The organism is Jiella avicenniae, assembly GCF_021390325.1.
Classification (GTDB): Bacteria; Pseudomonadota; Alphaproteobacteria; order Rhizobiales; family Rhizobiaceae; genus Jiella; species Jiella avicenniae.
Genome location: NZ_JAJUWU010000030.1, coordinates 1 through 44,487, shown reverse-complemented (window position 1 = coordinate 44,487; position 44,487 = coordinate 1). Strand labels below are relative to the sequence as shown.

The 44,487-nt window shown below is 66.8% G+C and carries 40 protein-coding genes and 1 tRNA gene; 19 read left to right on the top strand and 22 right to left on the bottom strand.

The annotated features are described in order from the left end of the window. Nucleotides 1-141: 141 nt before the first annotated feature. Both hmuQ and LZD57_RS22900 read right to left on the bottom strand, forming a co-directional pair. Entirely contained in the window at nucleotides 142-459 is a 318-nt protein-coding gene (gene hmuQ / locus LZD57_RS22905) for a heme-degrading protein HmuQ (RefSeq protein WP_233721914.1), read from the bottom strand. A gap of 169 nt (nucleotides 460-628) precedes the next feature. Beyond that, on the bottom strand, nucleotides 629-2,845 hold the full coding sequence (locus tag LZD57_RS22900) for a TonB-dependent hemoglobin/transferrin/lactoferrin family receptor (RefSeq protein WP_233721913.1): 2,217 nt from the start codon (nucleotides 2,843-2,845) through the stop codon (nucleotides 629-631). 194 nt (nucleotides 2,846-3,039) lie between these two features. Between LZD57_RS22900 and hemP the strand changes: the two genes are divergently transcribed. Genes hemP through LZD57_RS22880 form a run of 4 tightly spaced genes read left to right on the top strand, consistent with a single transcriptional unit; the run spans nucleotide 3,040 to nucleotide 6,033 of the window. Continuing rightward, nucleotides 3,040-3,231, top strand: a complete 192-nt coding sequence (gene hemP, locus LZD57_RS22895) for a hemin uptake protein HemP (RefSeq protein ID WP_233721912.1) — start codon at nucleotides 3,040-3,042, stop codon at nucleotides 3,229-3,231. Then, entirely contained in the window at nucleotides 3,228-4,136 is a 909-nt protein-coding gene (locus tag LZD57_RS22890) for a heme/hemin ABC transporter substrate-binding protein (protein WP_233721911.1), read from the top strand. Before hemP ends, LZD57_RS22890 begins: the two co-directional genes overlap by 4 nt. Further along, on the top strand, nucleotides 4,133-5,218 hold the full coding sequence (locus LZD57_RS22885; protein WP_233721910.1) for a FecCD family ABC transporter permease: 1,086 nt from the start codon (nucleotides 4,133-4,135) through the stop codon (nucleotides 5,216-5,218). The genes LZD57_RS22890 and LZD57_RS22885 overlap by 4 nt, the downstream gene beginning before the upstream one ends. A gap of 5 nt (nucleotides 5,219-5,223) precedes the next feature. Beyond that, complete coding sequence (locus tag LZD57_RS22880) at nucleotides 5,224-6,033, top strand: heme ABC transporter ATP-binding protein (RefSeq protein WP_233721909.1); 810 nt, start codon at nucleotides 5,224-5,226, stop codon at nucleotides 6,031-6,033. Between the two features lie 191 nt (nucleotides 6,034-6,224). On the opposite strand, the gene LZD57_RS22875 is transcribed toward LZD57_RS22880, so the two are convergent. Next, nucleotides 6,225-6,299, bottom strand: a tRNA-Gly gene (locus LZD57_RS22875). A gap of 201 nt (nucleotides 6,300-6,500) precedes the next feature. Here LZD57_RS22875 and LZD57_RS22870 point away from each other — a divergent pair. From LZD57_RS22870 to LZD57_RS22855, 4 genes are all read left to right on the top strand, one after another. Beyond that, the gene (locus LZD57_RS22870; protein ID WP_233721908.1) at nucleotides 6,501-7,019 is read left to right on the top strand and encodes a prolyl-tRNA synthetase associated domain-containing protein; all 519 of its coding nucleotides are present in this window, start codon (nucleotides 6,501-6,503) and stop codon (nucleotides 7,017-7,019) included. Beyond that, nucleotides 7,019-8,047 (top strand): thioredoxin, encoded by a 1,029-nt coding sequence (trxA, locus tag LZD57_RS22865; protein ID WP_233721907.1) that lies wholly within the window; start codon nucleotides 7,019-7,021, stop codon nucleotides 8,045-8,047. Before LZD57_RS22870 ends, trxA begins: the two co-directional genes overlap by 1 nt. A 180-nt stretch (nucleotides 8,048-8,227) precedes the next feature. Next, a complete protein-coding gene (locus LZD57_RS22860; protein ID WP_233721906.1) occupies nucleotides 8,228-8,902 on the top strand; it encodes an LON peptidase substrate-binding domain-containing protein in 675 nt (224 codons plus the stop codon). Nucleotides 8,903-9,007: 105 nt separating this feature from the next. Further along, nucleotides 9,008-9,199, top strand: coding sequence for a Trm112 family protein (locus LZD57_RS22855; protein WP_233721905.1), 192 nt, complete (start codon nucleotides 9,008-9,010; stop codon nucleotides 9,197-9,199). 66 nt (nucleotides 9,200-9,265) lie between these two features. On the opposite strand, the gene LZD57_RS22850 is transcribed toward LZD57_RS22855, so the two are convergent. Beyond that, a complete protein-coding gene (locus LZD57_RS22850) occupies nucleotides 9,266-10,345 on the bottom strand; it encodes a sensor domain-containing diguanylate cyclase (protein ID WP_233721904.1) in 1,080 nt (359 codons plus the stop codon). A gap of 339 nt (nucleotides 10,346-10,684) precedes the next feature. Next, nucleotides 10,685-12,595: an ABC-F family ATP-binding cassette domain-containing protein gene (locus LZD57_RS22845; protein WP_233721903.1), complete on the bottom strand. Its 1,911-nt coding sequence runs from the start codon at nucleotides 12,593-12,595 to the stop codon at nucleotides 10,685-10,687. Nucleotides 12,596-12,887: 292 nt separating this feature from the next. Here LZD57_RS22845 and LZD57_RS22840 point away from each other — a divergent pair, with 292 nt between their 5' ends. Further along, nucleotides 12,888-13,595: a chromosome partitioning protein ParA gene (locus LZD57_RS22840; RefSeq protein WP_233721902.1), complete on the top strand. Its 708-nt coding sequence runs from the start codon at nucleotides 12,888-12,890 to the stop codon at nucleotides 13,593-13,595. Between the two features lie 189 nt (nucleotides 13,596-13,784). Further along, entirely contained in the window at nucleotides 13,785-15,452 is a 1,668-nt protein-coding gene (locus tag LZD57_RS22835; protein ID WP_233721901.1) for an AMP-binding protein, read from the top strand. Nucleotides 15,453-15,481: 29 nt separating this feature from the next. Here the strand turns inward: LZD57_RS22835 and phoB are convergent, their stop codons facing one another. The 8 genes from phoB to LZD57_RS22795 all read right to left on the bottom strand — a co-directional run bounded on the left by phoB (nucleotide 15,482) and on the right by LZD57_RS22795 (nucleotide 24,503). Continuing rightward, the gene (gene phoB, locus LZD57_RS22830) at nucleotides 15,482-16,207 is read right to left on the bottom strand and encodes a phosphate regulon transcriptional regulator PhoB (protein WP_233721900.1); all 726 of its coding nucleotides are present in this window, start codon (nucleotides 16,205-16,207) and stop codon (nucleotides 15,482-15,484) included. Continuing rightward, entirely contained in the window at nucleotides 16,204-16,956 is a 753-nt protein-coding gene (gene phoU / locus LZD57_RS22825) for a phosphate signaling complex protein PhoU (RefSeq protein ID WP_233721899.1), read from the bottom strand. The genes phoB and phoU overlap by 4 nt, the downstream gene beginning before the upstream one ends. 27 nt (nucleotides 16,957-16,983) lie before the next feature. Further along, nucleotides 16,984-17,796: a phosphate ABC transporter ATP-binding protein PstB gene (pstB, locus tag LZD57_RS22820; RefSeq protein WP_275949690.1), complete on the bottom strand. Its 813-nt coding sequence runs from the start codon at nucleotides 17,794-17,796 to the stop codon at nucleotides 16,984-16,986. 9 nt (nucleotides 17,797-17,805) lie between these two features. Next, nucleotides 17,806-19,128 (bottom strand): phosphate ABC transporter permease PstA, encoded by a 1,323-nt coding sequence (gene pstA, locus LZD57_RS22815; RefSeq protein WP_233721897.1) that lies wholly within the window; start codon nucleotides 19,126-19,128, stop codon nucleotides 17,806-17,808. After that, nucleotides 19,125-20,615 carry a phosphate ABC transporter permease subunit PstC gene (pstC, locus tag LZD57_RS22810; RefSeq protein ID WP_233721896.1) on the bottom strand — a complete coding sequence of 497 codons (1,491 nt, stop codon included), beginning with the start codon at nucleotides 20,613-20,615 and terminating at the stop codon, nucleotides 19,125-19,127. The genes pstA and pstC overlap by 4 nt, the downstream gene beginning before the upstream one ends. Before the next feature lie 169 nt (nucleotides 20,616-20,784). After that, nucleotides 20,785-21,834 (bottom strand): substrate-binding domain-containing protein, encoded by a 1,050-nt coding sequence (locus LZD57_RS22805; protein ID WP_233721895.1) that lies wholly within the window; start codon nucleotides 21,832-21,834, stop codon nucleotides 20,785-20,787. Between the two features lie 144 nt (nucleotides 21,835-21,978). Continuing rightward, a complete protein-coding gene (locus LZD57_RS22800; RefSeq protein ID WP_233721894.1) occupies nucleotides 21,979-23,244 on the bottom strand; it encodes an ATP-binding protein in 1,266 nt (421 codons plus the stop codon). A 149-nt stretch (nucleotides 23,245-23,393) separates the two neighbouring features. Further along, on the bottom strand, nucleotides 23,394-24,503 hold the full coding sequence (locus LZD57_RS22795; protein WP_233721893.1) for a hypothetical protein: 1,110 nt from the start codon (nucleotides 24,501-24,503) through the stop codon (nucleotides 23,394-23,396). A gap of 202 nt (nucleotides 24,504-24,705) precedes the next feature. Here LZD57_RS22795 and LZD57_RS22790 point away from each other — a divergent pair, with 202 nt between their 5' ends. The 3 genes from LZD57_RS22790 to LZD57_RS22780 all read left to right on the top strand — a co-directional run bounded on the left by LZD57_RS22790 (nucleotide 24,706) and on the right by LZD57_RS22780 (nucleotide 28,372). Then, the gene (locus LZD57_RS22790; RefSeq protein ID WP_233721892.1) at nucleotides 24,706-26,574 is read left to right on the top strand and encodes a glycoside hydrolase family 15 protein; all 1,869 of its coding nucleotides are present in this window, start codon (nucleotides 24,706-24,708) and stop codon (nucleotides 26,572-26,574) included. Further along, nucleotides 26,561-27,370: an SDR family oxidoreductase gene (locus LZD57_RS22785; protein ID WP_233721891.1), complete on the top strand. Its 810-nt coding sequence runs from the start codon at nucleotides 26,561-26,563 to the stop codon at nucleotides 27,368-27,370. Before LZD57_RS22790 ends, LZD57_RS22785 begins: the two co-directional genes overlap by 14 nt. Before the next feature lie 204 nt (nucleotides 27,371-27,574). Then, nucleotides 27,575-28,372: an SDR family NAD(P)-dependent oxidoreductase gene (locus LZD57_RS22780; RefSeq protein WP_233721890.1), complete on the top strand. Its 798-nt coding sequence runs from the start codon at nucleotides 27,575-27,577 to the stop codon at nucleotides 28,370-28,372. Nucleotides 28,373-28,521: 149 nt separating this feature from the next. Here the strand turns inward: LZD57_RS22780 and LZD57_RS22775 are convergent, their stop codons facing one another. Continuing rightward, the gene (locus LZD57_RS22775; protein ID WP_233721889.1) at nucleotides 28,522-29,421 is read right to left on the bottom strand and encodes a polyprenyl synthetase family protein; all 900 of its coding nucleotides are present in this window, start codon (nucleotides 29,419-29,421) and stop codon (nucleotides 28,522-28,524) included. 170 nt (nucleotides 29,422-29,591) lie between these two features. On the opposite strand from LZD57_RS22775, the gene LZD57_RS22770 reads away from it, so the two are divergent. Then, nucleotides 29,592-30,281: a biosynthetic peptidoglycan transglycosylase gene (locus LZD57_RS22770; protein ID WP_233721888.1), complete on the top strand. Its 690-nt coding sequence runs from the start codon at nucleotides 29,592-29,594 to the stop codon at nucleotides 30,279-30,281. 260 nt (nucleotides 30,282-30,541) lie between these two features. Further along, nucleotides 30,542-30,721, top strand: a complete 180-nt coding sequence (gene rpmF, locus LZD57_RS22765; RefSeq protein ID WP_233721887.1) for a 50S ribosomal protein L32 — start codon at nucleotides 30,542-30,544, stop codon at nucleotides 30,719-30,721. Between the two features lie 136 nt (nucleotides 30,722-30,857). Here rpmF and LZD57_RS22760 read toward each other — a convergent pair whose 3' ends face one another. Together LZD57_RS22760 and LZD57_RS22755 are read right to left on the bottom strand one after the other, a co-directional pair. Then, nucleotides 30,858-31,571 carry an FkbM family methyltransferase gene (locus LZD57_RS22760; protein WP_233721886.1) on the bottom strand — a complete coding sequence of 238 codons (714 nt, stop codon included), beginning with the start codon at nucleotides 31,569-31,571 and terminating at the stop codon, nucleotides 30,858-30,860. Then, nucleotides 31,568-32,773 (bottom strand): FkbM family methyltransferase, encoded by a 1,206-nt coding sequence (locus LZD57_RS22755; protein WP_233721885.1) that lies wholly within the window; start codon nucleotides 32,771-32,773, stop codon nucleotides 31,568-31,570. Before LZD57_RS22755 ends, LZD57_RS22760 begins: the two co-directional genes overlap by 4 nt. Nucleotides 32,774-32,900: 127 nt before the next feature. Here LZD57_RS22755 and LZD57_RS22750 point away from each other — a divergent pair, with 127 nt between their 5' ends. The 4 genes from LZD57_RS22750 (at nucleotide 32,901) to LZD57_RS22735 (ending at nucleotide 37,154) form a co-directional block, all read left to right on the top strand. After that, the gene (locus tag LZD57_RS22750) at nucleotides 32,901-33,824 is read left to right on the top strand and encodes an NAD-dependent epimerase/dehydratase family protein (protein ID WP_233721884.1); all 924 of its coding nucleotides are present in this window, start codon (nucleotides 32,901-32,903) and stop codon (nucleotides 33,822-33,824) included. Further along, the gene (locus LZD57_RS22745; RefSeq protein ID WP_233721883.1) at nucleotides 33,772-34,845 is read left to right on the top strand and encodes a radical SAM/SPASM domain-containing protein; all 1,074 of its coding nucleotides are present in this window, start codon (nucleotides 33,772-33,774) and stop codon (nucleotides 34,843-34,845) included. The genes LZD57_RS22750 and LZD57_RS22745 overlap by 53 nt, the downstream gene beginning before the upstream one ends. Next, entirely contained in the window at nucleotides 34,842-36,092 is a 1,251-nt protein-coding gene (locus LZD57_RS22740) for a glycosyltransferase (protein WP_233721882.1), read from the top strand. The genes LZD57_RS22745 and LZD57_RS22740 overlap by 4 nt, the downstream gene beginning before the upstream one ends. A 150-nt stretch (nucleotides 36,093-36,242) precedes the next feature. Next, the gene (locus tag LZD57_RS22735; protein WP_233721881.1) at nucleotides 36,243-37,154 is read left to right on the top strand and encodes a hypothetical protein; all 912 of its coding nucleotides are present in this window, start codon (nucleotides 36,243-36,245) and stop codon (nucleotides 37,152-37,154) included. Between the two features lie 101 nt (nucleotides 37,155-37,255). On the opposite strand, the gene LZD57_RS22730 is transcribed toward LZD57_RS22735, so the two are convergent. The 6 genes from LZD57_RS22730 to LZD57_RS22705 all read right to left on the bottom strand — a co-directional run bounded on the left by LZD57_RS22730 (nucleotide 37,256) and on the right by LZD57_RS22705 (nucleotide 44,216). Further along, entirely contained in the window at nucleotides 37,256-38,566 is a 1,311-nt protein-coding gene (locus LZD57_RS22730; RefSeq protein ID WP_233721880.1) for a glycosyltransferase family 2 protein, read from the bottom strand. After that, nucleotides 38,563-39,093: a dTDP-4-dehydrorhamnose 3,5-epimerase gene (gene rfbC, locus LZD57_RS22725; RefSeq protein WP_233721879.1), complete on the bottom strand. Its 531-nt coding sequence runs from the start codon at nucleotides 39,091-39,093 to the stop codon at nucleotides 38,563-38,565. Before rfbC ends, LZD57_RS22730 begins: the two co-directional genes overlap by 4 nt. Next, the gene (gene rfbG / locus LZD57_RS22720; RefSeq protein ID WP_233721915.1) at nucleotides 39,093-40,175 is read right to left on the bottom strand and encodes a CDP-glucose 4,6-dehydratase; all 1,083 of its coding nucleotides are present in this window, start codon (nucleotides 40,173-40,175) and stop codon (nucleotides 39,093-39,095) included. The genes rfbC and rfbG overlap by 1 nt, the downstream gene beginning before the upstream one ends. Further along, nucleotides 40,166-40,939, bottom strand: coding sequence for a glucose-1-phosphate cytidylyltransferase (gene rfbF, locus LZD57_RS22715; protein WP_233721878.1), 774 nt, complete (start codon nucleotides 40,937-40,939; stop codon nucleotides 40,166-40,168). The genes rfbG and rfbF overlap by 10 nt, the downstream gene beginning before the upstream one ends. A 163-nt stretch (nucleotides 40,940-41,102) precedes the next feature. Continuing rightward, on the bottom strand, nucleotides 41,103-43,130 hold the full coding sequence (locus LZD57_RS22710; RefSeq protein ID WP_233721877.1) for an O-linked N-acetylglucosamine transferase, SPINDLY family protein: 2,028 nt from the start codon (nucleotides 43,128-43,130) through the stop codon (nucleotides 41,103-41,105). A gap of 168 nt (nucleotides 43,131-43,298) precedes the next feature. Continuing rightward, nucleotides 43,299-44,216 (bottom strand): dihydrodipicolinate synthase family protein, encoded by a 918-nt coding sequence (locus tag LZD57_RS22705; protein ID WP_233721876.1) that lies wholly within the window; start codon nucleotides 44,214-44,216, stop codon nucleotides 43,299-43,301. Between the last annotated feature and the right edge of the window lie 271 nt (nucleotides 44,217-44,487).

The following is a 44,487-nucleotide window of genomic DNA, read 5'->3' as shown; positions in this document are numbered from 1 at the left end:
TAGCAGCGGCTCGATCACCGCCCATTCCTGATCCGTGAGTTCATGACGACGCATGGCATTCTCCTTTCAAGGAGAATGAATCAGATCGTGCCGCTCAGATGAACCCGTTTATGGAGACGCTCTCTAGACGATCGGCGGCGCTCAGCCGGGCATGTGCTGGATCACCTCGAAGCCCTCGAATTCGGGATGGCCGAGATAGAGCTTCGGACCCCCGCGGCCGGCGCTGGCGTGGGAGGCGCGGAACGCGTCCGAGCGGGTCCAGGCCTGGAAGGCCTCCTGGCTCTCCCATACCGTGTGGGAGGCATAAAGGACGTGGTCGCTCCCGGCGGGGCCCTTCAGCATGTGGAATTCGATGAAGCCCGGCATCTGATCGAGGCGGGACTCGCGCGTCCTCCAGAGTTCCTCGAAGGCATCCGCGCTCTCCGGGACGACCCTGAAGCGGTTCATGGCAATGTACATCGTCGTATCCTCGTTGCGTCGATCGGTTTCTCTCGTCGACGGGTGTCGCGCCGCCGGTTCGGCGGCTCGAAAGGGTGGCGTTCGGCCGATGGTCCGCGCCGAAGCGGCGGCGTGGGGACCGCCGCCTGCCGCTCGGCGTTTGCCTCGACTGTGCGCGTCTGGCCGACGCTCAGAACTGATAGGTCAGCGTCGCCCGGAAGCTGCGACCCGGCTCGGAATAGAATTCCTTCGCCTGGGTGGCGCTGTCCGGGATGTCGAGGGCGTCGTAGTATTTCTCGTCGAAGACGTTGTAGAGGCCGGCCTGCAGCTTCACGCCCTCGATCTGGGTCGGCTTCCACCAGGCGGTCAGGTCGAGGAGGGCGTAGCCCGGCGTCTTCGAGATGTCGTTCTCGACGTCGTTGCGCGCCGCCGCCAGCGTCAGATAGGCGTCGCCGCCCCAGATGCCGTTGTCGTAGCCGAGATTGAGGATGCCCTTGGCGGCGGGGATGGAATTGAGATGGACGTCGGTGTCGACGTCGCGCCCGACATAGCTCGCGACGCTGAGGGCACTGTGCCAGACCGCGTCCAGCTGCCAGCGCGCCGAGGCCTCGATGCCGTAGATCTCGACATTGGCACGGTTGTAGTAGCGGGTGATGCCGAAGGGATAGTCGCCGGGCGAAAGTCCCAGCACCGACGGATCGATGGTCTCGGTGTCGATGAAGTTCTTGTAGCGATTGTAGAAGGTCGAGACACCCCAGTCGAAGTCGTCGTGCTTCGCCCGCAGTCCGACCTCGAAGCCGTTGCTGGTCTCGGCTTCCAGATCCGGATTGCCGATGGACAGATAGGTGCCGGGGCCGCCATAGCTGAGATAGAGTTCTTCCGCCGTCGGCGCCCGGAAGCCCTGGGCCCACTGCGCGTAGACGGTGGCGTTCGGCGTCACGTCGAATTCCGCCCTAAGCTTCGGCGAGACGGCGCTGTCGCTGGAGGAATCGGGCAGGCCGTTATAGGTCGCGTTGTCCTCGTAGGCGGCGGTCTCCTGCGGGTTCTGCTCGTAATAGTCGAAGCGGATGCCGGGGGTCAGGCGGAACCTGTCCGTGACCGCGATCTCGTCCTCGACGAACAGGCCGAGAGACGTGCCGTGAACCTCCGGCATGTCGGCCTGGTTGGTGTGCAGGAAGTTGCAGCTGTTGAACGGGGAATAGGGTGGTGGAGGACAATTGTCCTCGCCCTCGGCCATCTGCTCGGTACGATTGCCGAAGGCCTGGCCACCGACCGAGACCTTGTGGGTGAGGCCGCCGACCTCGAAGTGCTTCATCACGCTGCCATTGATGCCGAAGGTCGTGTCCTCGATGTCGTTGAGGCGCGAGTAGGCGCCGAGCGGCGAGGATCGCCGTTCGCCCCAAAGGTCGTTGGCCAGTTCCTGGCGCTGCCAGTAGACCACCGCATTGGCGGCATCGAGCCAGGCGCCCGCGCCGACGCCGAGTTCGTATTCGGCCGAGATGCGCTCGCGTTTCTCGACCTCGCGCCGCGTCACCGAGCCCGCCTCGTAGGTCGACGTCGACGACGTCCGGGAATCGATGTCGTCGTCGCGGTCGTAGAGTTCGCCGGTCACGCCGAACACCTGGTCGACGCCGAAATGCTGGCGAAGCTTCACCAGGACGTTCTTGCGGTCGTAATCGAGCGGATCGGGCTCGGTCCGCGCGGCGCCGTAGCCGCCGACGTCGCCCTCGTTGTCTTCCTCGTGTCCGGCGCGGTAGCCGCCTTGCAGGAGCATGTAGGTGTCGCCCATCCGCGCAGCCAAAGCCTGGTCGACGCCCCAGCTTTCGTCGGCGCTGTCGAAGGAGGCACGCGACAGCCCGCCGAAGGTCTTGTCGCCGGGCAGGAGGTCTTCCGGGTTCAGGGTGCGCACGGCGACGATGCCGCCGAGCGCACCGGCGCCGAAGACGCTGGAGTCGCTGCCCTTGACGATGTCGAGCGCCGACAGCGTGTCGAAATCGAAGCTGCCGCTGCCGCCCTGCACGCCCCGCGCGCCGTCGTTCAGCCAGGGAATCGGAATGCCGTCGATGGTGGTCAGGACGCGGGCCTCGTCGAGGCCGCGGACGCTGAAGCTGCCGCTCGACGTGCTGTAGCTGACGCCGGGATCGAGCCGGGAAATGTCGTCGGCATCGAAGATCTGCGCGGCGTCGAGCTCGCTGCGGGTGATCCGGGTCGTCAGCACCGTCGCTGCGCGCGTCGCGGTCTGGTTTCCGGGATCTTCGTCGCGTTCGCCGGAGATGATCACCGGATCGAGCAGGACGGAGGTGTCGCCGGCGGCATCGGCCTGCTGGGCCGTCGCCGGGTTGGCGAGAACGAACGAAATGACGAAGCTGGACGCCGCACTGGCGAGCAGGCGCGAATGACGAGCCATGTGGATCCCCTCTTGTGTGAGATGACAGGGACCTGGCTGGCGTCCGCGCTGGCGCGGTGCGGCGTGCTAACGTCCTCGATCGGCGAAAGAACCCCCTCGGTTCTCGCCATCACCATTGACGTCGATATTTAATATGATAACCAGAGTCAACTTCTATTGCCTTGAAATCGCTGCATAATTGGAGCCGTTCTAAAGTGGGTGACGAAGCCGGCCGGCACGATCTGGAAGCACCGGAGCGAACGGCGCCGAAAGCTGCCGAGGAGGGGCGGCCCATCCTCTCCGCGAGTTCCCTGCTCGGTGACAGGCGGGAAGTCGAAATCCACCACGGCGACGCCGTCTACCGCTTGCGGCTCACCAGGGCCGGCAAGCTGATTCTCACGAAATGAAGCTCACAGCCATGTCGATCCGAAAGCCGCTCCGCACGGTGCTCCTCGCGCTCCTGCCCCTCCTCTTCGCCGTTGCGGCGGGCTCGCCCGGCCCGGTCCGTGCACAGACGAACGAAGCGAGTCGCATCGTCTCAATCGGCGGCGCCGTCACCGAAACCCTCTATGCCCTCGGCATGGACGACCGGATCGTCGCCGTCGACACGACGTCGGTCTTCCCGCCGCAAGCGGCAGAAAAGCCCAATGTCGGATACATGCGGGCGCTGTCGGCGGAAGGCGTTCTCTCGCAATCTCCCGATCTCGTCCTGATGGAGGAGGGCGCCGGCCCGCCGCAGGCCCTCGATCTCTTGAAGAGTTCCGGCATCGCGGTCGAGACCATTCCCGCAGGCCACGGCATTGCCGCCATCGGGCAAAAATTCGAGGCGATCGCCGCAGCGGTGGGCAAGCCGGAAGCGGGCAAGGCTCTCGCGGAAGATGTCGAGGCCGACCTCGCGCGGCTCGAAGCCCGACTGGCGACGATCGCGCCGAAGAAGCGCGTCCTCTTCATCCTCTCGCTGGTCGACGGGCGGCCGATGGCAGCGGGCTCCGATACGGCCGCCGACGCGATGATCGCGCTGGCGGGCGGCGTCAACGTCTTTGCGAGCGCGAACGGCTACAAGACCGTTTCGGCGGAAGCGGCGACGGAGCTCGCGCCCGACGTCGTCGTGATGATGACCGGAGCGGGGCCGAACCACGATGCGGCCGACCCCTTCGCCATCCCGGCGCTGAAGGCGACCCCGGCCGGCCAGGCCGGCGCGCTGATCCGCATGGACGCCGCCTATCTTCTCGGCTTCGGTCCGCGCACGGCGGATGCGGCGCGCGATTTCGCCGCGCGGCTTTATCCAGAGGCGATCGAGCCGGCGAAATGAGTGCGCTCTCGGGAACCCCGGCGATGAACCGGGCGCCGGGCGAGCGTTCGCTCGTGCAGGCCGCCGCCCTGGCGCTCCTCGCTTTCGGCGTCCTCGCGACCGCGGTGCTGGCGATCGGCACCGGGCCCTCGGCGCTCTCCCCTTCGAGGGTGATCGGGATTCTGGCGGCAGGGCCGAAGTCTGCAGCGTTTCCGCTCGGGGAGGTGGTGATCGTCTGGCAGATCCGCCTGCCGCGGGCGATCATGGCGGCGCTGATCGGGGCGATGCTGGCGCTGGGCGGTGCGGTCATGCAGGGGCTGTTCCGCAATCCGCTCGCCGATCCGGCGATCCTCGGCGTGTCGAACGGCGCCGCCCTCGGCGCGGTGTCGATGATCGTCCTCGGCGGCGGCGCGCTGGCCCCGGTCACCGCGATCCTCGGCAGCTACGCCCTGCCGCTCGCCGCCTTTGCCGGGGCGCTGACGGCGACCCTGATCCTCTACGCCATCGCGACGCGCGAAGGTTTGACCTCGGTCGCGACGATGCTGCTCGCCGGCATCGCGCTCGCCGCCTTCGCCGCCGCCCTGATGGGCTACCTGGCCTTCCTCAGCGACGACACCCAACTGCGCGACATCACCTTCTGGAATCTCGGCGGGCTCGGCGGCGTGACCTGGGAAAAGGTCGTGATCTCCGGCCCGATCATGCTCGTCGTCCTCGCCTCGGCGCCGATGCTGGCGCGCGGTCTCGACGCGCTGGTGCTGGGTGAGGCCGAGGCGTTCCACATGGGGCTGCGGGTCGAACGGCTGAAGCGATTGGCGATCCTCCTGGTCGCGGCGGCCACCGGCCTTGCCGTCGCCGTGTCGGGCACGATCGGTTTCGTCGGCATCGTGGTGCCGCATCTCTTGCGGCTCGCCGTCGGCGCCGACCACCGGTTCCTGCTGCCGGCCTCCTGCCTCGGCGGGGCGCTGCTCCTGCTCGTCGCCGATATCGGTGCGCGTCTGCTCGTCGCCCCGGCCGAGCTGCCGATCGGCATCATCACCGCTGCGATCGGCGCGCCGTTCTTCCTGTGGCTGTTGATGCGCCGCCGCGACTTCGAGGGATTTTGACCGGTATGGGACTGGCCATCGAGGGCGTCGGCGTGACCGCCGGCGGACGCACGATCCTGCAAAACGTCACGGCCCGGATCGCGCCGGGGACGCTGGTCGCCGTGATCGGCCCGAACGGCGCCGGCAAGTCGACGCTCGTCAAGGCGATGAGCGGCGAAAGACGCCCGGCCGTCGGGCGGGTGCGCCTTCATGGCGACGACGTCTCGGCCCTTGCCCCGGCCGAGCTCGCCATGCAGCGCGCGGTGCTGCCCCAAGCGACGTCGATCGCCTTTCCCTTCACGGTGTTCGAGATCGTCGGCCTCGGCCTGCGCCAGCGGGCCGGCGTCGATGCGGCGATGCGCCGGCTGGAGGTGCGTCGGGCACTTGCCGCGGTCGACCTCGAGGGCTTCGGCGAACGGCTCTATCAGCGCCTGTCCGGCGGGGAGCAGCAACGGGTTCAACTCGCCCGGGTGCTCTGCCAGATCGGCAAGCCGGTGGCCGACGATCGTGCCAAGCTGCTCATTCTCGACGAGCCGACGTCGAGCCTCGACGTCCGGCATCAGATTGCCGTCCTTTCGATCGCCCGGCGCTTCGCCGACGAGGGCGGCCTCGCGGTCGCGGTGCTCCACGATCTCAATCTGGCGGTCGGCTTTTCGGACCGCCTCATGGTCCTGGAAGGCGGCCGGCTGGTGGCCGACGGCAAACCCGAAGAGCTTCTCGAAGGACCGATGCTGGCCGAGACCTTCGGCACCCGAATGGTCGTCATCAAGCCGCCCGGCTGGGCGCGCCCGGCGGTGCTTCCGGATCTGCCCCGGCTCGATCCGCAGCCGCGGTGACGAGGCCTCCGGCCGCCCGCCCGGACCGGCGCGGGCTGGCCGCGCGAGGGCTCGCTTGCCCGATCGATTCCGATTGCCGTGAGATGGATGCCACCGAGGCCGTCGCGCCGAGGGTGCCGTCGACAAGCATCGACCGTCTCGTGCGGCAGCCCGGCGGAGCCAACCTAAATTATTGATCTGAAAGAGGAAACTGGAGCGGGCGAAGGGATTCGAACCCTCGACCCCAACCTTGGCAAGGTTGTGCTCTACCCCTGAGCTACACCCGCCCGCTCCCTGCGGCGTGGGTGACCAGCGCCGCGGACGGGCGGTATATGACGGAAAGAATCGGACAATGCAACAGTGAAAATGGCCGGATCCGAAATTCGTCGGAAGAGCGCGCCGCCGGCCCCGCCATGGACTTCACCGGTGGCGCTCCGTCGGTTATTGCGGGTCCCGTCAATTGGCAGGTGACAGCGAGGAGCAAGGCCTTGGCGGCGACGCGCGACGAACTGATGTCCTATCTCGGCGGTCTCGGCATCGAAGTCTCGACGCTCGATCACCCGCCGCTCTTCACGGTCTCCGAATCGCAGGCTCTGCGCGGCGAGATCGCCGGCGGGCATACCAAGAACCTGTTCGTGAAGGACAAGAAGGGGCGGCATTTCCTCGTCGTCGCGGAGGAGAGCCGGACGGTCGACCTGAAGTCGCTGCACAAGCTGATCGGCGCGCAGGGGCGACTGTCCTTTGCCGGCCCCGAGGCGATGATGGAGATGCTCGGCGTGACGCCGGGTTCGGTCACGGCCTTCGGCGTCCTCAACGATCGCGACGGCCGCGTCACGCTGGTGCTTGATGAGGGCCTCCTCGCGCACGATATGGTGAACTGCCATCCGTTGACCAACACGGCGACGACGACGATCGCCACCGACGGGTTGATGACATTCTTTCGATCGACCGCGCACGAGCCTCTCGTCGTCCGGCTCGACGGTGAAACGCTTGAGGGGCGGGACTGATGAGCGACAATCCTTACGGCAATCCCTATGGCGGCGGTTTCGGGCAGCAGACGGTCGGTCACGGGCCCGCTCAGGCGCCGGCGCAGCGGCAGCCCGCCGCGCCGCGGCCGGGCGGGCTGGAAGGCCTCGGCGCATCCGGCGCGGTGGCCGATGCCGATCTGATCAAGGAGACGACGACGGCGAAGTTCTCCGCCGACGTCATTCAGGAATCGCGCCGCCAGCCGGTGCTGGTGGATTTCTGGGCGCCCTGGTGCGGCCCCTGCAAGCAGCTGACGCCGATCCTGGAAAAGGCCGTCAGGGCTGCCGGCGGCAAGGTGAAGCTGGTCAAGATGAACATCGACCAGCATCCCTCCATCGCCGGCCAGCTCGGCGTCCAGTCGATCCCGGCCGTCTTCGCCTTCGTCGGCGGTCAGCCGGTCGACGGCTTCATGGGTGCGCTTCCCGAGAGCGAGGTCGCCGCCTTCATCCAGCGCCTGACGGCCGGCCAGCCCGGCGGCGAAGATCCGATCGGCGAGGCGCTCGAACAGGCGAACGCGCTGCTGGCCGCGGGCGACGTCGGGGATGCCGCCCAGCTCTTCGCCGCCATCCTGCAGCACGAGCCCGGCCATGCCGGCGCCACCGCGGGCCTTGCCGAATGCTACCTCCAGACCGGCGATGCCGCCCGGGCCGAGGCCGTGATCGACCAGGTTCCGGCGGACAAGGCCGAGGACCCGGCCGTGGCCGCGGTGAAGACCAAGCTGAAGCTGCAGCAGGAGATCGCCAAGCTCGGCGATCCCGTGCAGCTCCAGGCGCGTCTCGAAGGCGACGCGGACGATCATCAGGCCCGCTTCGACCTCGCCCTCATCGCCAATGCCAAGGGCGACCGGCAGACCGCGGCGGGGCATCTGCTCGAGATCATGCGCCGCGATCGCAGCTTCGGCGAGGATGCCGCGCGGCTGAAGCTGCTCGATTTCTTCGCTGCATGGGGTCCCACCGATCCGGCGACGAAGGAGGCCCGCCGCCGGCTCTCCTCGCTGCTGTTTTCCTGAAGCCCGAAGGCCGCCGCCGCCGGTGCCGGCAATCCCCGCGCATGGATGGTTTGCCGAAAGGCGATGGCGGGATCGCGCACCGGCGGCGACGTGATCGCCGGATAGGGGCGCAACCCGCAGCAAGGCCTTGAGATTGCCCGCCCGCCTTCCACATGCCGGGGAGGTCGAAGGAGGCACTCTTTGGTTCAGGCGGGCAATTTCAGCTATACGGACGAAGCCGATCTGCCGGGCACGATCCCGGTGTTTCCGCTGACGGGAGCGCTGCTCCTGCCGGGCGGGCAGTTGCCGCTGAACGTCTTCGAGCCGCGCTACATCGCGATGATCGACGACGCGCTCGCCGGCGCGCGGATCGTCGGCATGGTCCAGCCGAGCCTCGACGGCGCCCTCAGGCAAGATGGCGAGCCGAAACTCTGCGAGGTCGGCTGCATGGGCCGGATCGTCTCGCATGCCGAATCCGGCGACGGTCGCTACATCATCAATCTGCAGGGCATCGCGCGATTCCGGATCGTCGAGGAGGCTTCGGTCAGGACGCCCTATCGGTGTTGCCGGATCGCCGCGTTCCTCGCCGATCTCGATGCGGGACAAGGCGAGGAAGAGGTGGACAGGGAGGGTCTCTTGCGGGCCCTGCGCAGCTTCTTCGAAGCCAACGAGATGGAGGCGGACTGGGATTCGATCGGCCGGGCTTCGAACGAGACGCTCGTCAACGCCTTGTCGATGATGTCGCCCTATGGCGCTGCCGAAAAGCAGGCGTTGCTCGAAGCCAGCGATCTGAAGATCCGGGCCGAGACGCTGATCGCCATCACCGAGATCGCGCTCGCCCGCGACGGCGAGGACGGTTCGACCACGCTGCAATGACGATTCTGCGATGACGGGCGGCGGGCCCGCGTCGGAAGGCCGGCGCGTGACTTTGCGACCGCCCGTGCTAGAAGCTGCGGCCTGACGCCAAGCGGACGGGATGCCATGAGCGAACGCAACAAGGACGGCCAGCCGGACCCGAAACTCCTCGAGCTTCTGGTCTGTCCCCTCACCAAGAAGCCACTCGTTTACGACCGCGCCGCCAACGAGCTGATCTCAAACGCGGCCAAGCTCGCCTTTCCGATCCGTGACGGCATTCCGATCATGCTGCCCTCCGAAGCGCGCGAGATCGAGTGAACGCTCCCGCGTGGACGGAAGACTTCGTTTCGGCGCCGGAAGGCCTCGGGCCGTCGCGGGGATCGGTCAGATCCCGCCGCGGTCCGCCACGAAATCCGTTTCCATGTCCACCACCCTGTTCCTGCCGCGACGCTTGGCGGCGTAAAGCGCCTCGTCGGCGCGGGCGAGGGCCGAGGAAAGTCTCTGCTCGTCGGCGCGTATGTCGGTCAGTCCGAAGCTCGCGGTGATCCAGAGGCGCTCGCCGTCCCAGTCGACCGGAGACTTGGCGATGGCGTCGCGCACGGCTTCGACCGAACGCATGGCTTCGGGGAACGACGGGCAATCCAGCATCATGAAGAATTCCTCGCCGCCGGCCCGGGCGACGAGATTCCCCCGGCCGAGACACCTCAGCAGAATGTCCGACACGTGCCGCAAGACCGCGTCGCCGCAGGCGTGCCCGTGACGGTCGTTGACGCACTTGAACCGATCGAGGTCGCCGATCGCGATGTAGCTCAGCCGGCCATTGCTCCGGTTGACCGCGATCTGCGCTTCGGCATGGGCGAGGAAATGCCGGCGATTGGGCAGGCCGGTCAAGAAGTCTCGATCGGCGGCCTCGCGCAGGCGCACCTCCGTCTCCTTGCGATCGGTGACGTCGATCATCGCCCCGATGATCCCCGCGATCGCCCCGTGCTCCTGCCGGACGACCGACTTGTAGAAGGTGACGTAGCGCTGGGCGCCATCAGCCCGGACGATGGCCGTCTCGTAAACCTGCGGGCCGCCTTCTGCGAGCAACTGCCGGTCGGCCTCGAGGAACGTCTTGGCCGCGGAAACCGTCGTGATGTCGAATGCGCTGGCTCCCAGTATGTCCTTGTGATCCTTGCCGAAGAAGGTGGCGAAGGCCTTGTTGAAGGCCCGGTAGATCCCGTCGCGATCCTTGAAGAAAATCGGCGACGGCAGAACGTCCAACGCCGCCAGCAGGGTCTTCCGCACGAGCTTCAGCCGGTGGTTCTCGGCGACCATCACCCGCCGGCGGGCGGTGGCGGCTTTTGCTCTTGCGATGCAGAGCGACACCTCGGCCGCATCGCGCGGGTCGAGGAGATCGTCGATCCCGGCGTCGAACAGTCGTTCGAGCGTCCGCGGCGCGAACTCGCGGTGCCCTTCGTTCACCGCGACGAGGTACGTCCGGGAGCCGAATTGCCGGCGAAGACGCGACGGTCGCTCTTCATCGGTCGAAGACAGCGGAAGAAAGACTACGTCGGCGCCAAGCAGGTCGGTTGGCGTCATGACCCCTGCGGCAGCAAGTTCTTTCGGGATCGCAACTCCGGTGTCTGCAATCCATACAAGAGTTGGACTTGGGATGCTGCTGATGAGCGAAACGTCAGCGAGGTTTATCACGGCTAAGCTTTCCTTTATCGGAAAGGGTTTAGCGCAGCCGTTCTAATTATCGGTGAAGTATTTGTCCGCGGCCCTCTCGCCAGACGAGGTGCGATGATGTGCCGCTGCCCGTCACTCGGCCGCCATGGCCGCGTCGTGCTCCGCGGTCAGGCCCAGCCAGTCCTCCTCGCAGGATTCCAGCGTCCTCGCCGCCTCGGCGCGCTGCTTGTTGAGATCCGCCGCTCTGGCCGGGTCCTTGGTGTAGAGAGCCGGATCGGCAAGCTTTTCGTCGAAATCGGCAATGGTCTTCTGGAGCCGCGAGATCTGGATCTCGAGCTGGCTGATCTTCTTCTTGAGCGGCTTCAGCGCCTCGCGCCGTTCGGCCGCCTGGCGGCGCTGGTCGACCTTGGAGACCGGCTGCTCGACGATCTCGACCGGCTCGGAACCTGCTCCGCCCGCCGCGCCGCCGCCCGAGCGCGAGCCTGAGAGGATCAGCTTCTTGTAGTCTTCGAGATCGCCGTCGTAGCGCGACACGGTGCCGTCGCCGACGATCCACAGCCGGTCCATCGTCGCCTCGACCATGTGCCGGTCGTGGCTGATCAGGATGACGGCGCCCGGATAGTCGTTGAGGGCGTGGACGAGGCTCTGGCGGGCCTCGATGTCGAGATGGTTGGTCGGCTCGTCGAGGATCAGAAGGTTCGGCGCGTCGAGCGTCGCGAGACCCATCAGGAGCCGCGCCTTCTCGCCGCCAGACAGCTTCTCGGCGGCGGTGTCCATCTTCACCGTCGGCAGCCCCATCTGGGCGACCTTCGCCCGGACCTTTGCCTCCGGGGCCTCGGGCATCATCCGGCGCACGTGCTGGACGGCGCTTTCGGCGGGTCTCAGATCGTCGATCTGGTGCTGGGCGAAAAAGGCGATCTTCAGCCCCGGCGCGCGCGTGATCGTCCCCGCCTGTTCCTTCAGACGCTCGGCGAGGAGTTTGGCGAAAGTCGACTTGCCGTTGCCGTTCTGGCCGAGCAGGGCGATGCGGTCTTCGGTGTCGATCCTGAGGTCGAGCTTCGTCAGGATCGGCCGGCCGGGCTGATAGCCGACCGAGACGTTCTCCATGCGGATGATCGGGGAGGCGGCCTGCTTCTCCGGCGCCGGGAAGACGAAGGGGGTGACGCTTTCCTCGACGATCGACTGGAGCGGGCCCATCTTCTCCAGCGCCTTCAGCCGCGACTGGGCCTGCCGCGCCTTGGAAGCCTTCGCCCGGAAGCGCTCGACGAAGGCCTCCATGTGCTTGCGCTGGGCGTCCTGCTTGGCGATCGACTTCTGCAGGAGTTCGAGCTTTTCGGCTCTCTGCCGGGCGAACTGGTCGTAGTCGCCGCGATAGAAGTTCAGCTTCTGCTGGTCGAGATGGACGATCGAGGTGACGGCGTTGTTGAGGACGTCGCGGTCGTGGGAGATGACGAGGACGGTGTAGGGATAACGCTGGACGAAGTTCTCCAGCCAGAGGGTGCCTTCGAGATCGAGATAGTTGGTCGGCTCGTCGAGGAGCAGCAGGTCCGGCCGCGAGAACAGGACGGCAGCGAGCGCGACGCGCATCCGCCAGCCGCCGGAAAAGGACGAGGCCGGCCGTGCCTGGGCCGCCATGTCGAAGCCGAGGCCGGAGAGGATCGAGGAGGCCCTGGCTTCGGCCGAATGGGACTCGATGTCGGCCAGCCGCGTGTGGATGTCGGCGATGCGCGTCGGATCGGTGGCGGTCTCGGCTTCCTCGAGAAGCGCCAGCCGCTCGGTATCGGCCTTCAGCACGATCTCGATCAGCGATTCCTCCGTCCCGGGTGCCTCCTGCGCCACCTGGCCGAGCCGGGTGTTCTTCGGAAAGGAAACCGATCCCGTCTCCGGCGCGAGGTCGCCGGTGATGACGCGGAACAGGGTCGACTTGCCGGCGCCGTTGCGGCCGACGAGCCCGGCCTTGGTGCCCGTCGGCAGCGTCAGGCTGGCATGGTCGATGAGCAGGCGCCCGGCAACGCGCGCGGTAAGATCGGTAATCTGAAGCATGCTGGCCTTTTGCCACGGGGCGCGGTCGGGCGAAAGGGGGCAGACGTCCGATCGGATGGGAGCGATGCACCTGCCGCGCGGCTGGTGCCGGGGGAAGGTCAACCGGCCCTTAAGCTTCGCCCAAGCTGACTGACATTAACTCGCACGATCAATTCGTTCGTACTGCCCGACCGCCGCAACGCCCGCCGACAGCCCGAACGATGAAAGATTCCCGCCGGCACCGCGTCTTGCGGATTGCGGCTGTCGACAACACCGCCCGCGTGTCCGTTCGGGAGCGCAGAAAGGCCTTTCCATGATCTCCGTCGTTTCGGTCGGCTCGCTCAAGACCGCCGGTTCGTCCACCGTCGTCCTCGCACTGGCGAGCGTGGCGGCGGCGGCCGACATTCCCGTCCTCGTGATCGATGCGGCGCGCGACGGCGATCTCGCCGCCTGGGCGGAACAGGCGGGCCGCCCGGCGAAGATCACGGTCGAGCGCAGCCGCGACGAGGCGACGATCGAAAAGCTCGTGCGCGCCGCCCGCAAGCGCGGCGACCTCGTGGTCATCGACGCCGGCGACGAGGCGGCGACGATCCGCCTGGGGGCGAAGCTCTCCGACCGCGCCGTCATCCCGGTGCGGTTCTCCCCCGTCTCGGCCTCCTACGCGATCGAGACCGACCGTCTTCTCGGCAAGGATGCCGGCCGCGGCCGGCGCTCGCGCGACTGGTGCTTCGTGGCCAGTGCCGTCGCGACGATCCCGAGCCGGATCGCCCGCAGCGTCGAGGCGATCATCGAAGCGAGCGAGACCGCCCGCCTGCCGATCGGTCTCGTCCAGCGCGCCGCCTACGAGGCGCCGTTCCTGTTCGGCGGGACGATCTTCACCCTCGACGAGGAACAGGCCCCGAGCCTCGACCGCGCCCGCGCCGAAGCCGCGAGCCTCGCCTACGAAATCGGCATTCTCGGCAAGCGCGAGGGCAGAGCAGGCCCCGCCAAGCCGGTCGAACGGGTGCTCGAAGCCGCCTGAACGTTTTCTCCGCAGCGATGCGGACGAATGCAAGGCGCGGATTCCCGCCGGAATCCGCGCCTTGCCCTTCATCGAAAAATGGTTTCGAGCGTCCGGTCGCTTGCGGGCGGCGCGCCGACGACCCCATTTCCGCCCTGCTTGGCGTCGAGCGAACTTTTACGCTAACGTCAACGTCAGGGAGGAACGAAAATGAACAAACCATGGCTTGCGCATTATCCCGAGGGGGTGCCGTCCGACCTCGGCAAGGTCGAATACCGCTCCCTTGCCGAGCTTTTGGAGAACGCCTTCGAGACCCATGCGGAGCGAACCGCGCTGCACTTCATGGGCGCATCCTACAGCTATCGCCGCTTCGGAGCCCTTGCCCGGGACTTCGGTGCCTATCTGCAGGGGCTGGGGCTGAAGAAGGGCGACCGCGTCGCCCTGATGATGCCGAACGTCCCGCAATATCCCGTGGCGATCGCCGGGGCTGCCATGGCCGGGCTCACCATCGTCAACGTCAATCCGCTCTACACGCCCGGTGAGCTGGCGCACCAGCTGAAGGATTCGGAAGCGAAGGCGATCGTCGTCCTCGAAAACATGGCGGCGACCCTCGCCAAATGCCGCGCCAAGACCGCGGTCGAGCACGTCGTCGTCACCGGCCTCGGCGATCTTCTTCCGACGGTGAAGGGTGCGATCGTCAATTTCGTCGTGCGCCGGGTAAAGAAGATGGTTCCGGCCTACGACCTTCCCGGCGCCGTGCGGTTCAAGCGCGCCCTCGCCATCGGCCGGAAAGGGATGGTGAGGAGGCCGGACATCGCCGAGGACGACGTCGCCGTCCTGCAATATACCGGCGGCACGACGGGCGTCGCCAAGGGCGCGATGCTGACCCACGCGAACATCGTCGCCAACGTCCTGCAGTCGCAGATGTGGAACGCGCCGGCGCTGAAGCAGCTCGCGCCGGGCGAACAGTCGATCGTCGTCTGCGCGCTGCCGATCTACCACATCTTCGGCTTCACCGTGAATTTGATGCTGTCGGTGAGGAACGGCGGCGCGGCGATCCTCATTCCCAATCCCCGCGACATCCCGGCGACGCTGAAGGCGATCAAGCCGTTCCGCTTCCATACCTTCCCGGCCGTGAACACGCTCTACAACGCCATCGCGCTCCATCCGGACGCCAAGTCCGTCGATTGGTCCTCGATGAAGCTCTGCCTCGGCGGGGGCATGGCCGTCCAGGCGGCCACGGCCGAGCGCTGGAAGAAGCTGACGGGCGTTTCGATCTGCGAGGGCTACGGCCTGTCCGAAACCTCGCCCTCCGCCTGCTGCAATCCCACCGACCGCTCCGAATATACCGGCACGATCGGCGTGCCGCTGCCCTCGACGGAGCTTGCGATCCTCGACGACGAGGGCAATCCGCTTGCCCCGGGCGAGGTGGGCGAGATCGCCATCCGCGGGCCGCAGGTGATGGCCGGCTACTGGAACCGGCCGGAAGACACGAGGGCGGTGATGACCGCCGACGGCTTCTTCCGCTCCGGCGACATCGGCACCATGAGCGAGGACGGCGTCTTCAGGATCGTCGACCGCAAGAAGGACATGATCAACGTCTCGGGTTTCAACGTCTATCCGAACGAGATCGAGGAGGTGGTGACGCAGATGCCCGGCGTCGTCGAGGCCGCCGCCATCGCCGTTCCCGACGAGGCGTCGGGGGAGGCGGTCAAGCTCTTCGTCGTCAGGAACGACGAGGCGATCGGCGAGGACGAGATCCGATCCTACTGCAAGGCCAATCTGACCGGCTACAAGCGGCCGCGCGTCATCGAGTTTCGCGACGAACTGCCGAAATCGCCGGTCGGCAAGGTGCTGCGGCGGGAGCTCAGGAACTGAGGCGGGCGCGGCGGCCGGCCTCCGGCCGCTCAGCCGGCGACCTTGTCCTTTCCGGCCTTTCCGGCGATGAACTGCTCGTCCAGCGCGTAGCCGGCGCCCCGCACGGTGCGGATCGGATCGCGCTGGCGGCCGCGGTTGATCGCCTTTCTGAGACGCCCGACATGGACGTCGACGGTCCGCTCGTCGACATAGATGTCACGGCCCCAGACACCGTCGAGCAACTGTTCGCGCGAAAAGACGCGGCCGGGCGACTGCATGAAGAATTCCAGCAGCCGGAATTCCTTCGGACCGAGCTTGATCTCCCGGCCGGCGCGGCGGACGCGGTGGGTCTCCCGGTCGAGGTCGATGTCGCCGGCGCCGAGATGGGTGGCGATCTTCTCCGGCTTGGCGCGCCGCAGCATCGCGCGGACCCGGGCGACCAGTTCGGGCGTCGAGAACGGCTTGACGACGTAATCGTCGGCGCCGACGGACAGCCCGCGCACGCGCTCCGATTCCTCGCCTCTCGCCGTCAGCATGATGATCGGCAGGCGCTCGGAATCCTCGCGCTGGCGAAGCCGCCGGCAGAGTTCGACGCCGGACAGGCCCGGCAACATCCAGTCGAGGATCAGAAGGTCGGGCAGCTCTTCCTTCAGCCGCAGATCGGCGTCGTCGCCGCGGGCGATGACGTCCACCGTGTAGCCTTCGGCCTCGAGATTGTAGCGCAGGAGGACGCCCAGAGCCTCTTCGTCCTCGACGACCGCGATGCGTGTGGTCATCCGGCCGAGGCTCCGCTTTGGCCCGGAGCCGGGGGCGTCGTCACGTCGGTGTGTGCGAGCGAGGGCGTCTGATCTCCCTTCGGCCGCTCGGCTTCCATCTGCTCGCCGGTCTTGATGTAGTAGACCGTCTCGGCGATGTTCGTCGCGTGGTCGCCGATGCGCTCGATGTTCTTGGCGCTGAACAGGAGATGGGTGCAGGCGGTGATGTTGCGCGGATCCTCCATCATGTAGGTGAGGAGTTCGCGGAAGATCGAGGTGTAGACGGCGTCGATGTTCTCGTCGCTGTCGCGCACCGCCAGCGCCTGCTTCTCGTTGCGGGTCGCGTAGGCGTCGAGAACTTCCTTCAGCTGCTCGAGCGCCAGTTCCGACAGATGTTCGAGGCCGCGCACCAGCTGCAACGGCTGGGAATGCTCATGCACGGCGATGACCCGCTTGGCGGTGTTCTTGGCGAGGTCGCCGATCCGCTCGAGGTCGTTGGAGATGCGGATCGCTCCGACGATCTCGCGCAGGTCGATCGCCATGGGCTGGCGCTTGGCGATGGTACGGATCGCCCGCTCGTCGATTTCCCGCTGCACCGCGTCGAGCAAAACGTCGTCGGCGACCACCGACTGCGCCAGGCTCCAGTCGGAGCGCATCAGTGCGCTGACCGACTGTTCCACCATGCGCTCGGCCTGGCCGCCCATCTCTGAAATGCGGCGGATGATGAACTTCAGCTCGTCCTCGTAGGAGGTGACGATGTGCTCGGCCATTTGCGCGGCCTCCCTCGTGGTTGCCCGTCAGCCGAAGCGGCCGGTGATGTAGTCCTGGGTGCGCTTGTCGTCCGGATTGGAGAACATCTTCTCGGTCGGACCGACCTCGGCGAGATCGCCGAGATGGAACATCGCCGTCAGCTGCGAGACGCGCGCCGCCTGCTGCATCGAATGGGTGACGATGACGATGGTGTAGTTCTCGCGCAGTTCGTCGATCAGCTCCTCGACCGTCGCCGTGGCGATCGGATCGAGCGCCGAGCAGGGCTCGTCCATCAGGATGACTTCCGGCGAGACGGCGATGGCCCGGGCGATGCAAAGGCGCTGCTGCTGGCCGCCGGAAAGGCCGGTGCCCGGTTCGTCGAGGCGATCGTGCACCTCGCGCCAGAGGCCGGCCTTGCGCAGGCTGGTATGGACGATCTCGTCCATCTCCTGCCTGCTGTGGGCGAGGCCGTGGATCTTCGGCCCGTAGGAGACGTTCTCGTAGATCGATTTCGGAAACGGATTGGGTTTCTGGAACACCATGCCGACCCGGGCGCGCAACTCGACCACGTCGATGTCCGGATCGTAGATGTCCTCGCCGTCGAGCAGGATCTCGCCGCCGACCCTGGCGATGTCGATCGTGTCGTTCATCCGGTTGAGGCAGCGCAGATAGGTCGACTTGCCGCAACCGGACGGGCCGATCAGCGCGGTGACCTGGCGCTCGGGAATGTCGAGCGTGATCCCGTTCAGGGCCTGCTTCTGACCATAATGGACGGTCACGTCCTTGCTTGACATCTTGATCGGTCTGGACGCTTCCACGGCGGGGCCCTTGTACAAAGTCGCTTGAATGTTTTCCATCATCGAAGGCTCCTACCAGCGGCGCTCGAAGCGGCGGCGAAGCAGGATCGCCGTCACGTTCATGATTGCGAGAAAACCCAACAGGATGATGATCGCACCGGAGGTGCGCTCGACGAAGGCGCGTTCGGCCTCGTTGGCCCACATGTAGATCTGGACCGGCAGGGCCGTCGAGGGGTCGAGCGGCGTCGAGGGATAGTCTGCGACGAAGGCGACCATGCCGATGAGGAGCAGCGGCGCCGTCTCGCCGAGGGCCTGCGCGAGGCCGATGATCGTTCCCGTCAGGATGCCGGGCGCTGCCAGAGGCAGCACGTGATGGAAGATCGTCTGCGTCTTCGACGCGCCGAGGCCGAGGGCTGCCGAACGGATCGAGGGTGGCACGGCCCGCAGTGCCGCGCGCGTCGCGATGATGATGGTCGGCAGCGTCATCAGGGTCAGCACCAGGCCGCCGACGAGCGCGGCGGAGCGCGGCAGGCCGAACCAGTTGATGAAGACGGCGAGGCCGAGGAGGCCGAAGACGATGGACGGCACGGCGGCGAGATTGTTGATGTTCACCTCGATGAGGTCGGTGAACCTGTTCTTCGGCGCGAACTCCTCGAGATAGATCGACGCCGCGACGCCGATCGGCAAAGCGAGCGCCAGCACGATCAGCATCATGTAGAGCGAGCCGATGATGGCGACGCCGACACCGGCGGTCTCGGCCCGCGACGAGGCGCCGGAGGTGAACAGGCCCCAGTTGAAGCGCTGCTCGATCGCGCCCTGCTGCCTGAGCTTTTCGATATACTGAAGCTGCAGGTCGCTGATCGGACGACGGTTCTCCGGCACGTCGAGGTCGTACTGGCCCTTCAGCGCGCTGTCGAGTTCGGAGCTCGCATAGAGCCAGACGTCCTCGGTGGTGCCGATCACCGAGAGATCGTTCATCACGATGTCGCGCAGGGTGACGCGGGTGCCGGAGGAGATCAGGCCGTTGGCCGCGCTCACCGCCTTCTTGTCGGCCGGGTCGATGCCGAGCAGCTGGACGAGGCCGTCGCGGGCGAGCTGCGGGTAGTTCGCCATCAACAGCTTGGTCTGGCTTTCGTTGGCCTGTTCGGGGGTGCCGAGAACCTTTTCGGAGAAGGAGATCGGGACCTCGATCTCGGTCTGCCAGAAGGCCGTGTAGCCCTGGGAAACGATGCTCCACATCAAGGCGACGAGGAAGGCGAGGCCGATGGCGATGGCGATGATGCCGTAGGCCTTGAAGCGGCGCTCGGCGGCGTAGCGCTTCTTGATGCCGATGTCGCGCCTCGGTTTGCGGGCGGCAGCCGCGTCGGCGATGCCGTTGGCGGTGGCGTCGCTCATTCGTACTGCTCCTTGTATTTGCGCACGATGTAGAGGGCGTAGATGTTGAGGCACAAGGTGATGACGAAGAGCGTCATGCCGAGCGCGAAGGCGACGAGGGTCTGCGGCGAGTTGAATTCGAGATCGCCGGTGAGCTGGGCGACGATCTTCACGGTGATGGTCGTCATCGGCTCGAAGGGGTTCAGCGTCAGATTGGCCGCGACGCCGGCGGCGAGGACCACGATCATCGTCTCGCCGATGGCGCGCGATGCGGTCAAAAGCAGCGCCGAGACGATGCCGGGCAGGGCGGCGGGCAGGATCACCCGCTTGATCGTTTCCGATCGGGTGGCGCCGAGGCCGAGCGAGCCGTCACGCAGCGACTGGGGAACCGAGGTGATGATGTCGTCGGACAGCGAGGAGACGAAGGGGATCAGCATGATGGCCATGACGAGGCCGGCGGTGAGGACGCTCTGGGCCTCGATGAAGCTGGCGTAGTTGCCGGTGACGAGACCGCTGATCTCGGCCGACAGGTCGCGCAGGAACGGGCCGACCGTGACGAGGGCGAAGAAGCCGTAGACGATGGTCGGGATGCCGGCGAGCACCTCGAGCAGCGGCTTGACGATCGAGCGGGTGCGGTTGTCGGCATATTCTGCCATGTAGATCGCGGCGAACAGGCCGATCGGCACGGCGATGATCATCGCCACCGCGCCGATGTAGAGCGTGCCCGCGAGCAGCGGGATGAAGCCGAAGCTGCCGGCCGAGCCCGTCGAGCCGGCGGAGGAGAAGCGCGGCTCCCAGACCGTGCCGAAGAAGAACTCCGCCGGCGAGATGCGCGAGAAGAAGTCGATGGTTTCGAACAGCATCGAGAAGACGATGCCGACGGTGGTCATGATGGCGATGGACGAGGCGGCGATGAGGGCGCCGGTGACGATCCGCTCGACGTTGTTGCGGGCGCGCAGCCGCGGGGCGATCCGGCGATAGGCGAGGGCGACGCCGGCGAGGGCGACGAGGAGCACCGCGGCGGTCATCGCCCACTGGCTCCAGATCTGCATCGAATTCAGCTGGATCGCCAGCGGCACCATCCAGTCGGCGGCGGCCGAGGCGATCGGAATGCCGCGATTGCGCAGAAGGTCGGCGACGTCCTCGACCGGGGTCGCTTCGGTGACCCTCGCCCGCTCGTCCTCGGGCAGGACGCGCAGGCCGCTGCCCATCGATTCGACGATGCCGTAGGCCAGATCCTCGGTCAGATCCGACTGCGCCAGGACGCCCTCGGGGAAGTTGCCGCGCACGTCGGCCGAAATGACGATCGGCGCGGCGATCAGCCAGACGGCAAGGACGAGAAGCGAGGGGATCATCCCCCAGCAGGCCACGAAGGAGGCGTGATAGGTCGGGCGCGAATGCAGTTTGACGCCGTCCCGGCCGACGAGCCCGCGGGCGCGCCGATAGGCCAGCACCGCGCCGACGAGGCCGATGGCGATGACGATGAGAATGATCGTGAAGGTCGACACGGAAAGACTTTCGCCGAAGGACATCCGGGGGACAAGGGGATCGAGGCCAACGGTGCGTCAGGCGGACGCGGGGCCGATCACCCTCGTACGGCGAATCCGCTGGCCGCGTCGGCGGCCAGCGGAAGAGATCTCTCGGCTTGCGAGACGATCGAGACGAGCCTTCGCTCGATCAGGACTTGGAGCCCATGGCGACGCCGTTCTCGAAGTTCGAGATCTGCTCGTCACGCTCGTCGGCGGGCAGCGGGACCAGGCCGTATTCGACGGTCGGCGAGCCTTCGCCGGTCATCTGCTCCGACAGGAAGAACTGGACGTATTCCGACAGGCCCGGAACGACGCCGAGATGGGCGCGCTTGACGTAGAAGAACAGCGGACGCGACACCGGATACTCGCCGGAAGCGATGGTCTCGGCGGAGGGGACGACGTCGTTGATCGTCGCGACCTTCAGCTTGTCCTGGTTCTGCTCGTAGAAGGCCAGGCCGAAGACGCCGACGGCCTGCTTGTTGGCCTCGATGCGGGCGAGGGTCTCGGTGTAGTCGCCGGAGATCTCGGAGACCGAGCCGTCGTTGCGCACGGAGACGCAGGCTTCCTTGGCCGCATCCTTGTCCATGCCGGACTTGGTGAAGGCTTCCATCGCGCCGGAGTCCTCGCAGCCCTGCATCAGGACCTTCTCTTCGAAGACTTCGCGGGTGCCGTGGTTGGAGGCCGGGATGAAGGCGGTGATCTGCTGGTCGGGCAGCGACGCGTCGACGTCCTTCCAGGACTTGTTCGGGTTTTCGACGACCTTGCCGTCCTGCGGGACCTTGGCGGCCATCGCCTCGAAGATCATCGCCGGCTTCAGGGCGAAGTCCGGGCCCGAAGCGGAGGAGGCGAAGACGATGCCGTCATAGCCGAACTTGACCTGCGAGATTTCCGTGACGCCGGCGTCTGCGCAGGCCTTGATCTCGCTGTCGCGGATCGAGCGCGAGGCATTCGCGATGTCGATCGTGTCGGGGCCGACGCCCTGGCAGAACTGCTTGAGGCCGGCGGAGGAGCCGCCCGACTCGACGACCGGCGTCTGGTAGTCCGGGAAGGTCTCGCCGAAGTTCTCGGCGACGATCTGGGCGTAGGGCAGAACGGTCGAGGAACCGGCGACGTGGATCTGCTGGTTGCTCTGAGCCTGGGCGGAGCCGACGAAGGCGGCGGTGCCGAGCGCGAGGCCGGCGATGAAGGTCTTGTTCATAGAGAGGGTGCTCCCTGAGCGATTTCGCGTTCGAACCGTTTTTCGCCAGCCGATCCGTGCGGCTGTGGTTCGCGGCCCTTGCTAAAGGCTGCCGGCCAAACTCTTATGACAGAGACCTAACGGTTTTACGACAGTCTAAGTCATTCAAAAATATGACGTTTCCAGATTCTGTCGCGAGTTGGCGGGAATCTCCGTCGCAATCGGGAAGCGGGCGGTGAAGGTCGAGCCCTGGCCGACCACGGAGTCGACGATGAGGCGGCTCTTGTGCCGCAGCAGGATGTTGCGGACGATGGACAGGCCGAGGCCGGTGCCGCGCTTCGAGCGCGACGCGCCGGCGTCGACCCGGTAGAAGCGCTCGGTCAGCCGCGGGACGTGCTCGGCCGGAATGCCGGGGCCGAAGTCCCGGACCGAGGCGTCGATCACCGCCTCGCCGCGCTCGCTCGCCCGCTGCACCGACAGCTCCACGCGCCCGCCGTCGCCGCCGTATTTGCAGGCGTTCTCGACGAGATTGGCGAAGATCTGGATGAGCTCGTCCTCGTCGCCCAGGACGGGCATCGGCTCCTGGGGCTCGACGAAGTCCAGCGTCAGGCCCAGCTCGTCGGCGAGCGGCTGCATCTGCGAGCGCACCTTGCCGAGGGCCGCGACGAGGTCCACCCGCGACTGCGGCGCGACGTGGCGGCGCATCTCGATCCGGGAGAGGGAGAGGAGGTCGTCGATCAACCGCGACATCCGGTTCGCCTGCTCGCGCATGATCTTGAGGAACTGTTCGCGCGCCTCTCGATCGTCCCGGGCCGGTCCCTGCAGCGTCTCGATGAAGCCGGACAGCGAGGCGAGCGGCGTGCGCAATTCGTGCGAGGCGTTGGCGACGAAGTCGGTGCGCATGCGCTCGACCCGGCGCTCGGCGGTGCGATCGTGAAAGAGTACGGCGAAGAAGCGCGGCTGCAGGCCCTGATAGGCCGGGACGGGAAGGATTTCGACGAGCCAGTGGCGTTCGATCGGTCGGCGCTCGTCGAGAATTGCGCTCCTGGCGACGGAATCGGCGATCGCGGCCTCGATCGAGGCGAGAAGTTCGGGCGAGCGAAACCGCAGCGACAGGGGGTCGGCGAGGGCCATGTTGCCGAAGGCGACGGCCGAGACCGGATTGCGGTAGCGGATCAGCAAGTCGCGATCGACGATCAGCGCCGGCTCCTGCAGCGCCTCGAGCACGGCCTTCATGCCGCGATCCGGCCAGACGTCCGCGCCGGCCCGGACGTCCGGATCGGTCTTCTTCGAGCGTTCGCGCGCCGGCCAGTGGATGGTGAGGACGAGCACCACGAAGACGCCGGCCGCGGCGAAGGCGGCCGACGGGTGAAGCGCCGCGAGCGCGAGCAGGGCGAGAGCCGCGATGAGGGTGAGACGTTTGCTGCGCATGGCGTCGTCGTGGATCGCTCAGTTTGGAGGACGGATCGCCCCGGTGCGGCGTTTCGCCTTTCCCCGCATGGATCGGGCGGCCCGCCCTGGCCATCGATACCATCGGATTGTGAAAATCCGGATCGCCCGCCGCACACTTGCGGCCGGGCTCACGACGACGGGCGCAGCCTCAGACCGTAGAAGAGAAGGTCGTTGCCGCCGTTCCCGACCGAGGGGTCGACGGCGATCTGCCCGCCCGCCACGGCCTCCGGCGGGAACTGCAGGTTGAACAGGAAATTCTCTTCCGGAAGGGCGGTGGTGAAGCGCTGGCGGCCACAGACCGTCTCGCCGCCGAACAGGCAGCGCAGCGTGAATTCGCGCGGCTCGCCGTCGGGCGAGCCGACGATGATCTCCGCCTGGGCCTTCTGGCCGGCAAAGCGGCGAGCCGCATCGCCGGAAATCGGCATTTCGATCTCGCGGACGGCGGCAGCACCCTCCGCCCCGTCCTGCGCATTGCCGCCGGACGGCTGCACGAGCTTCACGACCGTCCGCCCGCCCTCGCTCGCCACCGGCTCGATCGCCTCGTCGCTCGTGGCGAACTCGTCGAGATCCTGGGAAGAATAGAGATCGATCCACTCCGTCGCCGGGGCCGTCTCCGCCGTCACGCTGGAATTCTCCCGGATGGCGTCGGCGACCGTCAGCGTCTCGTCGCCGCCGTTCGCCGCGGCGGTCTCGCCCGGTCCGCCGGAAGAGAAGAAGGGAAGGGCGATCCAGATCGCGACGCCGAGGAGAAACAGGAGCAGGAGCACGATCAGCGGGCCGATCAGCCTGCCGCCGCCTCGCCGTCCGGCCTCGGGAGCGTCGGTCTCGTCGTCCTCAGGCTCTGCGGCGGCGATCCGCTCGTCGCGGTCGAGCGCCATCGCTTCGGCCGGCTCCGCGCGCTGGACGGAGCCGCTGCGCGCCCGGCTCCGCCTGTCGGCCGTGCGGCTCTCGCTGACGCCGCGATCCCCGGCCGCGGTCGCCTCCGGCAGGTCGTCGCTTTCCGGCTCGTCCTCGGAAGGATCATCGTTCGCGCCGAGATATTCGCTTTCGATCGTCTCGATGGCCCCGATCAGGTCGCGGCGATGACGATCCCGGGTCTCGTCGGACATTCCGTTCGCGGCTTCGAGCCGCAACAGCGCCCGTTCGGCGGCTTCGTAGATCTCGAGGCGAAAGTCCGGATCGGCGCGATTTCCTTGATCGAGGGCGCGCCGCAGACTGGTTTCGATCGCGCTTGTCAAAAATCGTCAATCCCTTGCTTTCGAGCCGCCACTTCGAGGCTCGCCGCGACCACGCCGCAACGTCTTGATATGTATCAGCCCTCAGGGCGGTTGCAAATTCTCGTGAAAGGCTTCTCACTGCACTGCGTCAAAAACGCCGGGTTTACCCCCGCGGCGTCGGGCCGATTTTTCGTCGGGCGATGCAACTTTCCCAAGGAAGACGATGCCTGACCATCCCACACCCGACGTTCCGAACCGTATCGCGGCGCACGGCGTGATCGGCGACATGAATACCATCGCCCTCGTCGCCGAAGACGGAACGATCGACTTTCTCTCCCATCCGAGCATCGATTCCCCGACCCTGTTCGCCGCCCTTCTCGATCCCGCCAAGGGCGGGCGCTTCGCCTTCCACGTCGAGGACGGGACGATCACCTACCGCCAGATCTACCTTCCCGACACCAACATCCTGATCAGCCGCTTCCTCGGCGACGAGGGCATCGGCGAAGTCTGCGACTACATGCCGATCGACGGGTCCGGCCGCATCGTCCGGCGGGCCAGGGCGATCGTCGGAGCGAAGACCTTCCGGCTCGACGTCTCGGCTCGGCCGGACTATGCCCGCGCCGCGCCGACGCTGACGCCGGTCGAGGGCGGTGTCACGATCGCCTGGACGGGAACCGAGGGGAAAGCGTGGGCGGTGACCCTCTATGCCTCGTTTCCCCTCGACATCGCCGGCTCGGACATCGCCGCGACGGTCGACCTCGAGGAGGGCGAGGATTGCTGGGTCGTCCTTTGCCCCGGGCGCCCGGACCTGCCGCCGGTCTCGCCCGGCTATGTCCGCCGATCCTTTTCGCGCACCCGCGACTTCTGGCACAAATGGGTCAATCGCGGCACCTATCCCACCTTCTGGCGCGAACTCGTCGTGCGCTCGGCCCTGACGCTGAAGCTTCTCACCTCGTCGGAATACGGATCCATCGCGGCGGCGGCGACCTTCGGCCTGCCGGAAGTTCTCGGCGGCGAGCGCAACTGGGACTATCGCTACTGCTGGGTCCGCGATTCCGCCTTCACGCTCTATTCCCTGTCGCGGCTCGGCTATTACGACGAGGCCGAGTCCTTCATCCATTTTCTGATGGAGCGGGCGGTCGAAACCGGCGAATCGGGCCTGCAGATCATGTACCGGATGGACGGCGGCGAGGAGATGCGCGAGTCCGCCCTCGATCATCTCGCAGGCTACGACGGATCGCGGCCCGTGCGGATCGGCAACGCCGCCTATCAGCAGCGCCAGATGGACATCTACGGCGAGTTTCTCGACGCGCTCTACATCTCGACCAAGGCGCGCGGCAAGCCGGCCTATGCGGTGTGGGCGAAGATCTCCCGCATCGTCGACTGGCTGGCACGCAACTGGCACCTGCCGGATCGTGGGATCTGGGAGAGCCGGGGCGAGCCGCGGGAATATCTCTCGTCGCGCCTGATGTGCTGGGTGGCGCTGGACCGGGCGCTGAGGATCGCCGACATTCATTCCCTGCCGGCGGACATCCTCACCTGGCGCGCCGAGCGCGACGAGATCCAGCGGACCATCATCGAGGAATTCTGGAACCCGGACGTGGGGGCGTTCACCCAGTTCAAGGGCTCTTCGACCCTCGACGCGGTCGTTCTGCTCATGCCCCTGGTCAAATTCATCAATCCGCGCGATCCGATGTGGACCTCGACGCTGAAGGCCGTCCGCAGGCACCTCGTGCGCGACTGCCTCGTCAAGCGCTACATCAACACCGAGGAGAACGACGACGGGCTCGAGGGCGAAGAGGGCGCCTTCACCATCTGCTCGTTCTGGTATGTCGAGGCTCTGGCGCGCACCGGCTACGTGGCGCAGGCGCGACTGCTGTTCGAAAAGCTGCACACCTATGCCAACCACCTCGGCCTGTTTTCGGAGGAACTCTCCGAAACCGGCGACCATCTCGGCAATTTCCCTCAGGCGCTCACACATCTTTCGCTGATCTCGGCAGCGATCTGGCTCGATCGAACGTTGAACGGAAACAAGGCCGATCCCGGCTACTTCGAGTTCAAGATGATGGAGGATCCCGATGGCATCTACTGACCCGACGCGTCTCGACGGACAGGCGGCGCTGGTCACCGGCGCGTCGTCCGGCATCGGCCGTGCCTCGGCGATGGCGCTCGCCGGCGTCGGCGCCCGCGTCGCCGTCAATTACCGCGGCAGTCCCGAGCAGGCCGACGAGGTCGTCGGCGAGATCGAAAAGGCCGGCGGCCGGGCGATCGCGGTGCAGGCCGACGTTTCGAAGGAAGACGAGGTCCTCGCGATGTTCGCGGAGGCCGAAGACAAGCTCGGACCGCTCGACGTCGTCGTCTCCAACGCCGGCATCCAGAAGGACGCCAAGATCGGCGAGATGAGCCTCGACGACTGGAACGCGGTGATCGCGGTCAACCTCACCGGCGCCTTTCTCGTCGGCCGCGAGGCGATCCGGCGGTTCCGCGCCAAGGGGCGACGGCCCGATGTCAGCCGCGCGCTCGGCAAGCTGATCTTCGATTCGTCCGTCCACCAGCTCGTCCCGTGGGCGTTCCACGTGAATTACGCCGCGTCCAAGGGCGGCATCCATCTGCTGATGCGCTCGCTCGCCCAGGAAGTCGCAGAGGAAGGCATCCGGGTGAACTCCGTCGCGCCGGGGGCGATCGCGACCGCCATCAACGCCGAGGAACGCCAGGACAACGCCGACGACATCAAGACACTGATTCCCTACGGCCGCATCGGCGATCCTGAGGACATCGGCCGCATCGTCGCCTGGCTGGCCTCGGACGCCGCGGACTACATCGTCGGGCAGACGATCTTCGCCGACGGCGGGATGTCGCTCTATCCGGGCTTTCGGGGCAACGGCTGAGCCGGGACGCGCTCCGGGGGACGCCGCACCGGCAGGGGCGGCCCGTGCGACGTTCGGGCGGACCTGCTAGAGCATGATCCCGAAAAGTGGGAACCGGTTTTCGGAAAAGATCATGCGCAAACAGGAAGATGGAGCGGAAGGATGAGCGAAGCTCGTTTCATCCCGCTCTAAGGCGTTTCGGCAGGCTGTAGAAGGAGCATCGCCATGGCACTCGACGGGCGCGTCGCCATCGTGACGGGAGGGGCGAAAGGGATCGGCTACGCCGTTGCCCGCCGGTTCCTGCACGACGGTGCGAAGGTCGTGATCGCCGACACCGACGAGAAGGCCGGCAATCTCGCCGCAGAGGAACTCGGCGATTTGGGTGACGTCGTCGCCGTCGGCTGCAACGTCGCCGAGCGGCTCGACGTCCACAATCTCCTCGCCGCCGCGCTCGATCGCTTCGGCGACGTCGACATTCTCGTGAACAATGCCGGTATCGTCCACAAGGCCGATTTCCTGGATCTCGACGAAGCCGATTTCTCGCGGGTGCTCGACGTCAATCTGAAGGGCGCGTTCCTTTGCGGCCAAGCGGTGGCGCGACATCTCGTCGACAAGGTGAAGGGTGGCGGCCCCGCCGGCGCCATCGTCAACGTATCGTCGATCAACGCGGTCTTCGCGCTGGCCGATCAGGTCGCCTATTCGGTCTCGAAGGGCGGCATCAACCAACTGACCAAGGTCATGGCCCTGTCGCTCGCGCCGCACGGCATCCGGGTCAACGCGGTCGGACCGGGATCGATCATGACCGATCTTCTCAAGGGCGTCGTCGCGGACGAAGCGGCGACCCGCACGGTCCTTTCCCGAACGCCCCTCGGCCGGATCGGCGAGCCGCGGGAGATCGCCGCCATCGCGAGCTTCCTCGCCTCCGACGAGGCGAGCTACGTCACCGGACAGACGATCTATGCCGACGGAGGGCGCATGCCGCTCAACTATACCGTCAAGGTCGGTTCCCGCGACGAGGAATGAGGTCGCGGCGGCACCGGAGCCGGCAGCTTCCCCGCGGACGGCGGCTTGCGCGGGCGGCCCGCGCGACGCTCGAGCCCGTGGCGCGAGCGAAGCGGAGGTCGAGTCCTTACACCCGTCGCGCTGAAGGATGAAGGCCGCCGTCCGCTCGCTCAGTGCTTGCGGTACGACACGAAGCGGGCGGCCTCGACGAGGATCGCACTCCGCTCGCCGAACGGCTCGACCATTTCCTCGGCGCCCTTCACCAGGGCCGCCAGGCGATCTTCCAGCGCCCTCTTGCCGTAGATCTGGGCGAGGGTCTGCTTGCCCTGCTCCCGGTCCTTGCCGATCGTCTTGCCGACGACGCTGGCATCGCCCGTCTCGTCCAAGAGATCGTCGGCGAGCTGGAACGCGATGCCGACGTTTTCGCCGTAGCGGCGCATGCGGGTGCGATCCTCTTCGCTCGCCCCGGCGACGAGGGCGCCGGCTTCGCAGGCGTAGGAAATCAGCGCGCCGGTCTTCATCGCCTGCATGCGGGTGATCTCGATCTCCGAGCGCGGCTTGCCGTTCGCCTGCATGTCGAGGATCTGGCCACCGACCATGCCGGGTGCGCCGGCCTTTTTCGACAGGAGGGTGATCAGCTTGATCCGTGTCTCGGCAGGGATCGCCTCCACCGAGGCGACGAGGCCGAAGGCGAGGGTCAGAAGGGCGTCGCCGGCGAGAATCGCGGTGGCCTCGTCGAAGGCCTTGTGCACGGTCGGCTTGCCGCGGCGCAGGTCGTCGTCGTCCATGGCCGGCAGATCGTCATGGACCAGCGAATAGGAATGGATGCACTCGACGGCGAGGGCCACCTGCATGGCAGCCTTCGGATTGGCGCCGAACAGCTTGGCGACCTCGCAGAGGAGAAACGGCCGCAGACGCTTGCCGCCGTTCAAGACGCCGTGGCGCATGGCATTCAACAGATGATGCGGGGTGCCGGCGACCAATTGGTTGGACGAAAGAGTGTCGTCGAGAAAATCTCCGACGGCCGAGGCGCTGGTCTTGAGTAATGCTTCGAATTCCCCGGGCTTCATCGTGATGTCCTCTTTCGCTCTGGCTATCTTAATATCATTGCAGGAGATTTTTTCGCTGGCCATCTGAGAGCCATTGCGCCGGCTTTATAGCGCCGATAAGTAAAGGTTGCCCTTTCGGCGCGCTCGCCTCCGCCGATCTCGCCCCTGCCGACCTTGCCGATGATCCCGAGATGTTCAAAACGACGAAGCGCATAGCGGCCTGGGTGACGATCGTGCTCGTCGTCCTCGCGGCGATCCCGCTCGTCCTGACGCCGATCTATGCGATTCGCGGCGTTCATCCGGTCTCGACCCTGATGCTGTGGGACGAGGTCACCGTCCGCCCGGTCCTCAGGGACTGGGTGTCGATCGACGACGTCGCGCCGGTTCTCCTGCATTCGGTGATCATGTCGGAGGACGGCCAGTTCTGCCGCCATCGGGGGGTGGACTGGGGCGAGATGCTGGCGGTCGTCGATCAGGCCCTCGACGGCGAGGAGACGCGCGGCGCTTCGACGATCACCATGCAGACGGTGAAGAATCTGTTCTTGTGGAACGACCGCTCCTTCCTCCGCAAGGCGATGGAACTGCCGCTGGCGATCTATTTCGATTTCGTCCTCTCGAAGCGGCGGATCATCGAGATCTACGTCAACATCGCCGAATGGGACACCGGCGTCTACGGCATCGAGGCGGCGAGCCAGCATTATTTCGGCAAGTCGGCGTCGCAGCTGACGGCCCGCGAGGCGGCGCTGATCACCGTGTCGCTGCCGGCGCCGGATGCCCGCAACCCCGCCAATCCGAGCCGGACCATGCGCCGGCTGGCGCAACGGGTGGAACGTCTGGCCAAGGCCTCCGGGGCCTATGTCGGCTGCCTCGATCCGGACTGAGAGCGGACGAGCCCGGCATGGGCCGATCGGCGGTGATCCCGTTCCGCCGGCTCTTTTCTTTTCCCTGCATGTTTGCTATGGGCAGCCTCGAATTCCTGCCATGCCGGCATTCTCGATGCGGTCTTTTCTGCCGCATGGAAGCCGTGCGGCGGAAATACTGCTCGCGGGTGTCGAAACCTCTCGGCGCGCCGGGCCTCGAAGACGAACGAACAGACGAGACCGGTGCCGGGTTCGAGCCAGCGCCGGCAATGGAGCAGACCATGGCCGTACCCAAACGGAAAGTATCCCCGTCGAAGCGCGGCATGCGCCGCTCGGCCGACGCCATCAAGGCGCCGACCTATATCGAGGACAAGAACTCCGGCGAGCTTCGCCGTCCGCATCACATCGACCTGAAGACGGGCATGTATCGCGGCAAGCAGATCCTCACCGTCAAGGACTGAGGAGCGCAAGGCCCGGCGGCGATCGTGATCGCAGGGCCGGCTCGCCTCGACAAGACGGTCACAATCCGATGGAATGAAGAAGCCGGGTCCGCCCGGCTTTTCGTCGTGGCGAAGCGGCAGGCGTGTGCCGCCGTCGTCAGGCCCGCTTGGCGTGGATGTCCCACCAGCGGCTGCGGGGCGCCAGACGATTGCCGGCGCGGTCGCGCACGGTCGTCGCGTAGAGTTCCACGAACTCCTCCACGTCCAGCCATTCGCCGGGCACGTCCTCGCCGAAGGGGCCGGAGGAGCCCGCCGGAAAACGGTACGTGATCGCCGGGTCGATCAGTTCGGGAACGGTCGACTGGTCGAAGAGCTTGAATCGCCGGTAGCCCGCCCGCGACAGGGTCTCGACGTAGTCGAAGCCGAAGCGGCAATCCTCGACGCTGACATAGGCCGGTTTGACCGGGGCCTCGGCCAGCTGGTCGAGCACGATCCCGTCGACGCCTTCGACGTCGATCTTGAGATAGTGCGGTACGCCATGGCGCCGGAACAGCGTGTCGAGGGTGACGGCCGGAACCGTCACCGGCCGGGTGGCCGTGTCCTCGCGGCCGGCCCAGCCGGGTTCGATGCTGCTCCAGTGATCGTTCGCCTCGTTGACGAGGAACGTCACCTCGCCTTCGCTCGAAAAGATCGCGGCCTCGACGATGGTGAGGCGGCCCGATGCGATCTCGCCGACAAATCGCCGGCGGCAGGCCGCGACGAGTTCGCCATTGGCTTCGAGCGCGACGACGGCAAAGCCCTTGGCGAGATAATAGGCGCTGTCGTCGCCATTGTTCATCCCGAGATCCATGACGAGTGCGGGCGTCTTCATGAGGGCAAGCGCTCCTTCGGAATGGCGTAGAGGACGGCGCCGGTGCCGCAATAGCCGTGGGTTCGCATGAAGACCGCATAGTCTTCCAGCGTCCGCATCAGATGGAGCGGCGTTTCGATCAGGCCGGCGGCATCGTGATAGATCGTGGCGAGCAGGATCGGCCGGTGGCTCCGGATCGTCTCCCGCGCGCCTTTCAGCGCATCCAGTTCGCCACCTTCCAGATGCAGCTTGATGACGGTCGAATCGAGGCCGAGCGTGTCGATGGTGGTGGCGCGGCGCGCGAGATCGCCTGTCGGGGCGATCTGCGACGCATAACCGAGACCGTGATGAAAGCGTATCGGCCCGCACCGCGCGGCCAGCACTTCGTCGAGGATGGCGACGCGGCGACGCATGTCCGCCGGCCAGGTCTCGCCGGCGGCGTCGAGCACGCGCAGGCTGCCGGGATCGGGCTCGATCGCCCAGAGCCTCTCCAACGTGCCTCCGAACGCTTCGAAGAAACGCGGCACCAGCTCTCCGTGATGGGCACCGCCGTCGAGGACGCGTTCAGCCGGGCGAAGGGCGCCGAGCACCTCGGGAATGAAGAACCGATCGCCGATCGTGACCGGCGCTTGCGGAAAGTCCCACTCCTCGCGGGCGAGCCGCCAGGCGGCGAAGCGCAGATAGTGCGCGCGTGAACGGTCGTCGGTAAAGCCGGCGAGGACTTCTCCCGCTTCCGTCAGCGCCGCGTCTTCGAGCGGCGATGAAAACCAGCCGTTCGACAGCGGGTGGAGATGACGGAAGCCTTCGGCGACGTCGTAGAAGGGAACGACGTCAGCCCAGCCGTCGGCAAGAAGCTGGTCGCGCAGCGGGACGAAGGGCGAGGTGACGATCGAGACCGCCAGCAATGCCCGCGTCTTGGTTCCGGGAGAAACCTCGTCCGGAGGGCGCAGCGAAACGCCCGCCCAGTCCGGCAAGTCCCGGTGAGCCTCGGCGTTGCGGTCGACGACGCCGGCCACAAGCTGGCCGACGACGTCGCAATGGGCTCGGGCGAGCCGGCCGAGATTGCCGGCGCCATAGAGCCAGAGATCGCGTTCCCCGATGGCGACCGGACGGCCCGCCGGGGCGCGGCGATTTGCCTCGCCGAGGAGGGCGAGGGCCGTTGCCGGGTCGGGCAGGGCGTGGAAGGTCCGGGCGGCTGACAGGCCCGGGGAAGCGGCATCCATCTGGTCGTCCCGTGCTCGAATCGAGGTCGCTTATGCCGGGCATCTCTCGCGCAAAGCTTGCGAGACGCCGGAAAAGGTGGAACGGAACGGCGGCGGAAGATCTTCGAACGACCTGATGATACCGTCTATGTCAAAGCCGGCCACCCAGCGAAAGCGCGTTCTCCTGACGGGCGCCACCGGTTTCGTCGGCCGGCAGATCCACCGCGCCCTCGTCGAAAACGGTCACGACGTGCGGGTGCTGGTCCGCCCGGGCACCGCCGATCGTCTCGCCGCACCGGCGGAGGTCGTCGAGACCGCCGATCTCTTTGCCGAATCGTTGGCTGATCTCGCCGCCGCCTGCGGGGGCGTCGACACGCTTGTCCACGCGGCCTGGTACGTCGAGCCCGGCCGCTATCTCGACGCCGAGGAGAACCTTTCCTGCCTTGCCGGCAGCCTGACGCTCGCCCGCGCGGCGGCCCGCGCCGGCGTCCGCCACGTCGTCGGCGTCGGCACCTGCTTCGAATACGCGCTTCCCTCCGAGCGCCTCACCGTCGACTCCCCGCTGAAGCCGGAAACGCTCTATGCCGCGACGAAGGTCGCCCTGTTCACGGCGCTGGAGCGCTATCTCGCCGGAAAATCGATGCGCTTCTCCTGGGCGCGTCTGTTCTATCTTTACGGGGAGGGCGAGCATCCGAACCGGCTCGTCCCCTATGTCAGAGTCTGTCTCGCGGAGAAGAAGACGGCGAAGCTTTCCGCCGGCACGCAGCTCCGCGACTTCCTCGACGTCGCCGCTGCCGGACGGATGATCGCAAGCATCGTATCGAGTGAACAGGCTGGGGCAATCAATGTCTGTTCAGGTCGCGCCATCACGCTCCGGGCCTTCGTCGAACACATTGCCGACGAGACCGGGCAGCGGGATCTGCTGGAATTCGGCTCGGCGCCTCTGCGCGACGGCGATCCGGCGGCCGTCGTCGGCGTGAGCAATCTCGCGCCCCTGGTGCCCGAACGAGCGATACACGATGAAAGCCGAGATCAAGCCGCGCATCAATCTCGAAGACCGGACCCGACTTGAGACGGTCATTCCGCTTCAGACCCCGTTCATCGTCTTCGTCGATCCGGCCAGCGCCTGCAATTTCCAGTGCACCTTCTGCCCGACCGGCCATCGCGACATGATCCGCGATACCGGCCGCTATCAGGGCGCGATGAAATACGAGCTGTTCCAGAAGATCGTCGACGATCTCGGCGCGTTCGGCGAGCCGATCAAGGTCCTGCGGCTCTACAAGGACGGCGAACCGTTCCTCAACCGGCGCTTTGCCGACATGATCCGCTACGCCAAACAGAGCGGCCATGTCGACTATATCGACACCACCACCAACGGCACCTTCCTGACGCCGGAGCGGCTCGGTCCGGTGCTGGAGGCCGGCCTCGACAAGATCAACATCTCCGTCGACGGCATGAACCGCGAGCAGTACAAGCGCTTCACCAAGGCGAATTTCGACTTCGAGGGATTCGTCGAAAACGTCCGCTGGCTCTACGACAACAAGGGCGACTGCGAGGTCGTCGTGAAGATCCCCGGCGAGCTGATCTCCGAGGCCCAGCGCCAGGAATTCTTCGACACCTTCGGCGACCATTGCGACCGGATCTTCATCGAGAACTTCGCCCCCTGCTGGCCCGAGTTCGACATCGAGGCCCATACGGGAATTCGGATCTCCACCGGCATCTACCAGCAGGACATCGGCGACACCGACACCTGCCCCTACATCTTCTACGGCTATTCGGTGAATTCCGACGGCCTGGTCAGCTCCTGCTTCCTCGACTGGGAGCGCAAGCTCGTCATCGGCGATGCGCGGGTCCAGTCGATGAAGGCGATCTGGAATTCCGACAAGATGAATGCGCTGCGGCTCCAGCATCTTGAGGGACGGCGCTGCGAGAACGGCGTGTGCGGCGGCTGCGGCCAGCTCACCCATTGCCTGCCCGACAACATCGATCCCTATCGCGAGGAACTGCTCGCGCGGTTCCGCCAGAAGGTCACGCTCGATCCGTCGGTGCCGGTCCCGGGCGGCTTGAGGCGGCTGCCGGAAGCGGCCGAATGAAGATCCTCCACGTCGCGGCCCATCTCGGGGGCGGCGTCGGCAAGGCTCACGCGGCGCTGGCAGAAGCGCGCCGGGAGATGGGTTCGCAGGAGCGCCACCGCTTCCTTCTTCTCGAACGGCCACAGGACGGGCGCTTTGCCGAACGTATCGCGGCGGCGGGCTGCGAGGTGATCGTCTCTCCGACGCAGGCCGAGACCACTCGCTTCGTCGCCGAGGTGGACATTCTCCAAATCGAATGGTGGGGGCACCCGCGGCTCTTCGCGTTTTTGGCGCAAACCGGCTTGCCGGCGCACCGGCTGGCGCTCTGGTGCCACGTCTCGGGTCTCGCCCCGCCGGTCGTCCCGGCGGCCCTGGCGAAGCGTGCCGACCGGACGGTCTTCACCTCGCCCTGCTCCTTCGAGGCGGCCAACCTGCGGAACGCGATCGCCGATCGGCCCGAGAGCTTTGCGGTGGCCAATTCCGGATTCGGCTTTGCCGCGCGCTCCCGCCCGCGGCGACCGCAGGAGGGCGCGGTTTCGTTCGGTTTTCTCGGCACGCTGGATTTCGCCAAGCTCCATCCGGACATCTTCGACGTCGTCGACGGGGCGCGCAGCGATATCCGCCTCCGGCTGTTCGGCCATGTCGATCCTCAAGGCGCCGTCGCGGCAAGGGCCGCGGCGATGCGCCATCCGGATCGCATCGTCTTCGAGGGGCACGCCGAAGACCCGGCCGAAGCGCTCGCCGGCCTCGACGCGCTTCTCTACCTCCTCGCCGCCGACCATTACGGCACCGGCGAAAACGCCCTCGTCGAGGCGATGTCGCTCGGCCTCTGTCCGCTCGTCTTCGCCAATCCGGCGGAGCGGGCGATCGTCACCCATGGCGAGACCGGGATCGTCGCGACGAGCATCGAGGATGCAAGACGCTGGCTCGACTGGATGGTGGACAATCCTTCTGCCGTCGCAAGGATCGGGGCGGAGGCCGCCCGGCACGTCGGCGCGAGCCATTCGCCCGAGGCGAGCGTCGCCGCATTCGCGGCGATCTACGCGGGTGTCATGGATGCGCCGAGGCGGCCGCGCGATTTCGCCGAGGCGCTCGGCGCGACGCCGGCCGCGTGGTTCGCCGCGAGCCTCGGCGGCCCGCCGGCGGCGGCAAGGGCGCGGGGCGATCACGCTGCGGAGCGGCTTCTGGCGCCGACCTCTTCGAAGGGCAGTCTCGGCCATTTCCAGGCATGCTTTCCGGACGATGCGGGGCTGGCGGCGCTCGCCTGAAGCCGGCTGCGAGGCCTCGTGCCGGGAGCGCCGATGGTCGCCTCCTACCGGACGTCCTTCTGCAGGTTGAATCGCTCCAGCCACCATGTCACACAGCAACCATTCCGGCGTGGGCGGCCGCGCGCTCCGTCGCAGAGGAAAGAGGGCGTCTTGAAGGTCATCATCCACGCCGGCTGCGCCAAGAACGGCTCGACCGCCTTTCAGACGCTGATGGCTCGCGTCGGGCCCGCGCTCCTGCCGCACGGGCTGTATTATCCTGCCGCTTCGGAGGGCCATCGCCATCTCGCCGAACGGGCCTATCTCGACGACTACCGCTGGGTCGCCGAGACGATGGCCGAGGCACGCCAGAACGGCGCCTCGACGGTGGTCGTGTCGTCGGAGCATTTCCAGAACGTGCTTTGCCAGAAGGCCTATGGCCTCGGCGTGGCATTCGCCTTCAAGGAGGCCGGCGCCGGGAGCATCCGCTTCGTCTTCTCGGTCCGCGATCCGTTCGACTATTTCGAATCGATCTATGCCGAGGCGGCCAAGTGGTTCCCGATCAGTTTCGAGCAGGCAGCGACGGCGGCTCTGGCGCAGGGATATTACTGGTCGGCCTGGGAGGCCAAAGTGCCGGTGGCCTACGTCTTCGACTACGCGACCGCCTTCTCGGTGTTACGGCAATATCTCGCCTCCTCCGGCCTCGACATCGCCGTCGACTGCTGGGAACTCTCCGATTTCGCCGAGGGATTCGCCGGCCGGCGGCTTCTTGGCGCCGCGGGAGTGCCCGGCTCCATCATCGAGGAGATCGAGGCGGGCCTTGCCTCCGGGCGGATCGCCATCGCGAGGAACCAGCGTCGCAGCCCGGAGGACGTCGAACTCCGCCACGCCCAGCAGTTCCTGTTCGGCACCCCGGTGCTTCCCGCCCTTGCCGCGTCGCAGAGCGACAGCCTCGAAGCCGTGACGAACCTGGTCGGCGCCGTCGCCCGGACGAAGCTCGCGCAGATCGAAAAGCAGCGGGCGGCGCTCCGCCTGCGCTTCGACGAAAGGTTTTCCAACTGGCGGGACTGCCTCTCCGGCGCGTAACGCGGACGCTCGCGAGGGCAAGCCTCGCGAGGACCTGACGCTGTGCCCGGACGGTCCGCCGGGGGCCGCTCCCGGACCGCCCTGTGGCGAACGTCCCCTCGTCAGAGAGGAAAATTCACCTCGATGTCGCGACCGCTGACGACGAGGCCGGGTTCGCAGCCGGCCTCGACGAGGGCCTGGCGCATCGCGTCGTCGCGGACGAAGCTCAAGGTCGTCTCTGCCGTGTCGTCACCCGTGAGGGTCTCGCCGCGCACGACCGCGATGTGCGGCTTGAGGCCGAGGTCGCGGAGGTCCCTCTCGAACGGCTCGACGTCCTCGATGCCGAAGACCGCCACCCGCTCGATCTCGGCGATGCCGTTGGCGAGCTGCGCGAGGATCTGGGCCTTGAGGCGCGGCAGCAGCGTCTCGAGACCGCCGATGTTCTCGACGCTGGCGGGATTGAGGTAGCTGAGGCGGGTGATGAGCTCGTAGGCCCTCAGATAGTCCCGGCGCCCGAGCCAGAGCCGCAGCGACACGTGCATGCGCAGATGCAGGAAGTGGTCGACCATGCCGCGGAAGATCAGTCCGAGCTCCCGGTCCGGCGTCAGCCCGAGCCGCTTGAGCAGGCTGAAGATCATGAACTCGATGCCGCCGCGGAAGGCGTCCCAGTTGTGCAGATTGTCGTGGGTGCCTTCCTGGTGCCGGTTCGGCATCACCGGGGTCAGCGTCACCGAGCGGTAGTAGGGGACGTCGCGAAAGGCGATCGGCCCTTGCGAGATCATCGTCGCGAGATAGGCGAAGGCCCAGTAGCAGAACTGCGGCGCCGAGACGAGCTGGCGAACGGCCTCGGCCCGGTACATGGCGATCTCCGGCATGATGTGGTGGTCCACCAGCATCTTCAGGAGATCGATCTCCTGGCCGGGCGAAAATACCTGGACGGGCTTCGGCAGCCGGAAGAACTGTCCCCGGGACTCCTCGGCGAGCGCGTCGTAGATCTGCCACGGCGTGTAGAGGACGCGGATCTCGGGATTGTCGCGCATGAAGCGGACATTGTCCGCCAGCGCCTCCGGAATGAACAGATCGTCGTCGGCAAGATAGACGAGGAACTCGCCGCGGGCATGGCGGAAGGCGCTGAAGAGGTTCGACAGGCGCTTGTTTTCCTCCTGCCGGAAATAGCGGATCGGCAGGCCCTCGGCGATGAAGTCTTGGACGATCTCCGGCGTCTCGTCCGGCGAGCAATTGTCCGAAACGATGATTTCGTAGGGAAAATCGAAGGCCTTGGCGACTTCCCGGATGTGCGGGAACAGGTGCCTCAGGAAGATGGCCCGGTTGTAGGTCGGCACGCAGATGCTGAGGACGACGTCCGTCGCTGCGTCGGGATTCGCCGTCGGCCGGGCGGCGGACAGCTTGGCGGGGTCGATGCTGACGTTCATGGGGCGTAGTCCTCGGCGCTCGCGTCGCGCGGTGAAATGACTTGCGGGGGCGCGGGCCAGGCGATCGCGAAGGCGGGATCGTCCCAGCGCGCCGCCCGGGAGGCTTCGGGCGAGTAGTTCTCCGAGACGAGGTAGAAGGCCTCGCAGTCGTCGGTCAGCGTCAGGAAGCCGTGGGCGCAGCCGACAGGAATATAGAGGGCGTTGCGCCGGTCGGCGTCGAGTTCGACTGCGACATGGGCGAGGCGGGTGGGCGAATCCGGTCGCAGATCCACCGCGACGTCGAAAAGCCGACCGCGCGTCGCGCGCACCAGCTTGGCCTCGCCCTTCGGCGCTTCCTGCCAGTGGAGGCCGCGCAGCGTGCCCTTCTTCGGGTTGAACGAGGTGTTGGTCTGGACGAACCGATCGACGAGGCCGTGGGCGGCGAAGGTGTCGGCGCAGAAGGTGCGGGCGAAGATGCCGCGCTCGTCGACGAACGGGTCGGGCTCGACGACATAGGCCCCGGCGACGGCGGTCTCGATGAAGCGCATCAGGCGGCCTCGACCTGTTCGAGCGGGGTCTCGTCCTCGTAGGCGGCGATCTGCGCCTCGGTGATCGCCCGCATGTCGGCGCCGTCTCGATGGGCGCGATACCAGTCTGCGGTCCAGGCGATGGTCTGTTCGAGCGACAGCAGCGGCCGCCAGCCGAGCGTCTCGGCGGCGAGCTTCGAGGACAGGCGAAGATGCTGCGCCTCGGGCGGGTTGGTTCCCGCGGCCGGCAGCCAGGAAAGGGGGCGATCGAAGGCGCGGCCGAGCGACTCGGCGACCTTGGCGACGCTGGCGAACTGCGCCGGGTCGGGGCCGAAGTTCAGCGCCGCCGGTACGCTCGCCGGTCGCGTCGCCAAAGCCTCGGCAAGAGCGAGATAGCCGGCCAGCGGCTCCACGACGTGCTGCCACGGGCGGACGGCCATCGGCGAGCGCAGCCGCAGCGGCTCGCCCTTCGCCAATGCCCGAACGAAATCGGGGATCAGCCGGTCTTCCGCCCAGTCGCCGCCGCCGACGACGTTGCCGGCGCGGGCGGTGGCGATCGCCGGGCCGCCGGAGGAGAAGAAGCTCGCCCGGAAGCTGTCGACGACGAGTTCGGCCGCGGCCTTGGAGGCGCTGTAGGGGTCCTTGCCGCCCAGCCGGTCGGCTTCCTCGAAGGGCCTGCCGGCCTCGTCGTTGGCATAGACCTTGTCGGTCGTGACGACGACGACGGCGCGCAGCTCCCTCGCGTGCCGCAGCGCCTGGAGCAGGTTGACCGTCCCCATGACGTTGGTCGAAAAGGTTCCGACCGGATCGTCGTAGGAGCGGCGCACCAGTGCCTCGGCGGCGAGATGGAAGACGATCTCCGGCTGCGCCATGGCGACGAGCCGCTCCATCGCGCCGAGATTGCGGACGTCGCCGAGATGGTGGGTCTGGCCGTCGAAGGGCGCCAGCATCCCGTACAGCGAGGGTTCGGTGTCGGGGCGAAGGCCGACGGCGGTGACCCGCGCGCCCAGCCGCTCCAGCCAGAGGCTGAGCCAGGCGCCCTTGAAGCCGGTCTGGCCGGTGAGGAGGACCCGGCGCCCCTGCCAGAACCCGCTCACGACCAGAGCTTCCACGGCGCGCGGCCCGAACGCCAGAGGTCTTCGAGGTGATCGCGTTCGCGCAGCGTATCCATCGGCTGCCAGAAGCCGTCGTGGCGATAGGCCGCGAGCTGGCCCTCGGCGACCAGCTGCTCCAGCGGCCGGCCTTCGAAATGCGTCCCGTCGCCGTCGATCAGATCGAGGACGGACGTCTCCAGGACGAAGAAGCCGCCATTGATGCGCTGCCGGTTGGCCGTCGGCTTTTCCACGAAGGCGGAAACCCGATCGGCCTCGATCTCGACGGTGCCGAAGCGCCCGGGCGGGGCGATGGCGCACATCGTCGCCTTCAGCCCGTGGGACCTGTGAAAGGCGACCTCGGCGGCGACGTCGACGTCGGCGACGCCGTCGCCATAGGTCATCAGAAAGGGCTCGCCTTCGGGAAGGAACGGCCTGATCCGCTTCAGCCGGCCGCCGGTCAGGGTCTCGAGGCCGGTGTCGACGACGGTGACCTTCCAGTTCGGCCGCTTCGAGTGATGATATTCGATGGTGTTCTTGCCGAGATCGACGGTGATGTCGGAATGGTGGAGAACCAGATTGGCGAAGTATTCCTTGATCTGGTAGCTCTTGTAGCCGGCGCAGACGACGAACTCGTCGAAGCCGAAATGGGCGTAGATGCTCATGATGTGCCAGAGGATCGGCTTGTCGCCGATCTCGACGAGCGGCTTCGGCCGCATCGTCGTCTCTTCGCTGAGCCGCGAGCCGCGCCCGCCGGCAAGAATGACGACCTTCATGCCGCGACTCCGGATGCTGGGACGGGCCAGTAAGACTTGGTGATCGTTTCCGGCTGCGAAATCGGCATTGCGAAATCAGTCGTCTCTGCTTCTCGTCGGTGACGAAGTACCGCAAGAGCACTTGTGCGAGCCTGAACCGACGGCGCGAACTCGCCGCCGCGCGTCAGTCCCGCCCGACGTGAACCACCGCCGGAGCCTCGCCATCCAGCCAGCGCCGGTGGACGACGCGGTAGGCGGCTTCGAGATGGCGGGTATAAGCGCGGCTGTCGAAGAGGGGCGCGCTGGCGCGATTGGCAGCCAGCCCGTCCTTCAGGGCGGCGAGCCGCGCCGGATCGCGGGCAAGCGCCAGCGCCAGAGTCTCGTAGTCCTCGTCGGATCGGGTGACGAGTTCCGGCAGGCCGGCGGCGGTCAGGACGCTCGCCGCGACCCTTGCGGCGAACTGCTCGCCGATCCGCGTGACCAGCGGCAGTCCGGCCCAGAGCGCGTCGCTCGCGGTCGTGTGGGCGTTGCAGACGAAGGTGTCGAGGAAGAGGTCGGCATGGCGGTGGCGGGCAAGGTGCTGGAGATGGGGCAGGGGCGGGGCGAAGACGAGCCGGGCCGGATCGACCCCATGCGTCGTGGCGGCCTTTTTCAGGTTGGCTTCCGCCGCGTCGTTCGAGCGGAACAGCCACAGCACGCTGCCGTCGACGGCCGCAAGCAGGCGCATCCAGATGGCGAAGTCGCGCGGCTGGATCTTGTAGGTGGCGTTGAAGGCGGCGAAGACGAAGCCGCGCTCGGGCAGCCCGTGGTCGCTCCGTGTCGATCCGTCGGGCGGGATGATCCGGCCGTCGTCGGTCGGCTGATAGCTGTCCGGCAGATAGACGATCTTCTCGGAGTAATGGGCCTGATGACTTTCGGGAATCAGCACCGGATCGGCGATCAGGTAGTCGATGAAGGGCGCCGCCATCGTGCCGGGAAAGCCGAGATAGTTGATCTGCACGGGCGCGGCCCGGCTGGCGAAGATCTCCGGCCGGGCGTTCTTGGTGTAGCCCTTGAGATCGACGGCGATGTCGAGCCCGTCCTCGCGCGCCACCTGAGCGATCGCCGCATCGGAGAGGCGATGGACGTCCCGGTAGCGGGCGGATGTCTGGCCGAGCCGTGCGGCGATCGTGCTGTCTTCCTTGCCTCCGAAGGAATAGAGGCTGATCTCGAAGCCGTCGCGGTCGTGATGTTCGAAGACCGGCGCGATCAGATACATGGTCGCGTGGTTGTGGAAGTCGGCCGAGAAATAGCCGACCCGGAGCGGTCCCTCGCGCCGCGGCGCCCGCGGCAAAGCGGGGGCGGCCGGAAACCGCGTCGCCCAGGCTTGCGCGCGTTTCAGGTTGCGGGCCGGCGAATCGTCGAGCGCGAACAGCGCGAAGGGCTCGACCGGCGCTCCCTCGATGCCGAGGGTCTCCGAGCCCCTCAGATGCGCGGCCGTCGCGTCGAAATCGCAGAAATGGCAGAGCTGGTGAAGGACCAGAACTTTCGCCCGGGCGTGTGAAGGATCGATCGCAAGGGCCTTCGACGCCTCCCTGACGGCTTCGGCTCCCTTGCCGAGTTCCTGCAGCACCGCCGCCATGAGAAACCGCGGCTCGGCATCGAACGGCCGTGCGCGGGCGAGGTCGGCGTAGATCTCCAGAGCCTCCTCCCGGCGATTGGTCTGCCGCAGGAGATTGGCGAGATTGACCTTGATGTTGACGTTGTCCGGGGAAAGCTGCGCCGCGCTGGCATAGGATTGCAGCGCCTCGGCGATCCGGCCCTGCACCTTGAGCGCGACGCCGAGATTGGTGTGGGCGTCGACGTTGCGCGGATGGATCGCGATCGCCCGGCGGAAGCTCGCTTCGGCCGAAACCGCGTCGCGCAAGGCGAACTGCGCGGCGCCGAGGATGTTGAACAAGGTGAAGGAACGCGGAAAACGCGCCGCGAGCGCGGTGCCCGCGCTGAGCACGCCGGCATAGTCGCGGCGGTTGTAGGCGGCTTCGAGACCCCTCAGCTCGTCGATCGGCGGATTGCCGATCCGCTCGACGAGCGCTTCCAGCGCCTGGGCGATCCGCTGATTTTGCGGAAACTGGTCGAGGATCTGCGAATAGAGATCCGCCGCCGCGTCGAACTCGCCCTTCTTCTCGAACTTGCGGGCCTTTCCGACGGCCTTGTCCAACTGCAGACGCATCGCTTCCAGATCGCTGTTTCACGGGAAGCGGCACAATGACCGACGGAACTTGTCCTTGTCTGACGCCCGGAGCCGCCTTGCGTCGGAGCCGCTTCCCGACCGGAAAGCCGGGCGGGCGTCGCGGCGAAGAGGCCGGAGCGGACGGAAGGGGGCGTGACGCCGTTCCGCCTAATGTCCCCAGCGCATCGCGACGGGATCGAGGGGGCGAAGGTGATCGATCAGCTCCGCACGGGTCTCGGGCGACAGTGGCGGCACCGGGTGGCGGCAGAACTCCGAGGCGAAGACCCTGCCTTCGACCATCGCCGCCTTGGCGGCGCGGAAACCGCACTGGCGGTTCTCGTGATTGACCGCCGGCAGAAGCCGCCGATAGCCGGCGGCGGCGGCCGGCCGATCGCCCTTCAGATGATCGAGCACCACCTGCCGGATGTGTTCGGTGACCATCGCCGAGCACATCGTGCCGCGGGCGCCGGCGTCGAGATCGGCGAGCATGGTGATGCCCTCCTCGCCGTCGAAGGGCGCCTCGATCGCTTCGCCGCCTTCGGCGATCAGCCGGCGAAGCTTCGTCGCAGCGCCGGCACATTCGATCTTGAAGAGCTTCACCATCTCGATCTCGCGGGCCATCTTGACGAGCAGCGGCACCGGCAGGTCGACGCCCGACAGCGGCGCGTCCTGGATCATGATCGGGATGCCCACCTCGCCGACCCGCGCCATCTGCTCGAAGGTCTGTTCGGGCGATCCCTTCATGAGGGCACCGTGATAGGGCGGCATCATCATCACCGCGCTGGCCCCGAGATCCTTGGCGAGACGGGCGCGCTCGACGGCGATCGGCGTCGCGTAGTGCGAGATCGTCACGATCATCGGGCGCCGACCGGCGACATGTTCCAGGCACAGCCGCGTCAGCGTCTCGCGCTCGGCGTCGGACAGGAGGAACTGTTCGGAGAAGTTGGCGAGGATGCAGATTCCGTCCGCACCCTGGTCGGCGATGCAGTCGAGCACCCGCCGCATGCCGGGAAGATCGAGCGTCCCGTCGTCGTTGAAGGGCGTCGGTGCGACCGGCCAGGCGCCGGTGTAGGACATGGAATTCATGGTCGAACGCGCTCGTCTTGGCGGGGCTGGAAAGCGGCGCGGGCTTCAAGGCCCCGCCATCGCCTGGCGGAAAACATCCGCAGCGAGCGATGCCGGAGGTTCTAGTCCCGCCGATTGTGAAGCTCAAGTCGGACGCTTGCAGCGTGTCGTAAGCACATGAGTTGTCCGGGTTAGGTAGCAGACGAGTTGTCCGGTTTGGATATCGCGCAGGAGGTGGCGCGACGATGAACCGGACGACCTGGCTGCAGGACCACAGGATGAGGAAGTTTCG

Excerpts from the sequence above, each read along its gene's own strand:
- hmuQ (WP_233721914.1), bottom strand. The coding sequence starts at position 459 with ATGTACATTGCCATGAACCGCTTCAGGGTCGTCCCGGAGAGCGCGGAT.
- LZD57_RS22900 (WP_233721913.1), bottom strand. The coding sequence starts at position 2,845 with ATGGCTCGTCATTCGCGCCTGCTCGCCAGTGCGGCGTCCAGCTTCGTC.
- LZD57_RS22890 (WP_233721911.1), top strand. The coding sequence starts at position 3,228 with ATGAAGCTCACAGCCATGTCGATCCGAAAGCCGCTCCGCACGGTGCTC.
- LZD57_RS22885 (WP_233721910.1), top strand. The coding sequence starts at position 4,133 with ATGAGTGCGCTCTCGGGAACCCCGGCGATGAACCGGGCGCCGGGCGAG.
- LZD57_RS22880 (WP_233721909.1), top strand. The coding sequence starts at position 5,224 with ATGGGACTGGCCATCGAGGGCGTCGGCGTGACCGCCGGCGGACGCACG.
- trxA (WP_233721907.1), top strand. The coding sequence starts at position 7,019 with ATGAGCGACAATCCTTACGGCAATCCCTATGGCGGCGGTTTCGGGCAG.
- LZD57_RS22855 (WP_233721905.1), top strand. The coding sequence starts at position 9,008 with ATGAGCGAACGCAACAAGGACGGCCAGCCGGACCCGAAACTCCTCGAG.
- LZD57_RS22845 (WP_233721903.1), bottom strand. The coding sequence starts at position 12,595 with ATGCTTCAGATTACCGATCTTACCGCGCGCGTTGCCGGGCGCCTGCTC.
- LZD57_RS22840 (WP_233721902.1), top strand. The coding sequence starts at position 12,888 with ATGATCTCCGTCGTTTCGGTCGGCTCGCTCAAGACCGCCGGTTCGTCC.
- LZD57_RS22835 (WP_233721901.1), top strand. The coding sequence starts at position 13,785 with ATGAACAAACCATGGCTTGCGCATTATCCCGAGGGGGTGCCGTCCGAC.
- phoB (WP_233721900.1), bottom strand. The coding sequence starts at position 16,207 with ATGACCACACGCATCGCGGTCGTCGAGGACGAAGAGGCTCTGGGCGTC.
- phoU (WP_233721899.1), bottom strand. The coding sequence starts at position 16,956 with ATGGCCGAGCACATCGTCACCTCCTACGAGGACGAGCTGAAGTTCATC.
- pstB (WP_275949690.1), bottom strand. The coding sequence starts at position 17,796 with ATGATGGAAAACATTCAAGCGACTTTGTACAAGGGCCCCGCCGTGGAA.
- pstA (WP_233721897.1), bottom strand. The coding sequence starts at position 19,128 with ATGAGCGACGCCACCGCCAACGGCATCGCCGACGCGGCTGCCGCCCGC.
- LZD57_RS22805 (WP_233721895.1), bottom strand. The coding sequence starts at position 21,834 with ATGAACAAGACCTTCATCGCCGGCCTCGCGCTCGGCACCGCCGCCTTC.
- LZD57_RS22800 (WP_233721894.1), bottom strand. The coding sequence starts at position 23,244 with ATGCGCAGCAAACGTCTCACCCTCATCGCGGCTCTCGCCCTGCTCGCG.
- LZD57_RS22790 (WP_233721892.1), top strand. The coding sequence starts at position 24,706 with ATGCCTGACCATCCCACACCCGACGTTCCGAACCGTATCGCGGCGCAC.
- LZD57_RS22785 (WP_233721891.1), top strand. The coding sequence starts at position 26,561 with ATGGCATCTACTGACCCGACGCGTCTCGACGGACAGGCGGCGCTGGTC.
- LZD57_RS22780 (WP_233721890.1), top strand. The coding sequence starts at position 27,575 with ATGGCACTCGACGGGCGCGTCGCCATCGTGACGGGAGGGGCGAAAGGG.
- LZD57_RS22775 (WP_233721889.1), bottom strand. The coding sequence starts at position 29,421 with ATGAAGCCCGGGGAATTCGAAGCATTACTCAAGACCAGCGCCTCGGCC.
- LZD57_RS22770 (WP_233721888.1), top strand. The coding sequence starts at position 29,592 with ATGTTCAAAACGACGAAGCGCATAGCGGCCTGGGTGACGATCGTGCTC.
- rpmF (WP_233721887.1), top strand. The coding sequence starts at position 30,542 with ATGGCCGTACCCAAACGGAAAGTATCCCCGTCGAAGCGCGGCATGCGC.
- LZD57_RS22760 (WP_233721886.1), bottom strand. The coding sequence starts at position 31,571 with ATGAAGACGCCCGCACTCGTCATGGATCTCGGGATGAACAATGGCGAC.
- LZD57_RS22755 (WP_233721885.1), bottom strand. The coding sequence starts at position 32,773 with ATGGATGCCGCTTCCCCGGGCCTGTCAGCCGCCCGGACCTTCCACGCC.
- LZD57_RS22750 (WP_233721884.1), top strand. The coding sequence starts at position 32,901 with ATGTCAAAGCCGGCCACCCAGCGAAAGCGCGTTCTCCTGACGGGCGCC.
- LZD57_RS22745 (WP_233721883.1), top strand. The coding sequence starts at position 33,772 with ATGAAAGCCGAGATCAAGCCGCGCATCAATCTCGAAGACCGGACCCGA.
- LZD57_RS22740 (WP_233721882.1), top strand. The coding sequence starts at position 34,842 with ATGAAGATCCTCCACGTCGCGGCCCATCTCGGGGGCGGCGTCGGCAAG.
- LZD57_RS22730 (WP_233721880.1), bottom strand. The coding sequence starts at position 38,566 with ATGAACGTCAGCATCGACCCCGCCAAGCTGTCCGCCGCCCGGCCGACG.
- rfbC (WP_233721879.1), bottom strand. The coding sequence starts at position 39,093 with ATGCGCTTCATCGAGACCGCCGTCGCCGGGGCCTATGTCGTCGAGCCC.
- rfbF (WP_233721878.1), bottom strand. The coding sequence starts at position 40,939 with ATGAAGGTCGTCATTCTTGCCGGCGGGCGCGGCTCGCGGCTCAGCGAA.
- LZD57_RS22710 (WP_233721877.1), bottom strand. The coding sequence starts at position 43,130 with ATGCGTCTGCAGTTGGACAAGGCCGTCGGAAAGGCCCGCAAGTTCGAG.
- LZD57_RS22705 (WP_233721876.1), bottom strand. The coding sequence starts at position 44,216 with ATGAATTCCATGTCCTACACCGGCGCCTGGCCGGTCGCACCGACGCCC.